Origin of the sequence: Curtobacterium sp. USHLN213, from assembly GCF_037144815.1 — a bacterium.
In the GTDB taxonomy this organism is placed as follows: domain Bacteria; phylum Actinomycetota; class Actinomycetes; order Actinomycetales; family Microbacteriaceae; genus Curtobacterium.
In genome coordinates this window covers 1-55899 of the sequence record NZ_JBBCYQ010000015.1, presented here as the reverse complement: position 1 = coordinate 55899, position 55899 = coordinate 1, and the positions used below count along the sequence as shown (strand labels likewise).

59 protein-coding genes (1 of these 59 only partly in view) are annotated in these 55899 nt (G+C 72.3%); 38 read left to right on the top strand and 21 right to left on the bottom strand.

What is annotated here, in order from left to right; genetic code table 11:
- Together acnA and dxs are read left to right on the top strand one after the other, a co-directional pair.
- Window positions 1-1528: the 3' portion of an aconitate hydratase AcnA gene (gene acnA / locus WFH25_RS17630; protein WP_071302914.1), read on the top strand. It extends 1289 nt beyond the left edge of the window; 1528 of the gene's 2817 nt are visible here — the last part of the coding sequence; its start codon lies off the left edge, out of view; it ends in the stop codon at window positions 1526-1528.
- A 109-nt stretch (window positions 1529-1637) separates the two neighbouring features.
- Complete coding sequence (gene dxs / locus WFH25_RS17625) at window positions 1638-3584, top strand: 1-deoxy-D-xylulose-5-phosphate synthase (protein ID WP_229086590.1); 1947 nt, start codon at window positions 1638-1640, stop codon at window positions 3582-3584.
- 171 nt (window positions 3585-3755) lie between these two features.
- On the opposite strand, the gene WFH25_RS17620 is transcribed toward dxs, so the two are convergent.
- The 5 genes from WFH25_RS17620 to WFH25_RS17600 form a co-directional block, all read right to left on the bottom strand.
- Entirely contained in the window at window positions 3756-4112 is a 357-nt protein-coding gene (locus WFH25_RS17620) for a hypothetical protein (RefSeq protein WP_336698796.1), read from the bottom strand.
- Between the two features lie 94 nt (window positions 4113-4206).
- Window positions 4207-6345, bottom strand: a complete 2139-nt coding sequence (locus tag WFH25_RS17615; protein WP_071302917.1) for a 3-hydroxyacyl-CoA dehydrogenase NAD-binding domain-containing protein — start codon at window positions 6343-6345, stop codon at window positions 4207-4209.
- A gap of 2 nt (window positions 6346-6347) precedes the next feature.
- Window positions 6348-7559, bottom strand: coding sequence for a thiolase family protein (locus tag WFH25_RS17610; protein WP_070418811.1), 1212 nt, complete (start codon window positions 7557-7559; stop codon window positions 6348-6350).
- Between the two features lie 126 nt (window positions 7560-7685).
- Window positions 7686-8996: an HRDC domain-containing protein gene (locus tag WFH25_RS17605; protein WP_374115174.1), complete on the bottom strand. Its 1311-nt coding sequence runs from the start codon at window positions 8994-8996 to the stop codon at window positions 7686-7688.
- Window positions 8989-9573 carry a DUF3000 domain-containing protein gene (locus WFH25_RS17600; RefSeq protein WP_070418813.1) on the bottom strand — a complete coding sequence of 195 codons (585 nt, stop codon included), beginning with the start codon at window positions 9571-9573 and terminating at the stop codon, window positions 8989-8991. The genes WFH25_RS17605 and WFH25_RS17600 overlap by 8 nt, the downstream gene beginning before the upstream one ends.
- Before the next feature lie 23 nt (window positions 9574-9596).
- On the opposite strand from WFH25_RS17600, the gene WFH25_RS17595 reads away from it, so the two are divergent.
- A complete protein-coding gene (locus WFH25_RS17595; RefSeq protein WP_071302919.1) occupies window positions 9597-10820 on the top strand; it encodes an alpha/beta fold hydrolase in 1224 nt (407 codons plus the stop codon).
- 119 nt (window positions 10821-10939) lie between these two features.
- Here the strand turns inward: WFH25_RS17595 and WFH25_RS17590 are convergent, their stop codons facing one another.
- Together WFH25_RS17590 and WFH25_RS17585 are read right to left on the bottom strand one after the other, a co-directional pair.
- A complete protein-coding gene (locus WFH25_RS17590) occupies window positions 10940-11392 on the bottom strand; it encodes a SufE family protein (protein ID WP_071295259.1) in 453 nt (150 codons plus the stop codon).
- Window positions 11389-12294, bottom strand: coding sequence for a sulfurtransferase (locus tag WFH25_RS17585; RefSeq protein WP_071295260.1), 906 nt, complete (start codon window positions 12292-12294; stop codon window positions 11389-11391). Before WFH25_RS17585 ends, WFH25_RS17590 begins: the two co-directional genes overlap by 4 nt.
- Before the next feature lie 113 nt (window positions 12295-12407).
- Between WFH25_RS17585 and zapE the strand changes: the two genes are divergently transcribed.
- The 3 genes from zapE to WFH25_RS17570 all read left to right on the top strand — a co-directional run bounded on the left by zapE (window position 12408) and on the right by WFH25_RS17570 (window position 15916).
- Complete coding sequence (zapE, locus tag WFH25_RS17580; RefSeq protein ID WP_442892430.1) at window positions 12408-13451, top strand: cell division protein ZapE; 1044 nt, start codon at window positions 12408-12410, stop codon at window positions 13449-13451.
- A 272-nt stretch (window positions 13452-13723) separates the two neighbouring features.
- Complete coding sequence (locus WFH25_RS17575) at window positions 13724-14998, top strand: ammonium transporter (RefSeq protein ID WP_070418818.1); 1275 nt, start codon at window positions 13724-13726, stop codon at window positions 14996-14998.
- Window positions 14999-15259: 261 nt separating this feature from the next.
- A complete protein-coding gene (locus WFH25_RS17570; RefSeq protein ID WP_336698791.1) occupies window positions 15260-15916 on the top strand; it encodes a tyrosine-protein phosphatase in 657 nt (218 codons plus the stop codon).
- Between the two features lie 134 nt (window positions 15917-16050).
- On the opposite strand, the gene WFH25_RS17565 is transcribed toward WFH25_RS17570, so the two are convergent.
- Window positions 16051-17022, bottom strand: coding sequence for an aldo/keto reductase (locus WFH25_RS17565; RefSeq protein WP_336698790.1), 972 nt, complete (start codon window positions 17020-17022; stop codon window positions 16051-16053).
- A gap of 120 nt (window positions 17023-17142) precedes the next feature.
- On the opposite strand from WFH25_RS17565, the gene WFH25_RS17560 reads away from it, so the two are divergent.
- Window positions 17143-18111: a beta-ketoacyl-ACP synthase 3 gene (locus tag WFH25_RS17560; RefSeq protein WP_083413986.1), complete on the top strand. Its 969-nt coding sequence runs from the start codon at window positions 17143-17145 to the stop codon at window positions 18109-18111.
- Window positions 18112-18353: 242 nt separating this feature from the next.
- Here the strand turns inward: WFH25_RS17560 and WFH25_RS17555 are convergent, their stop codons facing one another.
- Entirely contained in the window at window positions 18354-19274 is a 921-nt protein-coding gene (locus tag WFH25_RS17555; protein ID WP_336698788.1) for a hypothetical protein, read from the bottom strand.
- 39 nt (window positions 19275-19313) lie between these two features.
- Between WFH25_RS17555 and WFH25_RS17550 the strand changes: the two genes are divergently transcribed.
- Complete coding sequence (locus tag WFH25_RS17550) at window positions 19314-19955, top strand: hypothetical protein (RefSeq protein WP_336698787.1); 642 nt, start codon at window positions 19314-19316, stop codon at window positions 19953-19955.
- Here WFH25_RS17550 and WFH25_RS17545 read toward each other — a convergent pair.
- The 5 genes from WFH25_RS17545 to WFH25_RS17525 all read right to left on the bottom strand — a co-directional run bounded on the left by WFH25_RS17545 (window position 19942) and on the right by WFH25_RS17525 (window position 24335).
- Window positions 19942-20901, bottom strand: coding sequence for a hypothetical protein (locus WFH25_RS17545; RefSeq protein ID WP_336698786.1), 960 nt, complete (start codon window positions 20899-20901; stop codon window positions 19942-19944). The genes WFH25_RS17550 and WFH25_RS17545 overlap by 14 nt on opposite strands.
- 267 nt (window positions 20902-21168) lie before the next feature.
- Window positions 21169-21543, bottom strand: coding sequence for a flagellar assembly protein FliW (gene fliW, locus WFH25_RS17540; protein WP_336698785.1), 375 nt, complete (start codon window positions 21541-21543; stop codon window positions 21169-21171).
- Window positions 21540-22421 carry a flagellar hook-associated protein FlgL gene (gene flgL / locus WFH25_RS17535; protein WP_336698784.1) on the bottom strand — a complete coding sequence of 294 codons (882 nt, stop codon included), beginning with the start codon at window positions 22419-22421 and terminating at the stop codon, window positions 21540-21542. Before flgL ends, fliW begins: the two co-directional genes overlap by 4 nt.
- 2 nt (window positions 22422-22423) lie before the next feature.
- Window positions 22424-23845, bottom strand: coding sequence for a flagellar hook-associated protein FlgK (gene flgK / locus WFH25_RS17530; protein ID WP_336698783.1), 1422 nt, complete (start codon window positions 23843-23845; stop codon window positions 22424-22426).
- Window positions 23846-23849: 4 nt separating this feature from the next.
- Window positions 23850-24335: a flagellar protein FlgN gene (locus tag WFH25_RS17525; RefSeq protein WP_070419569.1), complete on the bottom strand. Its 486-nt coding sequence runs from the start codon at window positions 24333-24335 to the stop codon at window positions 23850-23852.
- Between the two features lie 396 nt (window positions 24336-24731).
- Here WFH25_RS17525 and WFH25_RS17520 point away from each other — a divergent pair, with 396 nt between their 5' ends.
- The 18 genes from WFH25_RS17520 to WFH25_RS17435 all read left to right on the top strand — a co-directional run bounded on the left by WFH25_RS17520 (window position 24732) and on the right by WFH25_RS17435 (window position 40415).
- Window positions 24732-25583, top strand: coding sequence for a sigma-70 family RNA polymerase sigma factor (locus tag WFH25_RS17520; protein ID WP_229086786.1), 852 nt, complete (start codon window positions 24732-24734; stop codon window positions 25581-25583).
- 129 nt (window positions 25584-25712) lie between these two features.
- On the top strand, window positions 25713-26552 hold the full coding sequence (locus WFH25_RS17515) for a flagellin N-terminal helical domain-containing protein (protein ID WP_070418828.1): 840 nt from the start codon (window positions 25713-25715) through the stop codon (window positions 26550-26552).
- Window positions 26553-26642: 90 nt separating this feature from the next.
- On the top strand, window positions 26643-28040 hold the full coding sequence (fliD, locus tag WFH25_RS17510) for a flagellar filament capping protein FliD (RefSeq protein WP_092387392.1): 1398 nt from the start codon (window positions 26643-26645) through the stop codon (window positions 28038-28040).
- An 11-nt stretch (window positions 28041-28051) separates the two neighbouring features.
- On the top strand, window positions 28052-28528 hold the full coding sequence (gene fliS / locus WFH25_RS17505) for a flagellar export chaperone FliS (protein WP_083295338.1): 477 nt from the start codon (window positions 28052-28054) through the stop codon (window positions 28526-28528).
- On the top strand, window positions 28518-28802 hold the full coding sequence (locus WFH25_RS17500; protein ID WP_071295371.1) for a hypothetical protein: 285 nt from the start codon (window positions 28518-28520) through the stop codon (window positions 28800-28802). The genes fliS and WFH25_RS17500 overlap by 11 nt, the downstream gene beginning before the upstream one ends.
- Window positions 28803-29148: 346 nt before the next feature.
- Window positions 29149-29493 carry a flagellar basal body rod protein FlgB gene (locus WFH25_RS17495; RefSeq protein ID WP_070418831.1) on the top strand — a complete coding sequence of 115 codons (345 nt, stop codon included), beginning with the start codon at window positions 29149-29151 and terminating at the stop codon, window positions 29491-29493.
- Window positions 29490-29885: a flagellar basal body rod protein FlgC gene (locus WFH25_RS17490; RefSeq protein ID WP_070418832.1), complete on the top strand. Its 396-nt coding sequence runs from the start codon at window positions 29490-29492 to the stop codon at window positions 29883-29885. The genes WFH25_RS17495 and WFH25_RS17490 overlap by 4 nt, the downstream gene beginning before the upstream one ends.
- The gene (gene fliE, locus WFH25_RS17485; protein WP_083403303.1) at window positions 29885-30238 is read left to right on the top strand and encodes a flagellar hook-basal body complex protein FliE; all 354 of its coding nucleotides are present in this window, start codon (window positions 29885-29887) and stop codon (window positions 30236-30238) included. Before WFH25_RS17490 ends, fliE begins: the two co-directional genes overlap by 1 nt.
- Window positions 30238-31908, top strand: a complete 1671-nt coding sequence (gene fliF / locus WFH25_RS17480) for a flagellar basal-body MS-ring/collar protein FliF (RefSeq protein WP_336698779.1) — start codon at window positions 30238-30240, stop codon at window positions 31906-31908. Before fliE ends, fliF begins: the two co-directional genes overlap by 1 nt.
- Window positions 31905-32954, top strand: coding sequence for a flagellar motor switch protein FliG (fliG, locus tag WFH25_RS17475; RefSeq protein WP_083295340.1), 1050 nt, complete (start codon window positions 31905-31907; stop codon window positions 32952-32954). Before fliF ends, fliG begins: the two co-directional genes overlap by 4 nt.
- The gene (locus WFH25_RS17470; protein ID WP_336698777.1) at window positions 32947-33582 is read left to right on the top strand and encodes a FliH/SctL family protein; all 636 of its coding nucleotides are present in this window, start codon (window positions 32947-32949) and stop codon (window positions 33580-33582) included. The genes fliG and WFH25_RS17470 overlap by 8 nt, the downstream gene beginning before the upstream one ends.
- Window positions 33579-34931: a FliI/YscN family ATPase gene (locus WFH25_RS17465; RefSeq protein WP_336698776.1), complete on the top strand. Its 1353-nt coding sequence runs from the start codon at window positions 33579-33581 to the stop codon at window positions 34929-34931. The genes WFH25_RS17470 and WFH25_RS17465 overlap by 4 nt, the downstream gene beginning before the upstream one ends.
- Window positions 34931-35362: a hypothetical protein gene (locus WFH25_RS17460; RefSeq protein WP_071295367.1), complete on the top strand. Its 432-nt coding sequence runs from the start codon at window positions 34931-34933 to the stop codon at window positions 35360-35362. The genes WFH25_RS17465 and WFH25_RS17460 overlap by 1 nt, the downstream gene beginning before the upstream one ends.
- On the top strand, window positions 35359-36072 hold the full coding sequence (locus WFH25_RS17455) for a C40 family peptidase (protein ID WP_083403302.1): 714 nt from the start codon (window positions 35359-35361) through the stop codon (window positions 36070-36072). Before WFH25_RS17460 ends, WFH25_RS17455 begins: the two co-directional genes overlap by 4 nt.
- Window positions 36069-37691 carry a flagellar hook-length control protein FliK gene (locus WFH25_RS17450; RefSeq protein WP_336698774.1) on the top strand — a complete coding sequence of 541 codons (1623 nt, stop codon included), beginning with the start codon at window positions 36069-36071 and terminating at the stop codon, window positions 37689-37691. Before WFH25_RS17455 ends, WFH25_RS17450 begins: the two co-directional genes overlap by 4 nt.
- 40 nt (window positions 37692-37731) lie before the next feature.
- Window positions 37732-38166, top strand: a complete 435-nt coding sequence (locus tag WFH25_RS17445) for a flagellar hook assembly protein FlgD (RefSeq protein WP_070418839.1) — start codon at window positions 37732-37734, stop codon at window positions 38164-38166.
- 43 nt (window positions 38167-38209) lie between these two features.
- Window positions 38210-39385 carry a flagellar hook protein FlgE gene (locus WFH25_RS17440; protein ID WP_070418840.1) on the top strand — a complete coding sequence of 392 codons (1176 nt, stop codon included), beginning with the start codon at window positions 38210-38212 and terminating at the stop codon, window positions 39383-39385.
- Between the two features lie 238 nt (window positions 39386-39623).
- Complete coding sequence (locus WFH25_RS17435) at window positions 39624-40415, top strand: GAF and ANTAR domain-containing protein (RefSeq protein WP_336698773.1); 792 nt, start codon at window positions 39624-39626, stop codon at window positions 40413-40415.
- A gap of 18 nt (window positions 40416-40433) precedes the next feature.
- Here the strand turns inward: WFH25_RS17435 and WFH25_RS17430 are convergent, their stop codons facing one another.
- Complete coding sequence (locus WFH25_RS17430; protein ID WP_336698772.1) at window positions 40434-42488, bottom strand: GMC oxidoreductase; 2055 nt, start codon at window positions 42486-42488, stop codon at window positions 40434-40436.
- A 114-nt stretch (window positions 42489-42602) separates the two neighbouring features.
- On the opposite strand from WFH25_RS17430, the gene WFH25_RS17425 reads away from it, so the two are divergent.
- From WFH25_RS17425 to WFH25_RS17415, 3 genes are read left to right on the top strand one after another with little or no spacing between them, the layout of a single operon-like run.
- Window positions 42603-43010 (top strand): cupin domain-containing protein, encoded by a 408-nt coding sequence (locus tag WFH25_RS17425; protein WP_336698771.1) that lies wholly within the window; start codon window positions 42603-42605, stop codon window positions 43008-43010.
- A 4-nt stretch (window positions 43011-43014) separates the two neighbouring features.
- Window positions 43015-43389 (top strand): DUF2255 family protein, encoded by a 375-nt coding sequence (locus WFH25_RS17420; protein WP_336698770.1) that lies wholly within the window; start codon window positions 43015-43017, stop codon window positions 43387-43389.
- Entirely contained in the window at window positions 43386-44291 is a 906-nt protein-coding gene (locus tag WFH25_RS17415; protein WP_336698769.1) for a helix-turn-helix transcriptional regulator, read from the top strand. Before WFH25_RS17420 ends, WFH25_RS17415 begins: the two co-directional genes overlap by 4 nt.
- Before the next feature lie 163 nt (window positions 44292-44454).
- Here WFH25_RS17415 and WFH25_RS17410 read toward each other — a convergent pair whose 3' ends face one another.
- Complete coding sequence (locus WFH25_RS17410) at window positions 44455-45789, bottom strand: MFS transporter (protein ID WP_336698766.1); 1335 nt, start codon at window positions 45787-45789, stop codon at window positions 44455-44457.
- A 91-nt stretch (window positions 45790-45880) separates the two neighbouring features.
- Between WFH25_RS17410 and WFH25_RS17405 the strand changes: the two genes are divergently transcribed.
- On the top strand, window positions 45881-46243 hold the full coding sequence (locus tag WFH25_RS17405; RefSeq protein WP_092387361.1) for an ArsR/SmtB family transcription factor: 363 nt from the start codon (window positions 45881-45883) through the stop codon (window positions 46241-46243).
- Entirely contained in the window at window positions 46240-47253 is a 1014-nt protein-coding gene (locus WFH25_RS17400; RefSeq protein ID WP_336698765.1) for a cation diffusion facilitator family transporter, read from the top strand. The genes WFH25_RS17405 and WFH25_RS17400 overlap by 4 nt, the downstream gene beginning before the upstream one ends.
- Window positions 47254-47363: 110 nt before the next feature.
- On the opposite strand, the gene WFH25_RS17395 is transcribed toward WFH25_RS17400, so the two are convergent.
- Window positions 47364-47828, bottom strand: a complete 465-nt coding sequence (locus WFH25_RS17395; protein WP_336698764.1) for a DUF2231 domain-containing protein — start codon at window positions 47826-47828, stop codon at window positions 47364-47366.
- 185 nt (window positions 47829-48013) lie between these two features.
- Here WFH25_RS17395 and WFH25_RS17390 point away from each other — a divergent pair, with 185 nt between their 5' ends.
- The 5 genes from WFH25_RS17390 (at window position 48014) to WFH25_RS17370 (ending at window position 52839) form a co-directional block, all read left to right on the top strand.
- Complete coding sequence (locus WFH25_RS17390; RefSeq protein WP_070418878.1) at window positions 48014-48697, top strand: response regulator transcription factor; 684 nt, start codon at window positions 48014-48016, stop codon at window positions 48695-48697.
- Complete coding sequence (locus WFH25_RS17385) at window positions 48694-50076, top strand: ATP-binding protein (RefSeq protein WP_336698763.1); 1383 nt, start codon at window positions 48694-48696, stop codon at window positions 50074-50076. The genes WFH25_RS17390 and WFH25_RS17385 overlap by 4 nt, the downstream gene beginning before the upstream one ends.
- A 128-nt stretch (window positions 50077-50204) precedes the next feature.
- Window positions 50205-51644 (top strand): ferredoxin reductase family protein, encoded by a 1440-nt coding sequence (locus tag WFH25_RS17380; RefSeq protein ID WP_336698761.1) that lies wholly within the window; start codon window positions 50205-50207, stop codon window positions 51642-51644.
- Window positions 51641-52093 (top strand): FMN-binding protein, encoded by a 453-nt coding sequence (locus WFH25_RS17375; RefSeq protein ID WP_336698760.1) that lies wholly within the window; start codon window positions 51641-51643, stop codon window positions 52091-52093. The genes WFH25_RS17380 and WFH25_RS17375 overlap by 4 nt, the downstream gene beginning before the upstream one ends.
- A complete protein-coding gene (locus tag WFH25_RS17370) occupies window positions 52090-52839 on the top strand; it encodes an FAD:protein FMN transferase (protein ID WP_336698759.1) in 750 nt (249 codons plus the stop codon). The genes WFH25_RS17375 and WFH25_RS17370 overlap by 4 nt, the downstream gene beginning before the upstream one ends.
- Window positions 52840-52870: 31 nt before the next feature.
- Here the strand turns inward: WFH25_RS17370 and WFH25_RS17365 are convergent, their stop codons facing one another.
- The 4 genes from WFH25_RS17365 to WFH25_RS17350 form a co-directional block, all read right to left on the bottom strand.
- Entirely contained in the window at window positions 52871-53230 is a 360-nt protein-coding gene (locus tag WFH25_RS17365; protein ID WP_336698758.1) for a cytoplasmic protein, read from the bottom strand.
- A gap of 179 nt (window positions 53231-53409) precedes the next feature.
- The gene (locus tag WFH25_RS17360; protein ID WP_336698757.1) at window positions 53410-53799 is read right to left on the bottom strand and encodes a hypothetical protein; all 390 of its coding nucleotides are present in this window, start codon (window positions 53797-53799) and stop codon (window positions 53410-53412) included.
- A 9-nt stretch (window positions 53800-53808) separates the two neighbouring features.
- Window positions 53809-54390 (bottom strand): hypothetical protein, encoded by a 582-nt coding sequence (locus tag WFH25_RS17355; protein WP_139219831.1) that lies wholly within the window; start codon window positions 54388-54390, stop codon window positions 53809-53811.
- On the bottom strand, window positions 54387-54968 hold the full coding sequence (locus tag WFH25_RS17350) for an RNA polymerase sigma factor (protein ID WP_254789602.1): 582 nt from the start codon (window positions 54966-54968) through the stop codon (window positions 54387-54389). Before WFH25_RS17350 ends, WFH25_RS17355 begins: the two co-directional genes overlap by 4 nt.
- A gap of 117 nt (window positions 54969-55085) precedes the next feature.
- Between WFH25_RS17350 and WFH25_RS17345 the strand changes: the two genes are divergently transcribed.
- The gene (locus tag WFH25_RS17345) at window positions 55086-55298 is read left to right on the top strand and encodes a hypothetical protein (RefSeq protein WP_336698755.1); all 213 of its coding nucleotides are present in this window, start codon (window positions 55086-55088) and stop codon (window positions 55296-55298) included.
- A gap of 271 nt (window positions 55299-55569) precedes the next feature.
- Window positions 55570-55899 (top strand): Asp23/Gls24 family envelope stress response protein (locus tag WFH25_RS17340; protein WP_336698754.1); only part of this gene is annotated, 330 nt, incomplete at its 3' end.

The following is a 55899-nucleotide window of genomic DNA, read 5'->3' as shown; positions in this document are numbered from 1 at the left end:
GCACGAGCACGTGTACGTCTCGAGCGCCCCGTCGACGGCCTCCCAGCCGACGAAGGTCGCGATGGACGGGGCCGACCCGTTCACGATCGACCACGGTGCCGTCGCGATCGCCGCGATCACGTCGTGCACGAACACGTCGAACCCGTCGGTCATGATGGCCGCCGGCATCCTCGCCCGGAACGCCGCGAAGAAGGGCCTCACCGCGAAGCCGTGGGTCAAGACCACGCTCGCGCCGGGGTCGAAGGTCGTCACGGACTACTACGAGAAGGCCGGTCTCACGACCTACCTCGAGCAGCTCGGCTTCTACACGGTCGGCTACGGCTGCACCACGTGCATCGGCAACTCGGGCCCGCTGCCGGAGGAGATCTCGCAGGCCGTGCAGGACAACGACCTCGCCGTCACCGCGGTGCTCTCGGGCAACCGCAACTTCGAGGGGCGCATCAACCCCGACGTGAAGATGAACTACCTGGCCTCCCCGCCGCTGGTCATCGCGTACGCCCTCGCCGGGTCGATGCACTTCGACTTCGACAAGGACGCCCTCGGGCAGGACCAGGACGGCAAGGACGTCTTCCTGCAGGACATCTGGCCCGACGCGGTCGAGGTCCAGCAGGTCATCGACGCGTCGATCGACACCGAGATGTTCACCCACGAGTACGGCTCCGTGTTCGAGGGCGACGACCGCTGGAAGAACCTGCCGACCCCGACGGGCGACACGTTCGAGTGGGACACCGAGTCGACCTACGTGCGGAAGCCCCCGTACTTCGAGGGCATGACCATGCAGCCCGACGCGGTGTCGGACATCTCCGGCGCCCGGGTGCTCGCGAAGCTCGGCGACTCGGTCACGACCGACCACATCTCGCCGGCCGGGTCGATCAAGGCCGACAGCCCGGCGGGCAAGTACCTCGCCGAGCACGGCGTCGACCGCAAGGACTTCAACTCCTACGGCTCGCGTCGCGGCAACCACGAGGTCATGATCCGCGGCACGTTCGCGAACATCCGCCTCCGCAACCAGCTCCTCGACGGCGTGGAGGGCGGCTACACCCGCGACTTCACCACGCCGGACGGTGCGCAGTCGTTCATCTACGACGCCTCGCAGCACTACCAGGAGCAGGGCATCCCGCTCGTCATCTTCGGCGGCAAGGAGTACGGCTCCGGTTCGTCCCGCGACTGGGCGGCGAAGGGCACGAACCTGCTCGGCGTCCGCGCGGTCATCACCGAGAGCTTCGAGCGCATCCACCGCTCGAACCTCATCGGCATGGGCGTCGTGCCGCTGCAGTTCCCCGCCGGCGAGTCGGTCGAGTCCCTCGGGCTCGACGGCACCGAGGTCGTCTCGATCTCCGGCCTGACCGAGCTGAACGAGGGCCGTACGCCCAAGACGGTGCACGTCACGGCTGCGCCGAGCGAGCACTCGCCCGCCGGCAAGGAGACGATCGAGTTCGACGCGGTCGTCCGCATCGACACCCCGGGTGAGGCGGACTACTACCGCAACGGCGGCATCCTGCAGTACGTGCTGCGGTCGCTCGTCTGACGCACCCGTCCGACGGACAGGAGGCGCGGTGCCAGCTGGCACCGCGCCTCCCGTCCGTTGTCGGGTCACGCGCATAGAGTGGGCCGACAGCCCCACGAAAGGAGCGCCCGTGAGTCTGCTCTCGAGCATCACGTCGCCGCGCGACCTGAAGCGTCTCTCCGACGCGCAGATGACGGACCTCGCCGCCGAGATCCGACGCTTCCTCGTCGCCGAGGTCGCGAAGACCGGCGGCCACCTCGGCCCGAACCTCGGCGTCGTCGAGCTCACGCTGGCCATGCACCGGGTGTTCGACTCGCCGCACGACCCGTTCGTCTTCGACACCGGGCACCAGTCGTACGTGCACAAGCTCGTCACCGGGCGGCAGGACTTCTCGCGGCTGCGCGAGCGGGGCGGCCTCGCCGGGTACCCGCAGCGGAGCGAGTCGGAGCACGACATCGTGGAGTCCTCGCACGCGTCCTCGTCGCTGTCCTGGGCGGACGGCATCTCGCGCGCGTTCGTGCAGACCGGCCAGGCCGACCGGACCGTGGTCGCGGTCGTCGGCGACGGTGCGCTCACCGGCGGGATGACGTGGGAGGCCCTCAACAACATCTCCGACGGCAACGACCGTCGACTCGTCATCGTCGTCAACGACAACGGGCGCTCCTACGCGCCGACCATCGGTGGCATGGCGCGGTTCCTCAGCTCGGTGCGCACGCGCCGCGAGTACCGGGCGCTGTTCGAGAAGTCCCAGGCCGCGGCGGCGCGGTTCGGCGCTCCCGGGCGGGCGCTCTACCGCGGGATGCGCGGCGGGCTGCACGGGTTCCTCTCGCGGTTCACGAACAACGAGGCGCTCTACTCGAACCTCGACATCAAGTACATCGGGCCGGTGAACGGGCACGACCAGCGGGCGATGGAGGCCGCACTCCGCCAGGCGAAGGCGTACGGCGCGCCGACGATCGTGCACGCCATCACCGAGAAGGGGCACGGGTTCGAGCCCGCGCTGCGCGACCAGGCCGACCAGTTCCACGCGGTCGGGCACATCGACCCGGAGACCGGGGAGTCGCTCGACGTGTCGTCGGGGCCGTCGTGGACCTCGGTGTTCGCCTCGACGCTGGCCGAGGTCGGTGCGTCGGACGAGAAGATCGTGGCGATCACCGCGGCGATGCTCCGCCCGACCGGGCTGCACCTCTTCCAGGAACAGCACCCCTCGCGCGTGATCGACGTCGGGATCGCCGAGCAGCACGCCGTGACGACCGCGGCCGGACTCGCGTTCGGCGGCCTGCACCCCGTCGTGGCGCTCTACGCGACGTTCCTGAACCGGGCGTTCGACCAGGTGCTCATGGACGTCGCGCTGCACAGGGCCGGCGTCACCTTCGTGCTCGACCGCGCGGGCATCACCGGACCGGACGGGCCGTCGCACCACGGCATGTGGGACCTCGCCTTGCTGCAGGTCGTGCCCGGGATCCGGATCGCCGCACCCCGTGACGCCGCGACCCTGCGCGAGGAGTTCCGCGAGGCCGTCGCCGTCGACGACGCACCCACCGTGCTGCGCTGGTCGAAGGGACAGGTCGGGCCGGACATCGTCGCGGAGCGTCGACTCCCGGACGGGGTGGACGTGCTGCGGTCGCCGTCGTCCGACCAAGAGCCGGACGTCCTGTTCGTCGCCGTGGGCTCGATGGTGCCGGTGGCGCTCGACGCGGCGGCGCTGCTCGAGTCCCAGGGCATCGGCGTGACGGTCGTCGACCCGCGGTGGGTGGTGCCGATCCCCGCGTCGCTCATCGACCTGTCGCGTGACCACCGGCTCGTGATCACGCTCGAGGACGGGGTGCGGGTCGGTGGCGTCGGGACGCGGCTGCGGCAGGACCTGCGCGCTGCGGGTGTCGACACCGGGGTGAACGAGCTCGGGCTGCCGGACGCGTTCATCGACCACGCGTCGCGGTCCCAGATCCTCGAGGACGTGGGCCTCACCGCGCAGGCGATCGCTCGAGACGTCATCGACCAGGTCGTCGGGACGAAGCTGCCGCAGGCGAAGCCGGCGCGGGCGGCGTCGCGCTCCCGGGAGTCCGCCGACCGCTGAGCGGCGCGGGCGGGGCGCGCCGGTCGTGGCGCGGCCCGGCGGCGCGGCCCGGTCCGGCGGCGCGCGGTTCGGTCGGCCGGCGCACAACGCAAGTCACGCCGAACCGCGGATCGCCGTGGTTCGGCGTGACTTTCGTTGTGCGGGCGCGGCGCGGGCGCGGCGCGGGCGGGGCTAGTGCGGCGCGGGCGGCCCGGCGGCCGCGGACACGAGCTCGCGCAGGATCGCGCAGGCCATCGGCGTCACCCAGAGGACCTGGCCGTACGACAGGCCGTCGCGGCCCTCGCGGATGATCTCCACGCGCGAGGACGTCGGCCCCTCGCGCGAGAACGTCATGACGATGTTCTCGGCGCGGAGGGCGAACGAGGCCCGGCGGCCGATGACGGCTCCGTCCGGACGGATCTCCATCGCCGCGGCACCCGGGACGGCGTGCACGGCGCGGTCGAGCAGCTCCGGGACCTCGTCGAGCGGCACGGGCACGACGACGCTGGGGTGCCCGGTCGTCCTCGGTGCCCACCACTCCTGTGCCATGGTTCGACCGTACGCCGCACAACGAAAGTCACCCCGAACCACGGATCGCCGTGGTTCGGGGTGACTTCGGTTGTGCGGAGCCGAGCGGCCGCAGCTAGCGCGAGGCCGGCCCGACGATCAGCGGCTCGTGGAACGCCCCGCCGAAGACCCGCTCGGACGCACCGGAGCGGTCGAGGTACGGGCTGATGCCACCGGCCTGGAACGGGTAGCCCGCGCCGAGGATGAGCCCGAGGTCGATCTCCTCGACGTGCTGGACGACCTCGTCCTCGAGCATGCGGTGCAGCTCGTCGGCGAGGGCGTCCTCGAAGCGGCGCTGCATCTCGGCAGCGTCGACCGGCTTCGCGTCCTTCTTCGACGGTGCGACGAGCTTCACGGCAGCGGGGTCGTACCCGGTCGCCGTGCCCTTCTTGTCGCGGGTCAGGATGTGCCCGAACTCGGCGATCTTCTTCAGGCCGTCACCCGGGTAGAAGCGCTCCGGCCAGGCGGCGTGGTGCGAGTCGAGCACGTGCGCACCGACCGGCAGGCCGACGAGCTCGAGCAGCTCGAACGGGGACATCGGCAGGCCGAGCGGCGCAGCGCCCTGGGCGACGACGTCGAACGACGTGCCCTCCTCGACGCCGCGCATCGCCTCGCCGAGGACACGGGCGAGCACCCGGTTCACGACGAAGCCCGGCTGGTCGGCCGTGATGATCGCGGTCTTCTTGAGGGTCTTCGCGACGGCGAGGGCCGTGGCGAGGGTCTCGTCGGAGGTCGAGGCGGTGCGCACGACCTCGAGCAGCGGCATCACGGCGACGGGGTTGAAGAAGTGGAACCCGACGAGTCGCGACGGGTCGGACAGCACGGAGCCCATCTCGGACACCGACAGCGACGAGGTGTTCGTGGCGAGGATCGCGTCCGGAGCGATGACCTGCTCGATCTTCCGGAAGACCTCCTGCTTGACGCTCATCTCCTCGAAGACGGCCTCGATGACCCAGTCGGCGTCCGCGAACGCGTCGTAGGACACCGACCCGGACACGAGCGCCTTGATGCGGTTCGCGTCGTCGGGGGAGACCCGGCCCTTGTCGAGGAGCTTGTCCACCTCGCCGCGGATCCGCTCCACGCCGGCGTCGACGCGGGACTGGTCGACGTCGGTGATGACGACCGGGACGCCGAGGCGTCGGGCGAAGAGCAGCGCGAACTGGGACGCCATCAGGCCGGCGCCCAGGACGCCGACCTTCGTGACGGGGCGCGGCGAGACGTCCGCGGGGGCGCCCACCGGCTTCTTCGCGCGCTTCTGCACGAGGTCGAACGCGTACATCGACGCGGCGAACTGGTCGCCCGAGATGAGGTCGGCCAGGGCGTCGTCCTCGTCGGCGAACCGCTCGTCGAGCGAGCCGGACTTCGCCGCGGCGACGAGGTCGAGCGCCCGGAACGGCGACTTCGGGACCGTGCCGATCTTCGACGCGACCTGGCTGCGGGCGACCTTGACGACGGTGCCCCACGCGGCCTTCTCGATCATGCCGGGCTCGTTCTTCCGCACGACCTTGGTGCGACCGGACACGACGCCGTCGATCCACGCCACCGCGGACGGCAGGAAGGTGACCGAGGGGATGAGCGCGTCGCCGATGCCGAGCTCGACCGCGGCCGGCCCGTCCATCAGGCGGTTGTTCTTGAGCGGGTTCTCGACGATGACGCGGAGCGCCTTCTCGGGGCCGATCAGGCGGGGGAGCAGCGTCGCGCCGCCCCACCCGGGGATGATGCCGAGGAAGACCTCGGGGAGCCCGATGCCCTGCGCGGCCGACGAGAACGCCCGGTACGTGCAGTGCAGCCCGATCTCGAGGCCACCGCCGAGCGCGATCCCGTTGATGAGCGCGAAGGAGGGGACGCCGAGGTCGGAGAGCTTCCGGAGCGTCGCGTGTCCGAGGGCGGCCAGGTCGTGGGCGACGTCCCGCGACGGCACCGAGGCGGCCTGCGAGAGGTCGGCACCGGCGGCGAAGCAGTACTCCTTGCCGGTGATCGCCACGGCCTGGATCGTCCCGGCGGACGCTTCGGTCCGCAGGGTGTCGAGGACCCCGGAGAGCTCGTGCAGCGTGCGCGGCCCGAGGGTCGACGGTCGCTTGTAGTCCTTGCCGTTGTCGAGCGTGATGAGCGCGAGCGTGCCACCGGACGGCAGCGCGACGTGCTTGAGGTACGAGTGGGTGACCACCTCGTCCTCGCTGAGGGCGAGGAGCTGGTCGTTGTCGACGATGGTCATGGTCACGCCGCCTTCCGTGCCGCGGACTTGCTGAAGTTCGGGTTCTCCCAGATGACGGTGCCGCCCTGGCCGAGCCCGATGCACATCGTCGTGATGCCGTACCGGACGTCCGGGCGTTCGGCGAACTGGGCCGCGAGCTGGGTCATCAGGCGGACGCCGCTCGAGGCGAGCGGGTGCCCGACGGCGATCGCGCCGCCCCAGGCGTTCACGTTCGTCGAGTCCTGGGCGATCCCGTAGTTGTCGAGGAAGGCGAGCACCTGGACGGCGAACGCCTCGTTGATCTCGAACAGCCCGATGTCGTCGATCGACAGCCCGGCCTTGGCCAGCGCCTTGTCGGTCGCGGGCACCGGTCCGATGCCCATCACCTCGGGGTCGACGCCCGCGAAGGCGAACGAGACCATGCGCATCTTCGTCGGCAGCCCGTGCTGCTTCGCGGCGTCGGCCGAGGCGAGCAGGCTCATGGTGGCGCCGTCGTTCAGGCCTGCCGCGTTGCCGGCGGTGATGCGTCCGTGCGAGCGGAACGGCGTCTTCAGCGCTGCCAGGGCCTCGAGCGTGGTGCCGGGGCGGGGCGGCTCGTCACTGGAGACGATGTCCCATCCCTCGCCGGTGTTGACCTCGACCGGCACCAGGTCCGGCTGGAGCTTGCCCGCGGCCCACGCGGCGGCGTAGCGCTGCTGGGACTGGACGGCGTAGGCGTCCGTGCGGTCCTTGGTGATCGCGGGGAAGCGGTCGTGCAGGCGCTCGGCGGTCTTGCCCATCACGAGCGCGTCGCCGTTGACCATGCGCTCGGCGATGAAGCGCGGGTTCGGGTCGGAGTTGAAGCCCATCGGGTGGCGCCCCATGTGCTCGACACCGCCGGCGATGGCGACGTCGGCCGCGCCGAACGCGATGGCGCCGGCGAGGGTGGTCACGCTCGTCATGGCACCGGCGCACATGCGGTCGATCGCGTACCCGGGGACGGTCTTCGGGAGGCCGGCGAGCATGCCGACCGTCCGGCCGAGGGTGAGCCCCTGGTCGCCCTGCTGCGTGGTGGCCGCCACGGCGACGTCGTCCACCGCGGCCCCGTCCAACGAGGCGTTCCGGTCGAGGAGTCCGCGCATCGCGTGCACCGCGAGGTCATCCGCGCGGGTCTTCCAGAACACCCCCTTCTCCCCGGCTCGTCCGAACGGTGTCCGAACTCCGTCGACGAAGACGACGTCTGCTGCCTTTGGCAATCTGGGCCTCCAGATCCTCGTTGATCAGGCTGGGCGCGTCCCGCCCCGCCCGGCCGGGTCCGACCCGGCGTGCATCAGCGACGCTATGCCCCGAGCCTGTGCGGACGCATGCCCGTTGGGGCGTTCCTACGACTCGGTGTTGCTCTCGGCAGCAGGCTCCTGTGCAGCAGCGACAAAGGCGTGCGCGATGATCGACGCCGTCTCCTCGACCTGCCAGGGGCGGGCGTCGTGCGCGGCGAGCACGGCACCGACGGTCTCGGTGGCGATCGGCGTCGGCGGCTCCCACGACACCGTGCGGAGGGTGTCCGGCGTGAGCAGGTTCTCGACGGGCAGGTCGAGCTCCTCGGCACGCTGAACCACGGCGGCCCGCGCAGCCTTGTACCGGCGGTCGGCTGCCGGGTTGCGGTCGGCCCAGGCCCGGGGCGGCGGCAGCGTGGCCTCGCCGGTGCCGCGGAGCCGTGGCAGGTCCTCGGTCGTGCGGCCCTCGTCGACGGCGGCCCACCAGCGGTCGAGCTCGGACCGGCTGGCACGACCCGTGAAGGCCTTCACCCCGCTCAGCTCACCCTTCGAGGCCGGGTTCGCCGCCGCGGCCGCGACGATCGCCGAGTCCGGGATGGTGCGACCCGGCGCGATGTCGGCTTCGCGGGCGTAGGCGTCGCGTGCCGTCCAGAGCGACCGGGCGATCGCGAGTGCCCTGGAGCCACGGAGGGCGTGCATGCCGGACAGGCGGCGCCACGGCTCGGCCTTCGGCGGCTTCGGCGCCCGTGTCAGGACGGCGGCGAACTCCTCTTCGGCGATGCGGGACTTGCCCGCCTCGTCGAGCTTCGCCGCGAGCGCGTCACGGAGGTCGGGGAGCAGCTCGACGTCGAGTGCCGCGTACACCAACCACGACTGCGGGAGCGGCCGGGTCGACCAGTCCGCGGCGGAGTGGGCCTTCGCGAGCGTGATCCCGAGCAGCTGCTCCACGACGGCACCGAGGCCGACCCGGGGGAACCCGGCGATGCGGGCGCCGAGCTCGGTGTCGAAGATGCGGGTCGGGACGAGGCCGACCTCCTGCAGGCAGGGGAGGTCCTGCGACGCGGCGTGGAAGAGCCACTCCTCGTCGACGATCGCGTCCTGGAGCTCGGAGAAGTCGCCGATCGGGATCGGGTCGAAGAGGAACGCGCCGGCACCGCGGCGGAACACCTGGATGAGGTACGCCCGCTGCGAGTACCGGTAGCCGCTCGCGCGCTCGGCGTCGACGGCGACCGGGCCGTGGCCCGCCGCGATGGCGGCGACGGCGTCGAGGTACTCCTCGCGCGAGGCGATCACGTGGACCGCGTCGTGCGACGCCTCGAACGCCGGCGACGCCGCGGACGGAGCAGCCGACGGCGGAACAGCCGGCGACGCCGACGGGACAGCGGGCGACGCCCCGGCCGGAGATGCGGGGTCAGTCACGTGCGAGCCTCCTCGGGGCCAACAGGGTCACGCCGTCCGACGCGGGCGGGAGACCGGCGAGCATCGCCACGATCTCCTCCCACGCCTCGACGTGTGCGGTGAGGTCGTCCCCGCGCGGGGTCCACGAGGCGCGCAGTTCGAGCTGCGCCCCGTCGCCCTGCGCCGCGAGGTCGCCGTAGCCGCGGGAGATGATCTTGGTCGCCGTGCCCGAGGCGTGGTCGTAGGTCGCACCGTGCGCGGCGAGGGCGTCGACGAGCCAGCTCCACGTGACGTCGGCGACGAACTCGTCGACACCGATCTCGGGTTCGAGCGGTGCCTGGGCGAAGGTCACGATGCGGAACGACCCGCCCCAGCCCTCGGGTTCGTCCGGGTCGTGCAGGGCGATGAACCGGCCCGTCCCGAGGTCGGAGTCGATGCCGTGCGCCGCACCCGAGACGTCCGCCGCCAGGGCGATCGAGAACGGGGCGATGCGCGACGGCGAGGGGATCTCGGTGACGGTCGTCTCGGCGCGCGCGCCGCCGGACGCCACGAACGCACGGAGCCGCGCGAAGGCGTCGGGCTCTCGGGTTTCGGACACGAATGCAGACTAGGCTCCGGACCATGTCCCGATCCGCGCGACCCGCCGAGGACGTCGTCCAGGAGACCGCACGATCGGCCGGGTTCGTCGCACTGGGAGCGGGCATCGCAGCGGCCGCCGTCACCACCGCGGTGATCGGCGGGTTCGTCGCGGCGGTGGCCCGAGCGGTGGTCACCCCCGACCGCAAGCGCACCGAACGCGTCCCGATCCACGCCGTCGACCCCGTGCGGCGGACGGTGACGCTCGAGCGCACCGCGGACACCGAACTGCAGGGCCGATACAGCCTCTGGTTCGGCGGCGGGACCGGGCACATGCGCGTCGGCGAGGTCCTCGGCACCACCGACACGACCGTCACCCGCCGCATCATCGCGATCGACGCCGGCGACCCCACCGCGGCCCGCCGGGGTCGGTGGGGCGGCTGGTTCTACCTGACCCCCGGGGAGCTCGACGTCCCGGTCGAGGACATCGACGTCCCCACCCCGAACGGCCCCGCACCCGCCTGGGTGGTCCGCGCCGACGACCCGGACGCGCCGTGGGCCGTCCTCGTGCACGGTCGTGGGGTGACCCGCGCCGAGACGATCCGCGCGGTGCCGGTCTTCCGGGCGGCGGGGTACTCCGTGGTGCTGGCGAGCTGGCGCAACGACGGCGTCGCCCCGCGGAGCGTCGACGGCCGCTACGGCCTCGGCAGCACCGAGTGGGAGGACATCGACGCGGTCCTCCGCTGGCTCGCCGGGCAGGGCGCGTCGAGCGTCGTCCTGATGGGCTGGTCGATGGGCGGCGCGGTCGTGCTGCAGACCCTGCTCCGCTCGGCGTTCGCGGACCTCGTGGACGGTGTCGTGCTCGAGTCGCCCGTGGTCGACTGGCACGCGGTGCTCAAGTCGCAGAGCCAGCTGCTCCGCCTGCCGCGGCCGGTCCGGAAGGTCGCGCAGCGCCTCCTCCGCACCCCGGTCCTGCACCGGCTCACGGGCCTGCGGCAGCCGGTCGACCTGCGGCAGCTCGACATGGTCGCGCGGGCCGACGAGCTGCACGTGCCGATCCTGCTCATGCACAGCGACGACGACGGGTTCGTCCCGTCCTCTGCGTCGCACGCCCTCGCCGAGGCCCGGCCCGACATCGTGCGGCTCGAGGTGCAGACGACCGCCCGGCACACCAAGCTCTGGAACCACGACGCCGACTGGTTCGACGCCCGCATCCTCGCGTGGCTGACCGAGGTGGTCCAGCGAGACGGCGCGGCCAACGCGCGGTAGACGCATCCACAGACGGACGGGAGGGGGGGGGGGGGCGGGGGCCCCCCCCCCCCCCCCCCCGGGGGGGGGGGGGGGGCGCCCCCCCCCCCCCCCCCCCCCCCGTCAGCGTGTGGTGACGTCTACGCGACCGCGGCCTGCGCCTGCACCTGCCGCTGCACCCGGCCCAGCATCCCGACCATGCCGCGGATCCGCAGCGGGCTGACCGCCTCGCTCAGCCCGATCGTCAGCGGATAGTCCGCCGGTACGGCGAGCACCTGCTCGGCGGTCAGGCCGGACAGCCCCTGCGCGAGGATCGACGCGAAGCCCCGCGTGGTCGGTGCCTCGCGCGGCGCCGTGGCGTGCATCCGGACGATGCCGGGCGCGTCGCCGTCCGCACCCACGGTGACCGTGATGAAGACGGGGGACTGGCACTCCTCGACGCGTTCGAGCTCGTCCTCGTGCCCCTGCAGGCGCTCGGGAAGCGCCGGGAGCTCGTTCGAGAACTCGAGGAGCAGCTGCAGGCGGTCCTGCTGGGAGAGTTCGAGGAAGTCGTCGCGGATCTCGGCGAGGGACTGGGGGAGTGCGTCGGTCATCGGTCGGTGATCGTACCCGGTTCGGTGCCGACGGCGATCGGGACGCGGACCGCGCTGCCCCACTCGGTCCACGAGCCGTCGTAGTTGCGGACGTTCTCGTACCCGAGCAGGTGCTGCAGGACGAACCAGGTGTGGCTCGACCGCTCGCCGATGCGGCAGTAGGCGATGACCTCGTCCGCGTCGCCGATGCCGGCGCCGTCGCGGTAGATCGCGTCGAGCTCCTCGCGCGTCTTGAAGGTGCCGTCCGGTGCTGCGGCGGTGGCCCACGGGATGTTCACGGCGGTGGGGACGTGGCCGGCGCGGAGGGCGCCCTCCTCCGGGTAGTCCGGCGCGGTGGTGCGGTCGCCGGCGTACTCCGGGGCGCTGCGGACGTCGATCAGCGGCTTGCCGAGGTGGGCGAGCACGTCGTCCTTGTACGCGCGGATCTCGGTGTCGATCCGGTCGACGACGGGGTACTCGACCGGCGTGACCACGGTCTGGTCGGTGGTGAGCGCGCGGTCCTCGGCGATCCACTTCGCCCGGCCGCCGTCGAGGAGACGGACGTCCTCGTGGCCGAACAGCGAGAAGACCCAGAGGGCGTAGGCGGCCCACCAGTTGTTCTTGTCGCCGTAGATCACGACGGTGGTCTCGCGGCCGATGCCCTTGCTGCCGAGCAGTTCGGCGAAGGCCTCGCCGTCGATGTAGTCGCGGAGCACCGGGTCGTTGAGGTCGGTGTGCCAGTCGATCTTCACGGCACCGGGGACGTGGCCGGTCTCGTAGAGCAGGACGTCCTCGTCGGACTCGACGACGACCAGGTCCGGGGTGCCGGCGTCCAGGTGTTCCTGCAGCCACTCGGTGGAGACGAGCCGCTCCGGGTGGGCGTAGGCGGTGAACTTCTCGGACGTGTCGACCGGTGCGGTCATGGTGGGCTACCTCCAGGTGGTCATCCGGCACCGGACTAGGATCGGTCGTCGGTGCCTGTGGGCAACGGTACGCGGGCGTGCCGTGCTCCTGACGCAACGTGACACCCCACGACATGCTTCCCGAAGGACTGCCCCGATTGTCAGCGAACACCGCGCCTGAACACCTCGTCGACCGCGACCCGCAGGTGACCCCGCAGCAGATGGCTGCGTCGCTGGTCCCGCCGCCCCAGTTCGCCGACGCGTCGTTCGCCTCCTACCGACCCGACGCGGAGTACCCGTCGCAGGCGGCGGTCCGCGACGCGGTGGAGGCCTTCGTCGCCGCCGGTCCCGCCGACCAGCCTCGCCGGGGGCTGTTCGGTCGCCGGAAGCCCGTGGCGGAGTCGACCGTGAAGTCCGGCGTCTACCTCGACGGCGGGTTCGGCGTCGGCAAGACCCACCTGCTCGCCGCCGCCTACCACGCCGCCACCGGCCGGAAGACGTTCGGCACCTTCATCGAGTACACGGCGCTCGTCGGGGCCCTCGGGTTCCAGGGCACCGTCGACCTGCTGCGCGGGACGGCGCTGGTGTGCATCGACGAGTTCGAGCTCGACGACCCCGGTGACACGATGGTGATGACGCGCCTCATCAAGGAGCTCACCGAGACGGGCACCCGGTTCGCCGCCACCTCGAACACGCCGCCGGGCGCGCTCGGCGAGGGGCGCTTCGCGGCCCAGGACTTCCTGCGCGAGATCCAGGCGATGTCCGACCGGTTCGACACCATGCGCATCGACGGGCTCGACTTCCGCCGGCGTGCGGTCGACGAGTCGGCGGGCGTGGTGGCCGACGTCGCCGCGGCACTCCCCGGCGGACACGTCACGCTCGACGACTTCCGGGCGGTGGTCAGGCACCTCGCGTCCGTGCACCCGTCGAAGTACGTCGCGATGGCCGAGGACCTCGACGCCGTCGGCCTCACCGACGTGCAGCCCTTCACCGACCAGACCGATGCGCTCCGGTGGGTCGCGCTGGTGGACCGGCTGTACGACGCGCAGGTCCGGATCGTGGCCTCGGGCACCCCGCTCGACCGGGTGTACCCCGAGTCGATGCTCGACGGCGGGTACCGCAAGAAGTACCTGCGTGCGGCGAGCCGCGTCGTGGCGCTGACCCGCGCCGTGGACTGAGCCGCCTGCCGGTCGCGAGCGGCCGCTTCCCTGCCGTGCCGCGCCTCCAGGCCCCGTTCCGCGACGGCTGTCGGACACCGTCCGGACGGACCGGGAGAACTCGTGGCCCCCGTCCAGGGGACTGCCCGACGGACGAAACACGACGTTTACACACCGGGCCGTCGCGTTACATCCGCGAAACACTTCGTGCTCCCTCGTGAAACCTCGCCTCGCCAGACTCGGTGACACCCGACGCGGACCAAGAGCCGCTGGTGCAATCGAGAGGTGAACAGATGCTTGATCAGGGCAACACGACGTTCGTGTTGGTCATGGCGGCGCTGGTGTTGTTCATGACACCCGGCCTGGCCTTCTTCTACGGCGGTCTGGTGAAGGCCAAGTCCGTCATCAGCATGATGATGATGTCCTTCGGGGCGATCGCGCTCGTGAGCGTCCTCTGGGTCGTCTACGGCTACGCCATCGCCTTCGCGAACCACGGTGACGGCACGGCGGTGTCCGGTGTCGTCGGCTTCTTCAGCATCGACTGGAACCAGATCGGCCTCGGGCAGGCGTTCGAGGAGGCCAAGGCCTCGACGATCAACGCCGCGTACCCCTCGATGGCGTTCGTCGGCTTCCAGGCGACCTTCGCGATCATCACGGTCGCCCTCATCTCCGGTGCGATCGCCGACCGTGCCAAGTTCGGCGCGTGGATGGTCTTCGCCGGCGTCTGGGTCACGGTCGTCTACTTCCCGGTCGCCTCGTGGGTCTTCAACCTCACGTCCGGCTGGGCGGCGACCTGGGGCGTCATCGACTTCGCCGGTGGCACCGCGGTCCACATCAACGCCGGTGCCGCGGGTCTCGCGCTGGCGATCGTCCTCGGCAAGCGCGTCGGCTTCGCCAAGGGTGCGCACAAGCCGCACAACCCGCCCTTCGTACTCCTCGGAGCCGCGATCCTGTGGTTCGGCTGGTTCGGCTTCAACGCCGGCTCCGAGGGCGCCGCGGACGGCATCGCCGCGATCGCCTGGGTCAACACCCTCGCCGCCCCGGCCGCCGCGATCCTCGGTTGGCTGCTCGTCGAGAAGCTCAAGGACGGCAAGGCCACCTCGATCGGTGCCGCGTCGGGAGCCGTCACCGGCCTCGTCGCCATCACCCCGGCGTGCGCCGCGCTCACCCCGGGCTGGGGCATCCTGCTCGGCTTCCTCGCGGGCATCATCTGCTGCTTCGCGATCGACTGGAAGTACCGCCTCGGCTTCGACGACTCGCTCGACGTCGTCGGCGTCCACCTGGTCGGCGGCATCGTCGGCACGCTGTACCTCGGCTTCTTCGCCAACGACACCGGCCTGATCTACTCGGGCTCGTTCACGCAGCTCGGCAAGCAGGCCGCCGCTGCCGGCGTGGTCGGTCTCTACTCGTTCATCCTCGCCTTCGTCATCGGCTGGATCATCGAGAAGACGATGGGCTTCCGTGTGAAGACCGAGGACGAGGTCGCCGGCATCGACACCGCGGTCCACGGCGAAGAGGGCTACGTCCTCTACGAGGAGCGCGACGAGACCCCGGTCTCCGTCCGGTAGTTCGCTGCCACACCGTCACGACGGGCCCCGCGCACACAGCAGCGCGGGGCCCGTAGTCGTGTGCGGGGCGCGGGGCGCGGCGACGCGCGCCGGTGGTGCGGCCCGGGTTCGCACAATGGAAGTCAATCCGAGCCGTGCGATCGCGTGGTTCGGGGTGACTTTGGTTGTGCGGCGCGGCGGGCGCCCGGCCGGCGGGCACGCGGCGCGGCGAGCGCGCGCCCGGCGGCGCGCCCGGCACCCCGCGTCCGGCAGAGTGGAGCCATGACGACGACGTCGAACACGCTCACGAACCTCCGCGAGGTCGGGGGACCCGGCCTCCAGCACGGCCGCCGGCGCACGGTGTACCGGGCGAACACCGACCCGGTCGCTCCCGCCGCGTACCCGGCGGGCCTCGCGGCCGTGGTCGACCTCCGCCGCGTGGACGAGACGGACGCGGTGCCGCACCCGCTCGCCGCCACGCCCGCCTACCGCTCCGTGCCGCTCTTCGACCCGGCCTCGGCGGTCGAGTCCGCCGCCGAGGCCGTCCACCTCGAGGACCAGTACACCGACTGGCTCGACCGGCACCGCTCCGGCATCGCCGCGGCGCTGCGGACGATCGCCACCGCGGACGGCGACGTGCTCGTCTGCTGCGCCGCGGGCAAGGACCGGACCGGCATCGTGAGCGCGCTGCTCGCCCGGCACTGGGGTGCCGACCTCGACGCCGTCGGTGCCGACTACGCGGCCAGCGCCGCCGGGCTCGTCGAGCGGTTCGCCGCCGAGCGCGCCGCCAGCACGGACCCCGAAGCGACGGCGATCGGCCACCGCTGCGTGCCGGAGATCATGACGACGGTCATCGAGCGCGTCGAGCGGCGGTGGGGCTCGGTGGACGGGTACCTCCGCAGCATCGGGCTGCGGGACGACGAGATAGCCGCGCTCTGACCGGTGGCTGCGCGCGCGACGCGGGTCCGGCTCTGGACGTGCGGACGGACGGGAGGGGGGGGGGGGGGGGGGGGCCGCCCCCCCCCCCCGCCTCCCGTCATGGGTCGCGTCAGCGACGTGGTGGCGTCAGCGCGTCACCAGGCGTAGTCCTCCGGCGAGGTCTTGTGCCCCGGGAAGATCTCGTCGAGCCGGTCGAGCGCACGCTGGTCGAGACGGATGTCGACGGCGCGGACCGCGGACTCCCACTGCTCCATGGTGCGCGGGCCGGTGATCGGCGCCGTGACACCGGGCTGGTGCAGGAGCCACGCCAGGGCGAGCTCGCCCGGGGTGTGCCCGAGCTCCTTCGCGAAGGACTCGTAGGCGGTGAGCTGGTCGCGGTGGCCCTCGACGTACTCGGCACTGCGGCCCGAGAGGCGACGCGAGCCGTTCTCGGTCTTCTCGATGACGCCACCGAGCAGGCCGCCCTGCAGTGGCGACCACGGGATCACGCCGAGGCCGTACTCACGGGCGGCCGGGAGGACCTCGCGCTCGATGTCGCGCACGACGAGGTTGTAGATCGACTGCTCGCTGACGAGGCCGAGGGTGTTCCGGCGCGCGGCGGCCTCCTGGGCCTGGGCGATGTGCCACCCGGCGAAGTTCGACGAGCCGACGTAGAGCACTTTGCCCTGCTGCACGGCGACGTCGATCGCCTGCCAGATCTCGTCCCACGGGGTCGCACGGTCGATGTGGTGGAACTGGTAGAGGTCGATGTGGTCCGTCTGGAGGCGCTGCAGGCTCGCGTCGAGGGCCTGGCGGATGTTGTACGCGCTGAGCTTCCCGCCGTTCGGCCAGTCGATCATGTCGCCGTAGACCTTCGTCGCGAGGACGGTCTTCTCACGCCGCCCGCCCCCCTTGGCGAACCAGCGGCCGATGATCTCCTCGGTGGCGCCCTTGCCCACCGAGCCGCCGTAGCCGTTGGCGGTGTCGAAGAAGTTGACGCCGAGCTCGTGGGCCCGGTCCATGATGGCGTGCGAGTCGTCCTCGCTGGTCTCCGGGCCGAAGTTCATGGTCCCGAGCACGGCTCGTGAGACCGACAACCCTGTGCGGCCGAGGTGTGTGTAGTCCATGGTCCAGGTCTACGCGGTCCCGGTCTCCGCAGGCAGGCCCTGTGGGTACCCGCCTCGGAGGCTGCGCTCCATGCCGCGCCGGGCATGAGCGGGTCGGGCAGGGGAGTAGCGTGCGGTCTCGTGAACACCCCAGCACTCCGTGGCAGCCGGATCCTCGGGTTCGGCCACCACCAGCCAGCACGCGTCCTCACCAACGACGAGCTCTCGACCATGGTCGACACGAACGACGAGTGGATCCGCACGAGGACCGGGATCGAGACCCGGCACATCGCCGGACCATCGGACACCGTGACCTCCATGGCGATCGAGGCAGCGCGGAACGCCCTCGCCGACGCCGGCGTCGCGCCCTCCGACGTCGGACTGGTCATCGTCGCGTCCACCACCCACCGCGACCGGGCGCCCTACACCGCCGGTCGGGTCGCCGCGGCACTCGGCCTGTCGCCCGCCGCCGCACCCATCGACATCAACACCGCCTGCAGCGGCTTCGAGTACGGCGTCGCGCTGGCCGACCAGGCCATCCGGGTCGGGTCGACGGACATCGCGGTCGTCGTCGGCTCGGAGGTGCTGTCCGGCATCGTCGACTGGACCGACCGATCCACGTGCGTGCTCGTCGGGGACGGTGCCGGCGCCGCCGTGCTCGGCGTGTCCGACGAGGCCCAGATCGGCCCGGTGTCGTGGGGGAGCGTGCCGCACCTCGAGGAGGCCGTGCTCGTCTCCGGCGACCCCGAGCGCTTCAGCCAGGAGGGTCGCTCCATCTACCGCTGGGCCATCACCGAGGCCGCCGACCACGCCCGGGCAGCCGTCGCCGCTGCGGGGCTCACGATGGACGACATCGGGGTGTTCGCGTTCCACCAGGCGAACCTGCGGATCATCGAGCCGCTCGTGCACGCCCTCGGCGGGGAGTCGAAGTTCGTGGTGCGGGACGTCGTCGAGTCGGGGAACACGTCGGCGGCGAGCGTGCCACTCGGGCTGTCGAAGGCGTGGGCCCGGGGGGACCTCCCCGAGGGGGTGCCGGCGCTGCTCTTCGGGTTCGGGGGCGGGTTCGCGCACGCTGGGCAGGTGGTGACGACGCCGGTGCGGGGGCGCTGAGGCGGGCTTGCGCTGGGACGGACGGGAGGGGGGGGGGGGGGGGGGCGCCCCCCCCGCCTCCCGTCCGTCTGTGGGTTGCGTCGAGCCAGCGGGTGCGTCCGATCGCTGGTTCACGTCCGGCCGGCGGTTCACGTCCGGTCGGTGGTTCACGTCCGGTCGGTGGTTGCGTCCGGTCGGTGGTTACGTCCTGTCTGTGGTTTGCGTCCGGTCGGTGGTTCGCATCCGGCCGGTGGGTGTGACCGTCAGTCGCCGGTGCGGTCCGGGGTGTCGGCCCAGAGGTCCTCGCGGCCCTTCCGACGCCCGATCGCCCGCCGTTCCTTCGGCGCCTTGGCCCGCTTGGGTTCCTTGGGCGCCTTCGAGTCCTTCGTCGGCTTCGGTTCCTTGCCCGACTTCGGTTCCAGCACGATCGGGAACTGCGCCGGGGGCAGCCCGAACCCCGTCCGCGAGGCCTGGATCACCTTCCGCCCGAGCGCGTGGTTCCCGAGGCCACCGACCGCCGCGCCGATCCCGAACGGGAGGGCTCGACCGACGATCGTCGTGCCCTGCCGCGCGGCGAAGCGCTTGATGAACTGGTCGCGCACCTGTCCGCCGATGCCGTTCACGACCTGCTTCGGGAGGGACGACGTCACCATCTCGCCCCAGAACGCGGTGCGGACCTGTCCACCGGCGATCTGGCCCGCGAGCTGGTTGATGAGCTGGGTGCCCGGCGAGCCGAGGATCATCGCCATCACGAGCATGCGTGCGCGCTCGGGGTCGTCGAGCGCGATGCCGTGCACCTCGGTCACGGACTGCGCGAACAGGGCCGTGGTCTCGAGAAAGCCGACGGTCTCGGCGCCGCTCAACCCGAGGGCCGCCGCCATGCCGACGCCCGGGATCACCGCGCTCGCGCCGACTGCCGCACCGCCCGTGGTCACCGCCGCGAGGTACTGCCGCTCGAGGATCTGGACGATCTCGGCCGGGGTCGAGTCGGGGTGCCGACGGCGGAGTGCCCGCACGTGGGCCACCACGACGGGGCGTTGCACGCTCAGCACCCGGTCGAGCATCTTGACCCAGCCGGCCGGCTGGGTCTGCTCGGGGGTGCGCGCGTTCGGGTCGGTGGGGGTGGAGGCCACAGGCGCTGCCGGCAAGGGCACGATCGCCTGGTCCTTCTGCTCTCGGGCCATGGGGACGACGGTACGCCGGACGCATGGGAGGCTCGTCGGATGACCCCTGCACACGCACTCGATGCAGCACGGCGCGCTGCCGGATTCCTGACGCCGGACGAGGTCGCGGCACTGGCGCAGGACGTGCTCGTCCTGGACCCGGCGTCCGTGCTGGTCGGTCGTTCGGTGGTCATCGAGCCGGGCGTCGTGGTGTACCCGGGTGCCGTCCTCGAGAGCCGGGGGACCGGGACCGTCGTCGTCCGCGCGGAGGCGCGGTTGGGGCCGGGGCCGGTGACGGTCCTCGCGGACGGGGCACGCGTCGAGATCGGTCGGGCGGAGCTCGGGCCCGGTCCGGTCACGGTCGTCGCGGTCGGTGCGGCCTCGTCCGGTTCCGGGAGTGCCGACGTGGAGATCGGCGCGGGTGCACGGCTGTCCGGTGGCTGTCTCGTCGAGGGACCGGCGACGATCGGCGCCGGTGCGCAGGTGATCGGGACGGTCTCCGTCCGTGACGTCGTCCTCGGCGCCGGAGCCGACCGCCACGACCCGGACCCGGACCGGCGCGGCGCGGTGGTCAAAGGTACGGGGCGGATCCACGGCGTTCGACTCGGAGCGGGCGACGTGGTCGTCGGCCGTGCCGCGGTCTCCGATGTCGAGCGCCAGCGGGCCCACCACCCGGACGCTGCGCGGTTCACCGGCACGTGATCCCCGCCCGTCGGAGCTTCGCCCGGACCCGCTCGGGATCCATCAGGTCCGCCCAGGTCAGCCGGACGACGGCGCGGACCTCGGGGAAGGAGCGCACGAAGTCCTCGCGCTGCTTCTCCTGCCAGTGAGCGTCGGCGGTGGTGGAGCCGCCCAGCATCGCCGGGTCCTCGTACTTCCCCCGGCCGTCCACCTCGACCACCACGCCGGCCTCGGGGAACCAGAAGTCGACGATCGCCGTTCGTTCCCCGGGCCGTCGGAACGTGTGCTGCTGCACGGGCTGCGGGACGCCGAGCTGCCGGAACCGGACCCGGCACACCGACTCCGCCGGCGACCCGGACAGCCCCGACCCCATCGCGATCGCGACCCCCGCCTTGTCGTGACCCTTCTTGCTGCGTGCGCATGCTTCCTCGTGCAGCATCTCCGGCAGGACCCGTCGATCGTGCAGCGCGGCGTCGATCATGGGGAGGCTCTCGACGAGCGGGAGCACCACCGCGACGTCCACCAGCGTCCGGACCAGCGCGGCGGTGGCGATGCCCTCGAAGTCGACCGGCGACGTCGGTGGGAGGCCGTTCCACCTCGAGCTGATGGGAGCCCGCAGCGGTGCACTGTGCACTCGGAGCAGGGCGGTCGTCTCGCTGCGCTCACGTCGTGGATCCGTGACCTCGACCTTGCCGGGCGGCGGGCTGATGAACGGCAGACCGTGCACGGCGGCAGCCGAGCGGTGCGAGAGTTCGACCGGTGGACGGATGGCCTGCGAGCTGGCGCGGACGAGCAGGAGGTGTCGGTCCTCCGGGCGGAGGTCGGCGACATCGTCGGGGCGTGCGAGGACACCGGGCCGGATCGCGACGAACTCGCCGCGGTGGACCTTCCGTTGGAGTGCGCGTCGTTCTGCGCTCGGGTGTCCGCCGGTGCGGACGAGTGGGACGGCGAGGACGCGTTCGTGCATGCCTCCACGATGCTGCCCGGGACGCGACCACCTGGCGGCGCGGAGCCGATCTGTGGACGGTGAGCCGCGCCTTCAGGGCTGTGGAGAGTGAGTACGTGCGCAAGGTGCGACAACGTCGATGTCGCACGACGGCGATGTTGTCGCAATCGGGCGCGCGCAACTGTTGCGTCCGCGCGGTAGCGACGTTTCCGATGTCGTACGACGTCGACGATGTCGTTCCGAGTCGGCAGCGAATCACGCGCGGAACCCGGGCCGCCGCGGCCGCGCTCAGCGCGCGGCGAGCTCCGCGCGCAGCGGCAGGTCCTGCTCCTCGAGGATGAGCTGCGCCCCGATCGACGTCCGGGCGTTCACGACGATCGGCGCGAGCAGGTTCACCGTGGTCCCGCCGTCGGCGCCGCCCGGGTTCGCGACGACGAGCAGCATCGCGTCCTCTGGTGCGGTCAGCCCGAGCCCGGCCGCCTGCTCGTCCGTGAGCTCCGGCGCGTACGACGGCAGGTGCACCGCGGCGTCGAGCACGAACAAGCGCGAGGAACCCCCGACGAGGGTGAAGAGCCCGTCGGCGCCGTCCACGGGCGTCAGCGTGAAGACGGGGGCGGGCGCCAGGCCGAACGGCGGGACGGCGAAGGTCAGGTCGATGCTCATCGGAGGTAGTCCATCAGGGTCGGCTGCAGGACCTTCGCGGTGACGGCGAGGGCTGCCTGGTAGTTGGTCTGCTGCACCTGCAGGTCGAGGACGGCCTTCGCGAGGTCCTTGTCCTCGATGCCGGCGCGCCGGTTCTCGAGCGAGACGGTCGCGCTCTTCAGGGAGTCCTGCGCGGAGAGGGCCGCGGCGTGCCGGACGCCCACGTCGGCCTGGATGCCGCGGACGGTGCTGATCGCGGCGTCGACGTCGTTGATGCGGGGGTTCACGTTCACGCCGTTCTGCAGGTCGCCGACGATCGAGTCGATCATGGCGAAGACGGACGAGTTCCCCGAGCCGAACACCGCGGTGCCGGCGGTGTCGACCCGCACGGTGGTGCCGTCGCCGATGCGTCGGGTGACGTCGGTGCCGGAGGACGCCCACCCGGTCGTCGGGTCGTACGCGGTGGCGGCGGTGGACGATCCGGCGAACACGGACCGCGTGCCGTACGTCGTGTTCGCCCGGGACTCGAGCTCGGACTTGAGGGACTGGAACTGCGTGATGAACGCGTCGCGGTCGGTGTCGCTCATGGTGCCGCTGTTCGCCGCCTGCACGGTGAGGTCCCGCACGTTGTTGAGCACGGAGTACACGCTCGACAGGGCGCTGTCGGTCGTGGCGAGCCAGCCGGCCGCGTCGTTCGCGTTGCGCGTGTACTGCGCGGCGGCCGCCTGCTCCTTGCGCACCTGCATCGACGAGGCGGTCCCGACGGGATCGTCGGACGGCCGCTGGATGTTCTTCAGCGTCGTCGCCTGGTCGGTGAGCTGCGCGAGCTTCGCGGCGCCGGCCTGCAGCCTGGCGCTCGCGGCCGTCATCGACATCTGGGTGGTCACACGGGTGATCACGGTCAGCCCCTCCCGACGAGTCCGACGCGGTTGATGATGGTGTCGAGCATGTCGTCGACGGCGGTCAGGACCCGCGCGGCGCCCTGGTACGCGTGCTGGTAGCTCAGCAGGTTGACGTTCTCCTCGTCGAGGTCCACACCGGCGCTCGACTGCTGCTGCGTGCGCGCGTTGGTCAGCGCGAGTCCGGTGAGCGTCGATTCCGACGCGGCGGACCTGGAGGCGCTGCCCACCCCCGCCACGAACGTCGCCCAGGAGCGGTCGGCACCGTCGGAGGCCGCGCCGAGTCGCGAGAGCGCGTCGGTGAACGAGTCGTCGAGTTCCCCCGCCGCGTTCCGCGTCGCCAGGCCGCTGCCGTCGGTCGGGACGACCGAGAGGCCCTGGGCAGCCGGGACGCCGGCCGCGAGGGAGAAGAACGGGGTCCCGGTGGCACCGGTCGGTGTCGTCCCCGTGGCGTGCACGGCGTTGACCGCGCTGGCGAGCTTCGTCGCGACCCGGTCGTACGACGCGGACGCCTCGGCGAGGGCTCCGCCGGTGCCGTTCGCCGTCGCGGGGGCGAGCAGTGAGAGGTTCCCGCCGATCGAGCCGCCGGACAGGGCGACCGCGCCGGCCGTGCCCGAGGTCCAGGTGAGGGTGACCGCGGCGCCGTCGGCCATGCGCTGCCCGCCGCCGAGCGCCACGGAGCGGGCATCGGTGCCCTGCACGATGGCGTTGCCGCCGATGAGGACGTCGACGGTGCCGTCGGTGTTCTGTCGGACCGTGCCGCCGGCCAGCGAGGCGATCTGCTGGGTGAGTTGGTCGCGCTGGTCCAGCAGCTCGTTCGCGTTCCCGCCGGACGCCAGCGCGGTGCGGATCCGACCGTTCAGGTCGGCGACCTGCGACGCGGCGTCGTTGAGCTGCTGCACCTGGCCGTCGACGGTGCCGCGGACGCTCGTCCACTGTGCGTCGACCGCCTTCGAGCCGCTGGCGAGCGCGCTGGCGACGGTCTTCGCGGCGCCGATGACGGCGCTGGCGGCACCGGGGTCGTCCGGGTGGCTGGAGAGCTCGCTCCACGAGGACCAGAAGGCGTCGAGCTTGCTGGCGAGTCCGTCGTCACCGGGTTCGTTCAGCCCGTTCTCGAGCGCGGCGAGTGCGGTGGCGCGGGCGTCGGCGTAGGCCGAGGAGCCGGAGGCCACCCGCACGCCGGCGTCGAGCGTGAGGGACGCCAGGCGGGCGATGCCGTCGACGGACACGCCCTGGCCCGCGAGCGCTGCGGTCCCGCGCATGAACCCGGTCTGGGCGGCGGGGATCGAGGACTGCGAGACGCGCTGGCGGGTGTACCCGGCGGTGCCGGCGTTGGCGATGTTCTGCCCGGTGACGTCGATGCCGGCGCGGGCCGCGGCGAGGCCGGAGTAGGCGGTGGCGAGGGAGCCGAAGGTGCTGACCACGGTGCTACAGGGTCCCCTCGAAGAGTCGTGCGCCGTCCGTGCCCGTACCCGAGGTACCACTGGCGTCGTAGGTGGCGGCACCGGTGACGGACCCGGCGAGCGTCTCCTCGGTCGCCTGCGCGGCGGCACGGAGGAAGCGGTCGTTCTCGTCGCGGAGCGCCCCGATCTGCGTGGTGAGCTCCACCATCGCGGTGAGGTGGGCGGCGAGGATCTCGCCCCAGGGGCCGTTCGGCGCAGCGGCGACGACCTCGCGCAGCGGTGCGTCGGCGGCGACACCCCACTCCTCGGCGACCTCGGCGCTCGACGCGGCGCGCTCGAGACCGGTGCTGCGGAGACGCTCGAGGACCTGCTCGACCTCGCGGCTGGCGTGCGACACCCAGCGGGAGCGACCGGCCGCGAGGAGCAGCTGTTCCTCCTCGAGCTTGAAGGTGAGCAGCTCGAGCAGTTCGCGTTCGCGCCAGAGCACGGCGGACAGTTCGTTCACGCTCATCAGCTCCTCCCGGTGGGGTGTGTCGGTCATCCTGCGGACACCGGGACCTATCGGGTCGCGGGTGCCGGGCGTAAGCACCGACCGGGTGACCGCGCCTGCCGGACACGACCCGCGCCTCCAGGGAATCACCCACATCGGGGGACAAGAACGCGCGTTCCCAGGCCGGGGTCCCCCCAAATGCCGACCGGGGGAACGCCCCCTCACCCCCGCTTTGGGGACGGTTGTGCACCTCCTCAGGGCTTTGCCAGCCGATACATTCGAAGCGCACCGCGGGGGACACCCCGCACCGCGTCGCAGGGACGCACGGTGCACCACCCGGAGGGACCCGGGTGGGTCTTCGGCGTACGCACCGGCCATCCGAGGCCGGCGTCTGCCGCGCCCACGGAGGGGTCAGGCATGTCAGGCGACCAGGGGATCAGCATGGACCGGAACGACCGCAACGCGATGATCGTGGAGCACCTCCCGCTCGTGGGCTACATCGTCGCCGACGTGCGGGCGCGTGCCACGCACCTCGACCGTGACGACCTCGCCGCCGTCGGGTCGCTGGCCCTCGTCGCCGCGGCCGAGGCCTTCGACCCCGACCTCGGCGTCCCCTTCGGCGCGTACGCCCGCACCCGCATCACGGGCGCGATCGCCGACGACATGCGCTCCGCCGACTGGGCGTCCCGCGGCACCCGGAAGCGGATCCGCGAGACCCTGGCAACGCAGGAGGCGCTGTCGGCCCGGCTCGGGCGGAGCGTCGGCGTGCAGGAGATCGCGGATGCGATGGGCGTCGACCGCCAGACCGCCGCCGACGCCATGAGCGACGCGGCCCGGACCGTCTCGCCGATCGACGAGACCGTGCACGACACCCTCGCCGCGGACCTGCCGCTGCCGGGTGAGGACCTGCTCGAAGCGGAGAAGCGCCGCTACCTCCGTGCCGCCGTCGAGGCGCTGCCGGAGCGGATGCGCTTCGTGGTCGAGAACGTGTACTTCGGCGACCGGTCGGTGACCGAGGTCGCCGCCGAGCTCGGGATCACCCACTCCGCCGTGTCGCAGCAGCGCTCCGAGGCGATGCGCCTGCTCCGCGACGGACTCGCCGCGCACTACGGGGACGACGGCGTCACCGTGGAGCCGGCCTCGAAGACCACCGCCGCGCGCCGCAGTGCGTACCTGGCACGGGTCGCCGCGAACGCCGCAGCCGGCGTGGCGCGTGCCGTGCAGGACGCCACGACGGTCACGACCGCCCCCGTCGTCGCGGTGAGCTAGCCCTCGGCGGTCTCGTCGCACGACGAATTCCGCCGATTCCCTAACGGCTCCGGCCAACCGGTCGAGAGTCACCCCTGTCAGCCCACGGACGGGCAGACGTACGACCCAGATTTCACGGAGGAAACCACCATGGGCATGTCCATCAACACCAACCTCTCGGCACTCAACACGTACCGGAACCTGAACTCGACGCAGAACGACCTGTCGAAGTCCCTCGAGAAGCTCTCGTCGGGTCTCCGCATCAACCGTGCTGCCGACGACGCGGCCGGTCTGTCGATCTCCGAGGGGCTGAAGTCCCAGGTCGGTGGCCTCACGGTCGCCGCCCGCAACGCACAGGACGGCATCTCCGTTGTGCAGACCGCTGAAGGTGGCCTCACCGAGACCCACTCGATCCTCCAGCGCATGCGTGACCTCGCCGTGCAGGCCGGCAACGACTCGAACAACGCGGACTCCCGCACGGCGATCTCCACCGAGGTCACCGAGCTGTCCAAGGAGCTCACCCGCATCTCCCAGTCGACCAACTTCAACGGCATCAACCTGCTCGACGGCTCCGCCGGCACCGCAGGCGTCCTGAAGTTCCAGGTCGGCGCCAACGGCGACGCGGCGAGCCAGATCGACGTCGACCTGTCGGGCGCGAACGTCTCGACCGTGGCGACCGCCGTCACCGGTCTCGACTTCACGACCGCCACCGGTGCGCAGACCGCGATCACCACGATCGACGCGCAGATCAAGAGCGTGTCGACGGCACGTTCGAACATCGGTGCCATCCAGAACCGCTTCGACCACGCCATCAACGTGACGAACGTGGCCAAGGAGAACCTCACCGCTGCCGGTTCGCGCATCACCGACGTCGACATGGCGGAGGAGATGGTCAAGTACACGCGCGACAACATCCTCAGCCAGGCCGGCACCTCGATGCTCGCGCAGGCGAACCAGAGCACGCAGGGTGTGCTCTCGCTCCTGCGCTAGCAGCGCTGACGCCGCCGTCCGGGATCGTTCAGGTACCCCGGGCGGCGGCGTCACCCGCACCCTTTCCCCTCGTAGCGGCAGGAGCCATCGATGTCGTCCGTGTCTTCGGCGAGCAGTCTCGCGATCGACGGTCTCGTCAGCGGTCTCAAGACCACCGACCTCATCAACTCGCTGATGAGCGTCGAGGGGGTCCCGCAGACGCTCCTCAAGAACAAGCTCACCAGCACCAACTCGTTCATCTCGTCACTGCAGACGATCAACGGGCTCGTGCAGACCCTCGCGACGAAGGCGAAGGACGCGGCGAAGGCGACCTCGCTCGACCTCTTCACGGCCACGAGTTCGTCGCCGGGCGTCACCGCGGTCACCGGGGCGAACGCCAGCGCCGGGTCGCTGAGCTTCACGGTCGGGTCCACCGCGTCGGCGCAGGTCGGCGTCACCGCGGCGATGGCGACGTGGTCCTCCGCGGCCGAGCCGATCACGATCGTCGGCGCCGACGGCACGAAGACGACCGTCACACCGGCCTCCGGGTCCCTCGACGACACCGTGTCCGCGATCAACAAGTCGGGCGCCGGTGTCACGGCGACGCGGGTCGCTGCCGGGACCGACGCCGACGGCACGAAGCTCTACCGCCTGCAGCTCACCTCGGCGAAGACCGGGGCGGCCGGCGCGTTCGAGGTGTACCGCGGCACGGCCGACGAGGTCACCGCCGGCACCGCGACGAACGTCCTCACCCAGGTCGGTGCCGCGGTCGTCACGCAGGCGAAGGACGCCAGCGTGACCCTGTGGGCCGGTACCGCGGCGGCGCAGACGGTGACGAGCACGACGAACACGTTCACCGACCTCGTCCCCGGGGTCAGCGTCACGGTGACGCAGCCCACGACCGACCCGGTGACGCTGACCGTCGCGCAGGACACCACGAAGGCGCAGACCGTCGCGTCCGGCCTCGTCGACGCGATGAACGCCGTTGCCGCGTACTACAGCTCGAACACCGCCGTCACGAGCACGACCAGCCCGACGACCGGCACCACCACGACGACGGCCGGCGTGCTCTCGGGCGACGGCACCACGCGTGACGTCGTCCAGCGGCTCGCGAGCACGATGTCCGCGCCGGTGGGCGGGAAGTCCCCGTCGTCGATCGGGATCTCGATCACGAAGGACGGCGACTTCACCTTCGACGCCGACGTCTTCCAGAAGGCCCTCGCGACCGATCCGGAGGGTACGCAGGCGATGCTCTCGGGCGTCGCGGCGAACGTCGGCGCCGCTGCCACCTCGGCCTCCGACAAGTACGACGGGTCCATCACCACCGCGATCACGGGACAGCAGGCCGTCGCGAAGGACCTCAACACCCAGATCGACAGCTGGACCGACCGGCTCACCTCGCGTCGCGCAGCGTTGCAGACGATGTACGCGAGCCTCGAGACCAGCCTCAGCAAGCTCCAGTCCCAGTCCAGCTGGCTGGCGAGCCAGCTGGCGTCGACGACGAGCTGACAGGAACACCGATGAACGCCTTCGACCTCCAGTCCGCCGCCTTCCGACAGGCCGCGCAGCCCCGCACCGTCACGGACCAGCGCCGTGCCCAGTACACGAACGAAGCCGTGCTCTCGGCGACGCCGGCGCAGCTCGTCACGATGCTCTACGACCGGCTGCTCCTCGACCTGCACCGCGCCGAGGCCGCACAGACGACCGCCGACTGGGACGCGGCCCGCGAGCAGCTCCTGCACGCGCAGGCCATCGTCGGCGAGCTGTCCTCGACGCTGAAGATCGACGTGTGGGACGGCGGCGAGGGACTGCTGGCGATCTACAACTACGCGTCGACGTCGCTCATCACCGCGAACGTGCACCGGGACGTCCAGGCCACCCGCGACTGCATCCGGATCCTCGAGCCGCTGCGGCAGTCGTGGCACGAGGCCGCCGCGTCGATCCCGGCAGCGACCGCGGTGCAGCACCCGACCGGCGGGGCACTCGGTGTCGCCTGACGCGGAACGCCGTGCCGCGTGGGAGGCCGTGCTCGAGGCGCTCGAAGCCGACCTGACGGCGGGCGGCGACGTGCGGTGGTCCGAGCCGACCGGGCTGGGGCCGGTGCCGCGGGAGCTGGTGGGGCGTGCCTCCCGGCTGCTCGCCGCGCAGCGGGACCGGATCGCTGCGCTCGAGGGGGACCGTCGGGCGACGCTCGACCACCTCGGGGCGCTCCGGGCGGTGGACGCGACGCGGGAGCCGCGCGGCTCGGTGTACCTCGACGCGTCCGCCTGACGCGGGGCCGGGCGCGGGGGCGGGCGGGACGAGCCGCGGCGGCGCGCGGATGCGTGTGCATCGTGCGACGAAGCACGCGTCGATCGACTGGCGGAATGTCGGAGCATGCACACGCACCGGGTGCGTGTGCATCGTGCGACGAAGCACGCGTCGATCGACCGGCGGTATGTCGAAGTGTGCACACGTGAGCCCCCCCGCCCCCCGTTCGGGGCGACCCCTAACGCGCCCCACGACCCGGCCGACAGCGCCCCCTGAGCACGGATCGCTCACCAGTTCGGCCACGGATCGGCCACCGCCATCAGGCGACGTCAACAGGGGACGTCGTCAGCGAGGGGACGGTCCACCAGTGTTCGATTCCGTGACGAGCGTCGCACTGCAGAGTGCGCTCGACGGCCTGTCGATGCGACAGAAGGTCATCGCGAACAACATCGCGAACATCAACACGCCGAACTACCACGCCGAGAAGGTCCAGTTCGAGGACGCCCTGGCGAAGTCGATCGTCGACGGGGACGGCGGCACGACCCCGACCGTCGCGCGGAGCCTCGAGCCGACGAACACGAACGGCAACAACGTCAACCTCGACGAGGAGACGCTCTCGAACATCGACACCGTGCTCCGGTACCAGTTCGCCACGCAGGCGATGAACTCCGAGCTCACCAGTGTCCGCGCGGCGATGCGGACCACCTCGTGACCACGTTCGACGCGATCGGCATCGCGAGCACCGGCATGACGGTGCACCGCAAGTGGCTCGACGCCGTGTCGGACAACATCGCGAACGTCAACACGGTGAAGTCGATGGACGACTCCGCCTTCCAGGCCCGCTACGTCGAGGTCCAGGAGGGCAACGGCGTCTCCGGCGCCTACGTCAAGGGCGCCGCGTTCGGCAGCGCCGCCGGCCGGGTCACGTACGACCCGGACAACCCGCTCGCGAACGCGGAGGGCTACGTCCGCATGCCGGACATCGACCTCGGCACGCAGATGGCGGACCTCATCATGGCCCAGCGGGGCTACCAGGCGAACGCCGCCGTGGTCGACCGCGCGAAGACCGCCTACGAGGCGGCCCTGCAGATCGGGAAGAACTGATGCCCATCGACGCCGTGAACGGTGTGACCACCAACGCGATGACGAACGCGATGACGAGCCTGAGCGGCACGTCCAGCGACGTCGGCACGAGCGCGACGAGCGGGGTCGCGGCCGCCGGCGCGACCTCCGACGGCAGCGGGTTCGCCGCGTCGCTCGGGAACGCGGTCGACGGGCTCCAGCAGCTGCAGAGCGACTCGAAGACCCTCGCACTCAAGGCCGTCACCGGCAACCTCGACGACATCCACGACGCGACGATCGCCGCCACCCGCGCGCAGGTCACGCTCGAGCTCGTCTCCGCCGTCCGCAACAAGGGCGTCGACGCCTTCAACGAGATCATGAGGATGCAGGCCTGATGCCCGTCGCCGTCAAGGACCTCTTCGGTCGTCTCGCCGCCTACGTCAAGGGCTTCAGCGCCGCCCAGCGGACCATCGCGATCCTCGTCATCGCCGCGCTCGTGCTCGGCGGCATCGCGCTCGCGAGCTGGCTCGGCAAGGCGTCCTACGCCCCGCTGTTCACCGGACTGGCGGCGGCCGACGCGGCGAGCGTCACCGACCAGCTCACCACCGACGGTGTGCCGTACCAGCTCACCGACGGCGGGGCCACGATCCTCGTCCCGCAGGGGTCGGTGTACTCGGAGCGGCTCAAGGCCGCGTCGAACGGGCTCCCCGCATCGAACGAGGGCGGCTACTCGCTGCTCGACAAGATGGGCGTGACGAGCTCCGAGTTCCAGCAGGACGTCACGTACAAGCGCGCGATGGAGGGCGAGCTCGCGAAGACCATCGGCGCGATGGACGGCGTGCAGACCGCCACCGTGCAGCTCGCGATCCCCGAGAAGACCGTGTTCGTCTCCGAGGAGAAGGACCCGACCGCGTCGGTGTTCATCGCCACGAAGAACGGCAGCGAGCTGAGCACCGACCAGGTCCAGGCGATCGTGCACCTGACGAGCGCCGCCGTCGAGGGCATGCAGCCGACCGACGTCTCCGTCGTCGACGCGAAGGGCCAGACGCTCTCCGCCGTCGGCACCGGCGCGACCGGCAGCGGGGCGGACCAGGCGGCCGACTACGACGCCTCGACGAGCAAGAAGATCCAGGACCTGCTCGACACGACCCTCGGCACCGGGAACGCCAGCGTCGTGGTGTCCGCCACGATGAACCAGAACTCGGGCACCCGCACGTCGGAGTCCTACACGACGCCGACGACCGGCCCGGTCGCGCTCAACGAGTCGTCCACCACCGAGCAGTACGGCGCGGGGTCCGGTGCCGGCGGCGCCGGGGCGACCGGCGTCCTCGGCCCGGACAACATCGCCGTGCCGAACGGCACCGCCACGAGCGGCGCCGACGACGGGTACAAGAACGAGTCCGCGACGAAGAACAACGCCGTCGACCACACCACCGAGACCACACAGCTGCCGGCCGGTGGGCTCTCCCGCCAGACGATCTCGGTCGCGCTGAACTCCAAGGCGGCCGCGGTGCAGAACGCGAACCTGCAGAGCATCAACGACCTCGTGGCCGCGGCCGCCGGTGTCGACCAGACCCGTGGCGACCAAGTCCGCGTGGCGATGATGGACTTCGACACCAGCGCCGCCGACAAGGCGACGAAGGCGCTCGAGGCCCAGCAGAAGGCGGACCAGCAGGAGGCGCTGTGGTCGTCGATCCGCACCGCCGGGATCGTCGTCGGCGCGCTGCTCGCCCTCATCGCGATCATCGTCTTCCTCGCCCGCCGCAGCCGGAAGCAGGAGCGCGAGGCGGTCGACCTCGGCGAGCTCGACGCCTTCTCCGGCGAGACCTTCCAGCTCCCGCTCGCCGTCGACGGCGCCGCGGACCGGAGCACCCTGCAGGCCGGGGACGCCCCGACCGTCGCGCTGCCCACCGTCCCGCACGACGACGCCCCCACCGAGGTCCTCACCACCGAGGAGATCACCGCGGAGCGGCGTCGCCAGGACATCTCCGCCCTCGCCGAGCGGGACCCGAAGCGCACGGCCGAGCTCCTCCGCGGGCTCCTCGACGACCGGGCACCGGTGTGAGCGCCCTGGTGCCGAGCGCCGGCGGGACCGGCGCTGGCGACCGTGCGCTGACCGGTGCGCAGAAGGTCGCGCTCATCCTCATGCAGATGGAGACCGAGCGCGCCGCCGAGGTGATGAAGCAGTTCACCGAGATCGAGGCCGAGGAGATCTCCGCCGAGATCGTCCGGATGCGCCGCGTCGAGGACACCGTCGTCGACAAGACCCTGACCGAGTTCCACCGGATGACGCTGAGCGGCCGCACGCAGAAGCGCGGCGGCAAGGAGACCGCGCTCGGGCTGCTCGAGGCGTCCTTCGGTGCCGAACGCGCCGCCGGCGTCATGGACCGGCTCGCCTCGAACCTCGCCGGGCAGTCGTTCGACTTCCTCGACGACGCCGAGCCGGGCCAGGTCGTCACGCTCCTCGAGGGCGAACTCCCGCAGACCATCGCCCTCGTGCTCGCACACCTGAAGCCGGCCCAGGCCAGCGCCGTGCTCGCCGGGGTGGACGAGCGCGCCCGCACCGACGTCGCCCAGGCGTTCGCGACCATGGGGAGCGCGACCCCGGAAGCCGTCGGGATCGTCGCCGGCGTCCTCCGCCAGCGCGCCGGTGCCGTCGTGTCGCCGCGCGAGAGCGTCGAGGTCGTCGGCGGCATCGCCCCGCTCGTCGACATCATCAACCGCTCGGACGTCGCCACCGAGAAGGCCGTGCTCGACGGGCTCGAGGCGCGCGACCCCGAGCTCGCCGAGGACATCCGCTCCCGGATGCTCACGTTCGAGGACATCGTCAAGCTCGAGTCCCGCGACATCCAGCAGGTCCTGCGCGGGATCGACTCGAAGCTCCTCGCGACCGCCATGAAGGGTGCCGCCGCGCCGGTCGTCGAGACGATCCGGGCGAACGTCTCCGAGCGCAACCGCGAGCTCCTCGACGACGAGCTGCAGGCCATGGGCCCGGTCCGGGTCTCGCAGGTCGAGGAGGCCCGCGCCGAGGTGGTCCGCTCGGTCCGCGAACTCGAGGCGCAGGGCGTCATCACGGTCCACCGCGCCGAGGAGGACGAGCTCGTTGACTGAGTCCGTGGTCCAGCGCGTCGCGTTCCCCGTCATCGGGGACCCGTCCGGGAACGCGCGAGCCGCCAGCGCCGACGTGCGCGGGCACGCCGCCGGGTACGCTGCGGGGCTCCGGCAGGCGCAGGCCGAGACCGACGCGCTCCGTGCCCGGCTCGAGACCGAGCACGCGGCCCGCACCGCCTCGATGCAGGCCGACACCGCGCGCCGCATCGCGGTCCTCGACGCCGCGACGAACGCGATGCTGTCGCACGTCGCACCGGTCCTCGACCAGGCCGAGCAGTCGGTCGCGGTCGCGGCCGTCGACCTGGCGGAAGCCGTCGTCGGGTACGCGATCCGCGCCTCCCGAACCGCGGACACCGCCGATGACGGACGGGAGGCGCGGGTCGTCCCCGGTGCGCAGGCGACCGTCGAGCGGGCGCTCGCGTCCATCGACCGCACCGTCGCCGTGGCCGTCCGGCTGAGCGTCGCGGACGCCGCGCGCGTCGCCGACCTCGACCTGCCGGTCCCGGTCGTCGCCGACCCGTCGCTGCGCGACGGGGACGCCGTCGTCGACCTGCCCGACGGGCTGCTCGACGCGCGGATCGCCACCGCCCTGGACCGTGCCCGCACGGCGCTGGGGGTGACCCCGTGACCACGACGCTCCTCCGCCCCCGTGGGCTCGACGAGGCACTCCGACAGGCCGCTCCGCAGCGGGTCGGTGTCGTCACGAGCGCGGTCGGACTCGGCCTCACGATCGCCGGACTCGACGCGCACGTCGGCGAGGTCGTCGCCGTCGGTGCCGAGGGTGCGCCGCAGACCCTCGTCGAGGTCGTCGCGACCGACGTCACCGGCGTCCGCTGCATGCCGCTCGGGCGCCTGACCGGTGTGACCGCCGGCACGCCCGCACGGCCCACCGGGCGACCGGTGCTCGTGCCCACCGGTGCGGGGCTCTTCGGACGCGTGCTCGACGGACTCGGACGCCCGATCGACGACCGCGGTCCGCTCGTCGGCGCCGGTGGCGAGCCGGTCGCGTGGGTGCCGCTCGACCACGAGACGCCGAACGCCATGGCCCGGACGCGCATCGACACCCCGATGCAGCTCGGCGTCCGCGTGCTCGACACCCTCACCACGGTCGGGCGCGGGCAGCGCATGGGCCTGTTCGCGGGCTCCGGCGTCGGCAAGTCCTCGCTGCTGTCGATGATCGCCCGGGGGAGCGACGCCGCCGTCAACGTCATCGCCCTCGTCGGGGAGCGCGGCCGCGAGGTGCGCGAGTTCCTCGAGGACGACCTCAGTCCGGAGGGCCTCGCCCGCTCGATCGTCGTCGTGTCCACCTCGGACGAGCCGGCGCTCATGCGCCTGCGGGCCGCGTTCGTCGCCACCCGCATCGCCGAGTCCTTCCGCGACGCCGGACAGGACGTCGTGCTGATGATGGACTCGCTCACCCGCGTCGCGATGGCGCAGCGCGAGATCGGGCTGTCCGTGGGGGAGCCGCCGGCCACCCGGGGCTACCCGCCGTCGACGTTCTCCGTCCTCGCCGGACTGCTCGAACGCGCCGGGACCGACCGGGTCGGCAGCGTCACGGGGCTGTACACGGTCCTCGTCGACGGCGACGACCACAACGAACCGATCGCCGACGCCGCCCGGAGCATCCTCGACGGGCACGTCGTCCTCGACCGGAAGCTGGCGATCACCGGGCACTTCCCGTCCGTCGACGCGCTCGGCTCGGTGTCGCGCGTGGCCTCGAAGGTCACCACGCCCGGGCAGCGCGGTGCGGCGACGGCCCTGCGGAAGGTCATGGCCGCGCGCAAGGCGGCGCAGGACCTGCTCGACGTCGGGGCGTACCAGCGCGGGACGAACCCCCTCGTGGACGCCGCCGTCGACCACCAGGACGCGATCGACGGCTTCCTGCGGCAGGGCATGGACGAGCGTGCGACCGCGGCTGCGTCGTGGCGCTCCCTCGACGCACTCGTCGGCACGCTCGGCACCGGGGGTGGTGCCTGATGGCCCGCCGGTTCCCGCTCGCCGGGCTCCTCCGGCTCCGGCACGCCGAACAGGACCGTGCCGCCGCCGCCCTCGCGACCGCCAACGAGCGGGTGCGCGACGCCGCCGACGCCCGGATCGCCGCGCGTCGGAACCTCGCCGACACCGAGGGGTCGCAGCCGATCCAGGACGCCGCGACCCTCAGCGCGGTCGCCGCGGCCCGTGCCGCCACCCGCGGGATGCTCGAGGAGCTCGACGCCGTCGCCCGGACCCGCCGCGCCGACGCCGACCGGGCACAGGACGACTACAACGCCGCCCGCCGGTCCGCCCTCGGGCTCGAGAAGCTCGAGGTCCAGCACGACGAGCAGCAGGCCGCCGAGGACCTCCGAACCGAACAGAACGCCCTCGACGAGATCGCGGCGCGCAGCCGCGCGGAAGGTGGTGCCCGATGAGCGTGGACGCCGTGCTCTCCCGGATCTCCGAGATCCGGACCCAGATCGATGCCCTGCGCAGCGGGACCACCGCGACGGCAGCCACCTCGGCCGCGTCGGGCGCCGCCACGTCGACCGCGTTCGCCGACGCCCTGGCGACCGCGACCGGGAGCGGGACCGGCGCGACCGGTACCGGCACGACCTCGGCCGTGACGCCCGCGGCCGCCGCCACGTCCGTCGACGCCGGGGCCGGGACGCTCGCGACGGGCAGCGGTGCCACGGGTGCCGACGTCGTCGCGGACGCGAAGAAGTACCTCGGCGTGCCGTACGTCTTCGGCGGTACCACCACGAGCGGCATGGACTGCTCGGGGCTGGTGCAGACGGTGTTCAAGGACCTCGGGGTGACCATGCCCCGGGTCGTGCCGGACCAGGCGAAGATGGGCGTCGAGGTGGGGTCCCTCAAGGACGCGCAGCCCGGCGACCTCATCATCCCGAAGGGCGAGGGGCACGTCGTCATCTACGTCGGCGACGGCAAGGTCCTGCACGCGCCGCGACCGGGCAAGGACGTCCGGATCGTCGACAATTGGTACAAGGACTCGGACATCGCCACGATCCGACGCATCGTGCCCGCGCAGGCGTCCGCCACGACGGCGACGACCGCGGCCTCGGGTGCGACGGACCTGCAGACGGCGGCGCTGCTGTCCCTCATGAACGCGGGGAGCGCAGCATGAGCCTGACCATCACCACGTCCGCTGCCACCCCGGCACCGGCGCGGGCCGCGTCCTCGTCGGGTGCGCCGGCGTCCGCGGACTCGTTCGGCGCCGCGATGGCCGCCGCGGGGAACGCGGGTTCGGCCGGGGCCACCGGGTCCTCCGCGTCCGCTGCCTCGGCTGCCGACGCCCGGGAGCGCCGCACGCCGACGGGGCCGTCCCACGACCGCCGCACCCCGGCGTCCGGAGCGGACCGCGATGCGCAGTCCACGGCCTCGGCAGCAGGACGGGATCGCCGCTCGGCGACGGACGCGACGACGACGGACGGCACGACGGACGGTGGGACCCGTGCCGCCGCGGCTCGCTCCGCCGACGACACCGCCGCCGACGGCACCTCCAACGACGGCACCGCCGCCGGTCCCGCCGCCACGGGGACGGCGCCGACCGTCGACACGGCGTCGATCGTCGCTGCCCTGGTCCAGCCGGTCCCCGCCACGCCGACCGCCGCCGCCCAGCAGCTCGCGACTCCCGCAGCAGCCAGCTCGCCCGTGGCGTCGCTCGACGCACCCGTGCCGAGCAGCGGGGCGACCCCGACGCCCGACCCAACAGACCCGACGATGCACGCCGACGCCGCGAGCAGCGAACACCCGACCGCGGCGACCGCTGCCACGACCACCGAGGGCGAGTCGCACGGTGGCACGGCAGCGACGACCGTCGCCGGAGCGCCGGCCGGGACGACAGCTGCCGCGGCGACGACCCCGGCCGCCCCGCTCGGTGCGCCCGGCCCGGCCCTCCCGGCGGGCCCCTCGTTCCAGGCCGACCGAACGGCAGCAACGCCGGCGTCCGCCCTCCCGGGGGCGACGGCCGCACCGACGGCCCCGGCAGCAGCGAGCACGTTGGTCGCCCAGAGCACCCAGGTCAGCCAGAGCGCCCAGGGCGTCCGGGCCGCCACGACCGGCACCGGCGCCGACCCCGCCGACGCCGGACAGCCCGTCGTCGCCACGGCCACCGCCCCGGCGACTGCCACGGCGACGGGAGCGCCGGGCAGCAGTGCCCAGACCGGCCACGAGGCGGACAGCGGCGCGCCCGACCAGGGCGATCCGCGCCTCCAGGCCGTCACCACGTCGCGCGGCGGCGAGAGCGCCGTCGCGGTCCCGACCACCTCGCCGACGGCGCCCGCTGCGCCGGCCACCCCGACGTCCGGCGCAGCCACCGCGAACGCCCCGGCCCCGCTCGCGCAGCAGCTGGCCCGCCCGGTGTTCACGCTCGCACAGGCCGGCCCGGGGGAGCACGTCGTCACCGTCCAGGTGACGCCGGACACGCTCGGCCCCGTCACCGTCCGCGCGCACGTCACCGCGCACGGGATGCACGTCGAGCTCTTCGCCGCCTCCGACGCGGGGCGCGACGCGGTCCGGCAGGTCATGCCGGACCTCCGCCGCGACGCCGCCGGCTCCGGACTGTCGACCACGCTCGACCTGTCCTCGCAGAACCACCCGGACACCCGCTCCGGGCACGACGAACGGCCCGCCCAGACGGGTCCACGCGTCGACACCGGCCAGGAGGCGCGGCGCACCCCGCGCGCACCCGGCACCGCCCACACGCCCACCGTCCGCACCGTCGGACTCGACGTCCTCGCCTGAGCGACGACCGCCAGCACAGGCAGAACCGAAGGGAACGACCATGCCGATCGACGGCATCACCGGCACCGTGGACCAGGCCGCCCAGGCCGCGGCCCTCGCCGCGAACCAGACCAGCTCGCGGTCGCAGACGATGGACTCCGAGGTGTTCATGAAGCTCCTCGTCACGCAGCTGCAGAACCAGGACCCGTCCTCGCCGATGGACACGAACCAGATGATCAGCCAGCAGACGCAGCTCGCGATGATGGAGCAGATCACCAACCAGACCACGACGGCGAACGAGAACTTCTCGCTGCAGATGCGGATCGCCGCCGCCAACCTCGTCGGGAAGCAGGTCAGCTACACCGACGCCACGTCCGGCACACCGATCACGGGGACGGCGACCGCGGTGTCGTACGCCCAGAGCGTGCCGACCGTGACGGTGAACGGGAAGGAGGTCAACCTCGACGTGATCTCCGGCATCAAGACGACCTCCTGACCCCCTCCACTTCTTCTTCGGTACCTCCACGAAAGGACGCACCATGCTCCGCTCGCTCTACTCCGGGATCTCCGGCCTCCGTTCGCACCAGCAGATGCTGGACGTCACGGGCAACAACATCGCCAACGTCAACACGGTCGGCTTCAAGTCGTCGTCGACGGTCTTCCAGGACACCCTGTCGCAGATGACCCAGGGTGCCGGCGGACCGCAGACCGGCATCGGTGGCACGAACCCGGCCCAGATCGGCCTCGGCGTGCAGGTCGCCGGCGTCTCCACGAACTTCGCCCAGGGCTCCGCCCAGGCCACCGGCAAGGCCACCGACCTGATGATCTCGGGCGACGGCTTCTTCGTCACGCGCCTCGGCAACGACACCGTGTACAGCCGCGCCGGTGCGTTCGACTTCGATGCCGACGGCCGCCTCGTCAGCGCCGACGGGAAGATCGTGCAGGGCTACCCGGCCACGAACGGCGTCGTGAACGAGAACGGCGCCCTGTCGGACATCGTCCTGCCGCTCGACGCCGCCGCGCCCGCCGTCCGCACCTCCACCGCTGGTGTGACCGGCAACCTGCCGTCCGAGACCGCCGTGGGCGCGGTCATCACCCGCGACGCCACCGTCTACGACGCGTCCGGTGCGAAGCACACCATGTCGATCGCCTACGAGCGCACCGCTGCCGGCTGGGACGTCACCGCGACCGACGGCCAGGGCACCCAGGCGACGACGTCGCTCACGTTCGGGACCGACGGCAAGCTCACGGCCGGTGGCACGCTCGCCGTCGGGGGCATCGCCGTCGACATGCGGCAGCTCACGGGCTTCGCGTCGCTCAACACCGCGTCGATCTCGTCGCAGAACGGCCACGAGGCCGGGTCGCTCCAGGGCTACTCGATCTCGAAGGACGGCACGGTCGTCGGGACGTTCTCGAACGGTGCGTCGCTCGCCATCGGTCGGATCGCCCTCGCGACGTTCGCGAACCCGGCCGGTCTCGAGAAGACCGGTGCGTCGGGCTACCGCGCCACGGCCAACTCCGGCAACGCCACGGTCGGCGCTCCGGGGTCGCCCGGTGTCGGGCAGCTCGCGTCGGGCACGCTCGAGATGTCGAACGTCGACCTGTCGCAGGAGTTCACGAACCTCATCGTGGCGCAGCGCGGGTTCCAGGCGAACGCGCGCATCATCACGACCTCGGACGAGGTGCTGCAGGAGCTGACGAACCTGAAGCGGTAGCGCGGGGCCGCGGCCGCGCGCGGCGGCGCCCCGCGGTGCGGGGTGCTTGCGCACAACGGAAGGCACCGCGAACCACGGGGAACCGCGGTTCGCGGTGCCTTCCGTCGTGCGCTGGTCAGGCACGTCGGACGCCCGGGTGCGTTCGCATGTGCGGGCCGTACGGTGGGACCACGCGGTCCCCGGCCGCTGGAGCAGCGCACGACCGGCCACTTCTGATCACCGCATCTGGAGTGACCCATTGGGTGTCGACCGCGAACGACGACTGCTCGACACGATCATCGAACTGGTCGGCGGTGCCACCGGTCCACGGGACCTCGCGGGCCGCCTGCAGCTCCTCGTGGACGAGTCGGCGGCGTTGTTCGACGTCCAGGCCGCCGGGCTGATGCTGTTCGGCTCGGACCATCGGTTGCACATCGCCGCCTCGGTGGGGCACCACAGCGGACTGCTCGAACTCCTGCAGCTCGAGGTCGGCGACGGACCCTGCCTCGAAGCCGCCCGGACGGGGACCGTGGTCTCGATCCCCGACGTCCTGGCCGCCGAGTCTCGATGGCCGCACTTCTCCCGGGCCGCTGCGGACGCGGGTTACCGCGCCGTCCACTCGATCCCGCTCCGGCTCCGGGCGACCGTCAGCGGGTCGCTCAACCTGTTCGGCGAGTCCACGGGTGCGTTCAACGAGGACGACCTCGTCGCCGCGCGGGCACTGGCGGACATCGCCGCGATCTCGGTCGTGCAGCAGCGGACCATCGACGACGCCGTGACGACACAGGCGCAGCTGCAGGCGGCCCTCGAGAGCCGGACGGTCATCGAACAGGCGAAGGGGTGGCTCGCCAACCGGAACGGCGTCGACCCGGCGACCGCGTTCTCGCTGCTGCGCGACCACGCGCGGCGGAACCGGCGCCCGATCACCGAGGTCGCGCTGGCCGTGCTCGCCGGACGGACCGTCCTCGGTCAACCGACGGAGCCGACGGAGCCGACCGACCCGCCGGACCCGCCGGACCCGCCGGACCCCCGCACCCGCCGGCGCGGGTAGCGTCCGCGGCGCCTGACCTCACCGGACCATGTCGTCGATCGTCCGCATCGCCGTCGCGAAGATCGTCAGCACCGGGTTCACCCCGCCGTTCGTGACGTGCACCGACCCGTCGGCGACGCGCAGGTTGTCGTGTCCCCACACCCGGCCGAACGGATCGACGACCGACGTGCGCGGATCATCGCCCATGCGGAGGGTCCCGGCCTGGTGCTGGCCACCACTCGTCCCGGTCAGCTCCCCGTGCATCTCGGCGACCCGCGTCGCACCCGCGGCCCGGAGCCAGTCCCCGCTCCGCGCACTGGTGTGGTCGCGGGCACGGGTGTCCTCCGGGTGCGGACCACCGCTGAACCGTGCGACGGGGACGCCCCACCGGTCGGTGACGGCGGGGTCGACCCGGACGCGGGAGTCGGCGGACGTGACCTCCTGGATCGGCCCCATCAGTCGCATGCTCCGGCGGGCGAGGTCGCGCATCCCGTGCTTGCTGTCGATGCCCGCACGGGGGAGGAGCCCGAACCCGGTGAGGTACGCGTAGGTGTTCGACGGCGTCGCGACGAACTCGTCCGCGATGATCCCGCCGCCGATCTGCCCGGGGACGCCATGCCGGAAGTCGGTCGTGGCGATGGACGGCCCGGGCCCGAGGCCGCCCTCGACGACGTCGTCGAAGATGCCCATCGCGCCGCCGTACCGGTGCCCCTGCAGGTGCCGTCCGACCTGGTCCTGGCCGTTGCCGAGCCCGTTCGGCTCCTGCTCGCTGCGGCTGTTGAGGAGGAGCCGGGCGGACTCCACCGCTCCCGCCGCGACGACGACCTCCGCCGCGTCGACGTCCGAACGCCAGTCCCCGCCGTCGACCGTCCCGACGAGCGTCACCCCGACGACGCGGCCGGACCGGTCCGTCCGGATCCGCGCGGCCCGGGTCTCGAGGAGGACGGACGCGTTGCCGGTGGCGACGGCCCGGGGGAGCATCGTGTTCTGGCTGCCGTTCTTCGCGTCGACGGGGCAGGCGAACCCGACGCACATCCCGCACTGCTCGCACGCTCCCCGCCCGAGGAAGGGGACCGAGTTGACGAGCAGCGGGACGTGCACCGTCGACCAGCCGAGCTCGGTCGCGGCTCGCGCCAACCGCTCCCGCGCGGGCCCCGCCGCCACCGCCGGCATCGGCAGCGCCCGGGTGCGGGGACCGGCCCACGGACCGTCGCCGTCGCCGCTCACGCCGAGCTCCCACTCCGCCCGCTCGTACCAGGGCTCGAGGTCCGCGTAGCCGATCGGCCAGTCCGCCAGGGCACTGCCGTCCGGCACGCCGTGGTCGGTGGCCATCGTGAAGTCCCTCGGGGCGAACCGCCACGCCTGCGCGCCGTAGACCCTCGTGCCACCGCCAGCCGTGAAGGCGTTGTTGTGCCAGTCCCAGTCGGACGGCCGGGCGACCCGGTCTCCCTCCTGCGAGGCGATCACGCGCGGGTTGCCGAGGTCGACGGGACCGGACCGCGGTGCGAGCCCCCACGTCGACCGGGGATTGCGGATGTGGTCCTGCGCGAGGTCGGCGGTGCCCGGCCAGGACCCGGCCTCGACCACGAGGACCCGGCGCCCGGACTCGGCGAGCCCGCGCGCCGCGACACCCCCACCGGCCCCCGAACCGATGACGATCGCGTCGTACCGCTCGGCCAACTCCGCCGGGCGCACCACCACCGGCTGCGCCGTGGGCACCGGTACCGGGACACTCCACCCCGCCGGCGGCTCGGGTTGCCAGCCGACCATCTCCCACGAGCGTTCGCCGGCGTTGCCGCCGTTGCCCGCGTCGGCGTAGTAGCCGGCGGCGACGATCCCCGCGAACCACGCCCAGTCGGGGTCGTCGTCCTGGTCGTGGCCGTCCACGACCGCACGGATCCGGTCGAGCCAGTCCGGACGCTCGTCGAGGACCGACGCCAGGAACTCGAGCGCGCCGGCCTCGGACGCCGACGGGTACTCGTCGGCGGGCACGACCCGGTCGACGAGGGACTGCAGTCGGACGCGGTTGCGGTGGAGGAACACCTGCTGCGTCGAATCACCGCGACCGGTCGTCCGGGGTGCGTCACTGCCCATGTTCGCAACGCTAGACCGACAGGGTCACCCTGTCAGGACATCCCTCCCGACCGCCATCGGTCGTAGCGTCGGACGCAGCGGGCACACGACCACCCGCCGAGAGAGGACGAACCCATGCCGCAGGAGATCCTGCCGAAGCAGCCCACCGCCAAGAACCCGCCGGAGCAGTTCGCCGGCGACGTGTGGGTCGACCCGATCGTCACCCCGCAGGACGGCGACCAGCGCGCGACGCTCGCGCTCGTGAAGTTCGCCCCCGGTGCCCGCACCGCCTGGCACTCCCACGCCCGCGGCCAGTTCCTCCGCGTCACCCAGGGCGTGGCGCGCTTCGGGACCCGCGACGGGAAGGTCGTGACCGCGCGTCCCGGTGACACCGTGTACGTCTCACCGGGCGAGGAGCACTTCCACGCCTCCGCCGAGGGCACCTTCGTGGAGCACTTCGCGATGCTCGAGAGCGCCGACGACCCGTCGACCACGACCACCTGGCTCGAGCACGTCTCCGACGACGACCTCGCGGGCCGGTGACCCGATGACGAACTGGGACGAGGACACCATCGCCGCGATCGGCGCGAGCGACGACCTCCACGTCAGCCCGTTCCGGGGGGACGGCACGACGTACGGCACGCCGACGTGGATCTGGTCCGTGGTCGTCGACGGCGGGCTGTACGCCCGCGCCTACAACGGTCGGCGCTCCCGGTGGTACCGGGCCGCCGTCGAGCAGGGTGCCGGCAGGATCCGCGCCGCCGGGGCCGAGCACGAGGCAGCCTTCGAGGCCGTCGGCCCCGACCTGAACAGCCGCATCGACGCCGCCTACGAGGCGAAGTACGCCGGCAGCCCCTACCTGCCCCCGATGCTGCAGGACGGACCGACCTCGGCGACCGTCCGGATCAGTCCCCGTCCATGAGCACGAACCGCGACGACGTCAGGGACTTCCTCGTCAGCCGGCGCGCCCGCGTCCGCCCCGAGCAGGTCGGCCTGCCCGCAGGAGCGAACCGGCGGGTCGCGGGCCTCCGCCGTGGCGAGGTGGCGATGCTCGCCGACGTGAGCGTCGAGTACTACTCCCGACTCGAGCGCGGCAGTCTCTCCGGGGTGTCCGAGGGCGTCCTGCACGCGATCGCCGGTGCGCTGCTCCTCGACGACGCCGAACGCGACCACCTGTTCGACCTCGCCCGTGCCGCGAACGCCTCGCCGGTGCGGGCCGCCCGCCGCCGGTCCACGACCCCGAAGACGCTGCGCCCCGGTCTGCAGTACGCGCTCGACGCCTTCACGGGGGGACCGGCGTTCATCCGCAACGACCGCCTCGACGTGCTCGGCGCGAACGCGCTCGGACGGGCCCTCTACGCCGACCTCTTCCGGAAGACCGAGCGCCCGAACCTCGCCCGCGCAGCGTTCCTCGACCGCGAGTGGTCGGACGCGTTCTACCCGGACTGGGACCTCGCCGCCGACCAGAGCGTGGCGATCCTCCGGGCCGCCGCGGGGCACGACCCGCACGACCGGGAGCTGCAGGACCTCGTCGGCGAGCTCTCCACGCGCAGCCCCGAGTTCCGCACGAAGTGGGGCGCGCACGACGTCCGCCGGCACGGCACCGGCGAGAAGCACTTCGTGCACCCGGTCGTCGGTGCGCTCGACCTGCTGTTCGAGGGCTCCCGCCTGATGAGCGACCCGGCGCTGAGCTTCCTGCTCTACACGGCCGAACCGGGCTCGCCGACGGCGGACGCGCTCCGCCTGCTCGGATCCCTCGACGCCACCGAGCGCCGGGACGCGGCGCACGCCGCCGACCCCGCTGCGGCGGACGGACGCGCGTGACGACGGCTCGCTGACACCGGGTCGCGGGGGGGCCCCCCAACCCGGGGGGGGGGGGGGGGGGCGCCCGCCCCCCCCCCCCCCCCCGGCCCGGGGGGGGGGGGCCCCCCCCCCCCCCCCGCCTCCCGTCCGTCACTGGTCGCGTCCCGCCCGACCGGAGCGACCGTCACGTGGTGCGGATGCGGGTGGCCGCGACCGCGGCGACGAGGATGACGGCTCCCGCGACGACGAAGCTGACCTGGGTGCCGGTCACGAAGTGCGCCCGGTCGGCGAGGAGGGCGCCGAACACGGCGATGGCCACCGCGCCGCCGACCTGGCGGAAGGTGTTGAACACGGCGCTCGCGGTCCCGGAGCGTTCCGCGGGGACGCTGGCGAGGACGACGGACGTCGCCGGCGGCATCGCGACCGATCCGCCCGCGCCGGTCAGGACCGCGCAGACGGCGACGGCGACCCACGAGTCGAGCGGTGCGAACACGATCACCACGACGAGCCCCAGGACCATCGTGGTGAGTCCGGCGACGACCGGGACGCGGGCACCGAAGCGGTTGGCGAGGGTGCCGCTGACGACGTTGCCGACGATGCTGCACGCCGCGGACGGCAGGAACACGAGTCCGGCGAGCAGCGGCGACAGCCCGAGGTGCTGCTGCAGGTACAGGCTCAGCACGAAGACGCTGCCGAAGTTGCCGACCATGAACGCGAACCCGACTCCGAGCGCGATCCGCATCCCGCTCGACCGGAACAGGTCGAGCGGCATCATCGGAGAGCGACCCCGGGCCTGGACGACGAGGAACCCGACGAGCGATGCAGCGGCGACCACGAGTGCGGCGACGACGTACCCGGTGCCGAAGCCGTGCGCGCCGCCCTCGATGAGGCCGAAGACGAGTCCGGCGAGGGTGAGCAGCGCCAGCACCTGGCCCACGGGGTCGAACCGGCTCGGGCGACGGGGCGAGGGCGCCACCCGCAGCAGCATGCCGAGCATGACGACGCACACCGGCAGGTTGATCGCGAACACGAGCCGCCAGTCGACCGTGGTCAGCGCGCCGCCGAGGACCGGCCCGACCGCTCCGGCCACGGCGCCGCCGACCGCCCAGATGCCGAGGGCGTGGGCGCGTTCGCGGGCGTCCGGGAACGCCTCGCGGACGAGTGCCATCGACGCCGGCAGCATGACCGCTGCCGCAGCGCCCTGGACGGCGCGCGCTCCGATCAGGGTGCCGAGCGTCGGAGCGATCGCGCAGGCGACGGAGGCGAGCAGGAACCCGGCGATGCCCCACCCGATGGCACGCTTCGCACCGATGCGGTCGGACAGGTTGCCGGCGAACAGCAGCAGGGACGCGAAGAGCAGCGTGTACGAGTCGATGACCCACTGCAGGCCCGAGGTGCTGCCGCCGAGCTCCCGGCCGATCGTCGTCAGGGCGACGTTCACGATCAGGATGTCGAGCGTGATGAGGAAGAACCCGAGGGAGGCCAGGAGGAGCGCGACACGGGGCGTCGAGGTGGTCACGGTTCGATGGTCGCGTGCCGGGCGGCCGGGTGGGATGCCCTGAGCGGGTACCCCGGGTGGCGGTGACGCACCAGTGCATTAGTATCTGCGTGTGCACGTAGACAAGCAACCATGCGGACTCGATCCGGAGTCGGAGTACGTCGAGCTCGCGGTCGAGGTGTTCGCGATGCTCGCGGACGCGACCCGGGTGAAGATCATCCTCGCGCTGCGGAGCGCCGAGGAGATGTCCGTGAACCACCTGGCGGACGTCGTGGACAAGACTCCGGCAGCGGTCTCGCAACACCTCGCGAAGCTGCGGCTCGCCCGGATGGTCTCGACGCGGCGCGAGGGCACGACGGTGTTCTACCGGCTCACGGACGAGCACGCGTCCGAGCTCGTCATCGACGCGGTCAAGCAGGCGGAACACGTGGTCGGGGCGCCACCGCACCACCGCGGGGAGCCGGGACGAGCATGAGCGGCCACGACCACACGCACCCGCACGACCACGGGCACGACCACTCGCATCCGCACGGTGGGGTGCGGAGCTTCCTCCAGCACCTCTTCGTCCCGCACACGCACGACAGCGCCGACTCGATCGACGACGCGATGGAAGCCAGTGCCGCCGGCGTCCGCGCGCTCAAGATCAGCCTGTTCGTCCTGCTCGCCACGACGGTCCTGCAGGCCGTGATCGTCGCGTTCACCGGCTCGATCGCCCTGCTCGCGGACACCGTCCACAACTTCGCGGACGCGCTGACCGCCGTGCCGCTGTGGATCGCGTTCGTCCTCGGCCGCCGCCTCGCGACCCGCCGGATGACCTACGGGTACGGTCGCGCCGAGGACCTCGCCGGCATGTTCATCGTCTTCGTCGTCGCGCTCTCCGCCGTCGTCGCGGGGTGGCAGGCGATCGACCGGTTCGTCCACCCGAGGCCGGTGGAGGCGCCCTGGCTGCTGGTCGCCGCCGGGCTCATCGGGTTCGCCGGCAACGAGATCGTGGCGATCTACCGCATCCGCGTCGGTCAGCGCATCGGTTCGGCGGCGCTCGTGGCCGACGGCGTGCACGCCCGGCTCGACGGCTTCACGTCGCTGTCGGTGGTCCTCGGTGCGATCGGCGTGATGCTCGGCTTCCCGCTCGCCGATCCGATCATCGGTCTCCTCATCTCGATCTCGATCCTGCTGCTGCTCTGGGGAACGGTGCGGTCGATCGGGGCGCGACTCATGGACGCGGTCGATCCCGCGCTGGTCGGCCGGGCGGAACACGCGCTCGAGCACGCCGACGGGGTGCTCGCCGTCCGTGACGTCCGGCTCCGCTGGACCGGGCACCGGCTCACGGGATCCGCGACGGTCGAGGTCGCGGCCACCGACCTGCATGCCGCCACGCACCTCGCGGAGCACGCCGAGGAGCACCTCCGCGAAGCGATGCGCAACGTCGACCGGTTCACGGTGACCCCTGCGGTGGCCACCAGCACCGGCGACCACACGCACTGACCCGCACACGGTCGGACAGGAGGCGCGGGGGGGGGCCGCCCCCCGCCCCCCGGGCGCCCCCGGGGGGGGGCGGCCCCCCCCCGCCCCCCCTGCCCGACGCGGGGTGGCGCCTACCCCTTCCAGACGGACTCTGCTCCGGCGTGGCCGATGACGACGACCTCGACGATCGAGACGACGGCGACCACCACGAGCAGCACCGGCCCGATGATCCCGACGGCCCGCACCACGCCGCGGTTCGTCACCCGGGCGGTCCCGAACCGGTGCCAGCCCCACCAGAGCGTCAGGAGCGCGAAGACCGCGATCGACCAGGGGAGCATCCCGTCGGCGAGCTCGGTGTGCCGTTCGAGCAAGGCGGTCTCCCGCTCGTGGTGCTCCAGCCATTCGCCGGAAGACGTCGCGAGCGGCACGGACACCAGTGCGACGAGCCCGATGATCGGCGCACCGACCGCGAGCCACCGCCGTGCTCTCGGCCACACGGCGACGGCGATCGCGGTGAGGGCCGCGACCGGGACCGCGACGGAGGTGAGGTGGACGAAGAGGGGGTGGAGCGGTATCCCGCCGAACTGCCAGTCCATGTCGGCCTTCCACATCGTGCGCCGATCGACACCGGCGCGGTGGCTCCAGCCAAGCGGTTCCGGGCGCCGGCATCGTTCGAAACCTCACACGAACGGAAGCGCCCGGACCTGGTTCGCTGGGGGCATGACCACCACGACGACGTTCGTCATCGGATCCCTCCTCGGGACGAGCGGGGTGGTGTGACGTGGCGAACATCCTGGTGGTCGAGGACGACCCCGAGATGGGTGTGCTCGTCGAACGCGGGCTCGTCGGCGAGGGGCACGCCGTGACCGTCGTGTCCGACGGCGTCGCCGCGCTCGTCCAGGCCCGCGCGCAGTCCTTCGACGCGGCCGCGATCGACGTCATGCTCCCGGAGATGTCCGGGTTCGAGGTCTGCCGTCGGCTGCGCGAGATGGGCGAGGACTTCCCGGTCGTGCTCGTCACGGCGCGCGACGCGGTGGACGACCGGGTCTTCGGGCTCGACTCCGGAGCCGACGACTACCTCACGAAGCCGTTCGCGATCGCCGAGCTCAACGCCCGCATCCGAGCCCACCTGCGCCGTCGCGCGGCGGGGACCGCGACGGTCGTCGAGGCCGGCTCGGTCCGGCTCGACACCGTTGCCGTCCGCGCCGCCGTGCGCGGGCGTGACCTGCCGCTGAGCGTCAAGGAGTTCTCGCTGCTGCGGTTCCTCATCCAGGGCTCGCCGGCACCGCGGACCCGCGCCGAGGTCCTCGAGGAGGTCTGGGGGAGCGCCGAGCACTTCGACCCGACGATCGTCGACCAGTACGTGAGCTACGTCCGCAAGAAGCTCCAGGCGGCGGATGCCGACGTCGCGATCCGCACCGTGCGCGGCGTCGGCTACGCGCTCGAGGTCGTGCCGACGGCATGAGGGTCCTCCGCCGCCTCTCGATCAGCGCGCGCATCACGCTCGGCAGCCTCGTCGTGGGCGCCGTGGTCCTCTCCGGGATAGCGGTGGTCCTGCACGTGCAGATCGAACGGGCGACGATCGCGACCGACGAGTCGCTCGCCGCCGGGGACGCCGCGCCGTTCGTCTCCGACCTCCGCCACAACCCGGACGAGGCGCCGGACCGCCCCGCCGAGGACGTCCTGGTCGGGATCCGGACCTCCTCCGGTTCGTGGCTCGTCGACTCGCTGCCGCGGGACATCCGGGCGTCGCTGCCGTCCGGTGTCCCCGACGACGAGGTCACGCTCCGCCTGCACACCGGGCACCGGCTCGTCACCGTCGTCGGGGTGCCCGTCACCAACGACGAGGGCTCCTCCGTTGTCTGGGCTGCGCACGACGGCCGTGCCGGGCAGGAGACACTCGAGCGCGTGGACCGCTCGCTCGTCGTCGGGACGGTCCTGGCGCTCGTGGCGTTCGCGGCGACGGCCTGGCTGCTCTCGACGCTGGCCCTCCGACCCGTGGGGCGGATGCGGCGGACCGCCGAGGACCTGAGCGCCGGGACCGCGGGCGGCCACCTGCCGGTCGGGAGCTCGGACGACGAGCTCGCCGCCCTCGCCCGGACGCTCAACGCCTTCATCGACCGGCAGCGCGAGAACGCCGAGCGGGAGCGGCGGATGGTGTCCGACGCCAGTCACGAACTCCGGACACCGCTCGCCGCCCTGACCGCTCGGCTCGAACTCGCGCACCGCTCGTCGGGCGATGCCGAGGCCCTCGAACGCGAGCTGCGCGGCGCCGAAGGAGACGCTGCGCGGTTGGTGGCGCTCGCGAACACGATGCTCGAGCTCAGCCGGCTCGACGAGTCCGGTCCCGCGCCGTCGACCCCGGCGGCCGAGCTCGTGACGGAGCTGATGGGCTCGATCGACCGCGCGCGAGCACTCGGCGATGCCGTCGACCGGGACATCGACTTCACGGCGGCACTCGACGCCCCCGACGAGCGGTACGCGCTCGAGCCCGCCGCGTTCGCCCGGATCGTCGACAACCTCGTCGCGAACGCGATCGCCGCGGGGGACGACGGCGGTGCGATCCGGGTGACGCTCGCCCAGGACGCATCGCACGCGCTCGAACTCACCGTCGTCGACGACGGTCGCGGTGTCCCCGAGGACTTCCTGCCCCAGGCCTTCGAGCGGTTCGCCCGGGCGGACAGTGCGCGGCGTGCGGTGCTCGGTGGCAGCGGACTCGGTCTGGCGCTCGTGCGCGGGATCGCCGAGCGCGCCGGTGGATCGGCGTCGCTCCGGAACGGAGAGAACGGCGAGAACGGTGAGTACGGCGGCGCGATCGCGACCGTCCGGCTGCCCGCGGCCTGACGCGGATCCGACGCCGGCACCGATCACTCGAGGTCTCGAACGAAGCGCACGTCCCGTTCCGGGTTCCTCCATAGCTCCGATGCCGATGCTGTGAGCCACCCGATCACATGCTGGAGAGGAACGAGCCGATGATCGACACCGCTCGCCCCACTGCTCGTCCCGTTCCGAGACCCATCGGAGACGACGAACCCCTCGAGGTCGCGGCCCGTCGTCGCCGCCGAGCCGGACGCCGCCGCAACGCCGTCACCGACCTGCTCGGGATCCTCGCCTGGGTCTCGGCAGCGGTGGCCGTCATGCTCTGGCTCGTGTCGCCCGGATCGCACACGGTCGTCGGCATCGGCGGCTGGCTCACCGACGCCGGGATCGTCGCGGGACTCGTCGCGACCGACCTCGTGCTCGTCATGCTCGTGCTCGCCGCGCGTGTGCCGCTCATCGACCGGACCTTCGGCCAGGACAACGCCATCGCGGTGCACCGGTCGCTCGGGAAGCCCGTGCTGTACCTGCTGCTCGCGCACGGAGCGCTCCTGACCCTCGGGTACGGCGCCTCGGCGGGCACCGGGCCGATCGCCGAGACGATCGCGCTCTTCTCCACGCCGGACATGCCGCTGGCCTACCTCGGACTCGGGCTGTTCGTCGCCGTCGTGGTGTCCTCGCTCGTCGCGGTCCGCCGTCGCCTGCCGTACGAGGCCTGGCACGTCATCCACCTCCTCAGCTACGCCGCGGTACTCGTCGCGCTGCCGCACATGCTCAGCGTCGGCAGCGTCCTCGCGCAGGGCACGTGGCAGCGGGTCTACTGGATCGCGCTGTACGTCCTGGCCCTCGGCCTGATCGCCCTGTACCGGTTCGCCCTGCCCCTCGTCGTGACGCTCCGCCACCGCATCCGTGTCGTCGGCGTCGAGCCCATCGCACCGGGCGTCGTGTCGATCCACCTCGCCGGACGAGACCTCGACCGCCTCGGGACCGAGGGCGGACAGTACGGGGTGTGGCGCTTCTGGACCGCCCGCACCTGGTGGCACGCCCACCCGGTGTCGTTCTCCGCCGTCCCCGGCCGCGATCGTGCCCGGATCACGGTGCGCGACCTCGGCGCCGGCTCCGCGCGACTCGGCCGGATCACCCCGGGTGCGTTCGTCTCCCTCGAGGGCCCCTACGGCCTGTTCACCAGCCGGGCTCGGACCGCTCCGTACCTCGCGCTCGTCGCCTCCGGCATCGGCATCACCCCCGTGCGGTCGTTGCTCGAGGACACCGACCTCCGTCCGGGTGAGGCCACCGTGCTGCTGCGCGGGACCGACGCCGACCAGCAGTACCTGTGGCACGAGACCGCCGACCTCGCCGAGGCGACGGGCAGCCGGCTGTACACGATGGTCGGTCACCGGTCCCGCTCCCGCGAGAGCTGGATGACCGAGGAGGACGTCCGGCGCGGGGTCTCCCTCCGGTCGGTGTTCCCGAACCTGCTCCAGTCCGACCTGTACGTCTGCGGGCCGCGTGCCTGGTCCGACCTCGTCGTCCGCGAAGCACGGCTCGCGGGCGTCCCCGAGCACCAGATCCACCAGGAACGGTTCGAGTCATGAGAGCACGCGTCATCGCCGGCGGGGTCGTCTCGTCCATCGCGGTCCTGGTCGTCGGGTGGCAGCTCGGCGGCCAGCCCGCGGTCACCGCACCGGCACAGCAGAGCACGACGTCCGGTGCCGGCACCACCGGCAGCAGCACCGGCACCGGCACCGGCACCGGCGGGTCCTCCGCCACCGGCACCTTCACCGGCGACACGACGCAGACCCGGTACGGCCCGGTGCAGGTCCAGATCACCGTCGCGAACGGGACGATCACCGACGTCACCGCGCTGCAGCTCACGAACAGCGACGGGCGGTCGGTGCAGATCAGTCAGCAGGCGGCCCCGATCCTCCGCCAGGAGGCGCTGCAGGCGCAGTCCGCGCAGATCCAGTCCGTCAGCGGCGCGACCTTCACCAGTGAGGGCTACACGACGTCCCTCCAGTCCGCGATCGACAAGGCCGGACGGTGAGCGGCGTCACCACCTTCGAGACGATGGGCACCGTCGTGAGCCTCCGGGGAGCAACCCCGGAGGCCGCATCCGAGGTGCGCGCCGTCTTCGCCGGCTACGACCACCGCTACAGCCTGTACGACCCGTCGTCGGTCCTCAGCCGCGTCGCCGACGGTTCGGTCCGGCTCGCGGACACCCCGTCCGAGGTGCGTGACGTCTACGCGCTCGCGCTCGACTGGCGGGAGCGCACCGGGGGAGCGTTCACCCCGCACCGCCCGGACGGCGTGATCGACCTCTCCGGCGTCGTCAAGGCACTCGCGACCCGCGACGCCGGAGCCGTGCTCGACGCCGCGAGCAGCGGCGGCGACTGGATGGTCAGCGCCGGCGGCGACGTGCTCGTCCGCGGCCACCACCGCGCCGACGACCCCTGGAGCGTCGGCGTCGTCGATCCGGCCCACCGGGACACCGTCGTCGGCGTCGTCCGGCTCGAGGCACCTCGTCGTGCCGTCGCGACCTCCGGCACCGCCGAGCGCGGCGAGCACATCTGGCGCCGGGCGACCCCGACGTTCGTCCAGGCAACGGTCATCGCCGACGACATCGTCACGGCGGACGTCCTCGCGACCGCGGTCGTCGCCGGCGACGAGGACGACCTCCGGCGGCTCACGAGCGACGCCGACGTCGACGTGCTCGCGTTCGCCGCCGACGGGACGGTCTGGGCCACCCCCGGCGCCGCCGACACCGTCCGTCAGGTCCCCGCGGCCCCCTGATCGACGGTGCCGGCCTGCTGGGACACCACGCTCAACTCTGGCTCGGGCCCGGTCCGAGCACGGTCGGGTCAGGGTCCTCGACCGGCACGTCGAGGAGCTCGACCAGGATCGTGTGGGTCGGTGTGGACCCGGTGTTCCGCCCGCTGTGTCGCTGCGCCGGGAGCCACACCGCGGTCCCGACGGGCAACGCCACGTCGAGCTCCCTCCCGTCGGCCACCAGTCGGCGATCGAAGCCCGTCAGCGTGACCATGACGCTCGCCGGGTGTCGGTGCACGTGGGTCCGGTCGCCCGGTACGTCGGTGTAGTCGAGCACGCGGACGTGCTCGTTCTCCCAGAGCAGCCGGTAGTGCTCGGGATCGGTCTGCAGGGGATCGTCGTCGGTCCGCATCATCGCGCTCGCCTCCTCGACGGGGTGATCGGGACTCACCCTCGTCCGGCTGTGCCGGCGCGCACCTGCGCGATCCAGAACGCGATGCGGACGCCCGATCGTGGCAGGGACGGGAGGCGCGGTGCGGGCCCGCACCGCGCCTCCCGTCCTCCCGCGGTGCGTCGAGGGCCGCACGGCCCCCGTCAGCCGGGTGTCGCGGCGGGCTCGCCCGCATCGGGACCGGCCGACTCGTCGACCGGTCCGCCGATGCCCTCGACGAGCCGGATCGTCACCTCGACCAGGTCGGCTGGGGCGCCCGTCCGCTCGTCGACCAGGTCACGGATGCGCTCGCCCACCTCACGGACCGTCTCCGGTGCCGGACGTGCGTCGTCGACGGCGATCCCCGCCCCGATCCGGAGCGCCGAGCCGTCGCGGTGCACGTCGACGAGCACGTCGGGCTCCTGCAGCGCGAAGGTCGATGCGACGGCCTCCGCGGCCGCGTGCACGATCGGCCTCGTCGGGTACACGCCCGTGACGCCGGGGACGCTCCGGATCCGGTCGGTGAGGGCTCGGGACAGCGCTTCGTCGCTCACGTCGGGCTCCTACGGCAGGTAGACGTCGTCGAACACCACGTCGACGGACGCAACGGTCAGGGTGGTGTGGCGTGCGAGCGCCGCGGCGATCCGCACCCGGAGGCGGTCGGCGGTCTCGTCCGCGGGCGCCCCGTAGACGAGTCCGGCGGTCACGCGCACGTGGACGGGGGCCCCGGGGTCGCCGAGTTCACCGTCGAGTGTGCAGCTGCCCATCACGACCCCGCCCATCGTGTCGCCGGTCCGCCGGACCAGTCCACGGACGGCGGCCTCGGTCATGGACAGGCGGAGTCGGGGATCGGGGTGGGGGACGGGCACGTCCCGACCGGGGCGGACCTCGGAGCGGATCGTCGCGAGCAACCGGTCGACCCAGTCGGTCTCGCGGTCCGGTTCGGCGTCGGCCCGGTGCTGCAGGGCGCCGAGGGAGAGTTCGCGCAGCCGCTCCATGTTCGACAGGGCGAGACGGCACGAGGCAGAGCCCTCGATGGCGGGGTCGCGTGGTGACCGGCCACGATCGAGGTACTCCGCGAGCTCCTCCATCGTGTGGCCGTCGAGGTCGTCCTCGGGCACGGGGACATCGTCGATGTCGCTCATCGCCATGCCTCCATCTCCACGGTCAGGAACCGACGGGCACGAGCGAGCAGCCCACGCACCGTCGACACCGGCAGCTCGAGTTCGTCGGCGATCTGCTGGTAGCTGTAGCCGGCCGTCTCACGCAGGAGCCAGCACCGCCGCTGGTCTGCGGGGAGGCGGTCGAGCGCGGTCCACATCGCGTCGAGCTGCATCCGCGTCTCGACGATACGCTCCGGCTGCCGAGCGACCTCGGCCGGGTGCTGCACCGTGTCGACGTCGTCGTGGTGGCGTCGTCGGCGGAGCCGGTCGAGCGCCTTCCGGGTGACGATCTGCATCACCCACGGACGGAACCGGGCGGGGTCGTTGAGGTCGGACAGTCGACGCCAGCCGGTCAGGAAGGAGTCCTGCACGACGTCGTCCGACTCGACGTTCGAACCGAGCATCTGCTCGGCGTAGAGGCGCATCACCGGGCCGTGGCGCCGGGCGAGGACCTCGAACGCGCGCACGTCGCCCTCGACCGCACGGACCACGAGGGTGGCGTCCTCCGCACGCAGGAGGGGATCGTCGTGGTCCATCCCCGCCTTCCGGTCGTCGTCCACGGTCGCCGTCCGGTCGTGGTCCGTCCACCCTGCACCGGCCGGCGGCGAAACGCCCGGGCGGACCGGAGGCCGACCGTTTCGTGACGGATCCGGGTGTCGCGTCGTCTTCTCCGCGGAATGATCGACGACAGCAACGCCACGTCCCCCGCCGAACCGGTCCCGAGCGGCACCGGGTCCGACCGGCTTCCCCGCGTCCCGTGCCTCAGCGTCTTCGACCGGTGGCGCTGCGGACTCGCCGACGGGCACGCGGGACACCACGAGTCGGTCGTCGGGGGTTCGGTCACGCGGTGGAACGAGGGCATCACCGGGCGCCGACTGCAGGACTTGTAGCCGTTACTCCCGTTGCCGGCCCGCCGCACGCTCGAGCCCGTGCGGCCCCGGGATCGCGCGGGAACGGGACAGCCCGCGCGACGCTGCGGCCGCTTTGCGCGCCAGGTGCCGCCGCGGTCGTCGGCGGGGGACAAGAACCCCGTCGTCCGATCCCGTTCCTGGGACATCGCTGAACAGCACGAGCCGGGTGTGACTTCCGTCTGGTGGGCCCCGTCTCATCCGTGAACAGCAACCGCTGGGAACGCCCGGCGGGTCAACGGAAGGAACGAACATGGCTGACACCACGACCACCACGACTGCTTCTGCTGCGACGGCTTCGGCGGTCGCTCGGAACACGGGCACCCACACCGGCGGCGTCACGGGCAAGACCGTCATCGACGACACCGTCGTGTCGAAGGTCGCCGGGATCGCTGCGCGTGAGGTCAACGGGGTGCACTCCCTCGGTAACGGTGCCGCGCGTGCGATCGGCGCGATCCGTGACGCGATCGGGCAGCGTGACTTCGGTCAGGGCGTCAAGGTCGAGGTCGGCGAGAAGCAGGTCGCCGCGGACATCGTGATCGTCGCGGAGTACCCCGTCGCACTGCAGCAAGTCGCCGACGGC

Bases quoted from the DNA above. Each gene is read 5' to 3' on its own strand.
- WFH25_RS17385 (WP_336698763.1), top strand. From the start codon at position 48,694: ATGAGGGTCCTCCGCCGCCTCTCGATCAGCGCGCGCATCACGCTCGGC.
- WFH25_RS17395 (WP_336698764.1), bottom strand. From the start codon at position 47,828: ATGGACTGGCAGTTCGGCGGGATACCGCTCCACCCCCTCTTCGTCCAC.
- WFH25_RS17455 (WP_083403302.1), top strand. From the start codon at position 35,359: ATGAGCGTGGACGCCGTGCTCTCCCGGATCTCCGAGATCCGGACCCAG.
- fliE (WP_083403303.1), top strand. From the start codon at position 29,885: ATGCCCATCGACGCCGTGAACGGTGTGACCACCAACGCGATGACGAAC.
- WFH25_RS17585 (WP_071295260.1), bottom strand. From the start codon at position 12,294: ATGACCGCACCGGTCGACACGTCCGAGAAGTTCACCGCCTACGCCCAC.
- WFH25_RS17615 (WP_071302917.1), bottom strand. From the start codon at position 6,345: ATGACCATCGTCGACAACGACCAGCTCCTCGCCCTCAGCGAGGACGAG.
- WFH25_RS17415 (WP_336698769.1), top strand. From the start codon at position 43,386: ATGAGCACGAACCGCGACGACGTCAGGGACTTCCTCGTCAGCCGGCGC.
- fliW (WP_336698785.1), bottom strand. From the start codon at position 21,543: ATGAGCATCGACCTGACCTTCGCCGTCCCGCCGTTCGGCCTGGCGCCC.
- fliD (WP_092387392.1), top strand. From the start codon at position 26,643: ATGTCGTCCGTGTCTTCGGCGAGCAGTCTCGCGATCGACGGTCTCGTC.
- fliS (WP_083295338.1), top strand. From the start codon at position 28,052: ATGAACGCCTTCGACCTCCAGTCCGCCGCCTTCCGACAGGCCGCGCAG.
- WFH25_RS17590 (WP_071295259.1), bottom strand. From the start codon at position 11,392: ATGACCGACGCACTCCCCCAGTCCCTCGCCGAGATCCGCGACGACTTC.
- WFH25_RS17520 (WP_229086786.1), top strand. From the start codon at position 24,732: ATGTCAGGCGACCAGGGGATCAGCATGGACCGGAACGACCGCAACGCG.
- WFH25_RS17420 (WP_336698770.1), top strand. From the start codon at position 43,015: ATGACGAACTGGGACGAGGACACCATCGCCGCGATCGGCGCGAGCGAC.
- WFH25_RS17445 (WP_070418839.1), top strand. From the start codon at position 37,732: ATGCCGATCGACGGCATCACCGGCACCGTGGACCAGGCCGCCCAGGCC.
- WFH25_RS17460 (WP_071295367.1), top strand. From the start codon at position 34,931: ATGGCCCGCCGGTTCCCGCTCGCCGGGCTCCTCCGGCTCCGGCACGCC.
- fliF (WP_336698779.1), top strand. From the start codon at position 30,238: ATGCCCGTCGCCGTCAAGGACCTCTTCGGTCGTCTCGCCGCCTACGTC.
- WFH25_RS17355 (WP_139219831.1), bottom strand. From the start codon at position 54,390: ATGAGCGACATCGACGATGTCCCCGTGCCCGAGGACGACCTCGACGGC.
- WFH25_RS17555 (WP_336698788.1), bottom strand. From the start codon at position 19,274: ATGGCCCGAGAGCAGAAGGACCAGGCGATCGTGCCCTTGCCGGCAGCG.
- WFH25_RS17575 (WP_070418818.1), top strand. From the start codon at position 13,724: ATGCTTGATCAGGGCAACACGACGTTCGTGTTGGTCATGGCGGCGCTG.
- zapE (WP_442892430.1), top strand. From the start codon at position 12,408: ATGCTTCCCGAAGGACTGCCCCGATTGTCAGCGAACACCGCGCCTGAA.
- WFH25_RS17425 (WP_336698771.1), top strand. From the start codon at position 42,603: ATGCCGCAGGAGATCCTGCCGAAGCAGCCCACCGCCAAGAACCCGCCG.
- WFH25_RS17345 (WP_336698755.1), top strand. From the start codon at position 55,086: ATGATCGACGACAGCAACGCCACGTCCCCCGCCGAACCGGTCCCGAGC.
- WFH25_RS17450 (WP_336698774.1), top strand. From the start codon at position 36,069: ATGAGCCTGACCATCACCACGTCCGCTGCCACCCCGGCACCGGCGCGG.
- WFH25_RS17595 (WP_071302919.1), top strand. From the start codon at position 9,597: ATGTCCCGATCCGCGCGACCCGCCGAGGACGTCGTCCAGGAGACCGCA.
- WFH25_RS17620 (WP_336698796.1), bottom strand. From the start codon at position 4,112: ATGGCACAGGAGTGGTGGGCACCGAGGACGACCGGGCACCCCAGCGTC.
- WFH25_RS17380 (WP_336698761.1), top strand. From the start codon at position 50,205: ATGATCGACACCGCTCGCCCCACTGCTCGTCCCGTTCCGAGACCCATC.
- WFH25_RS17375 (WP_336698760.1), top strand. From the start codon at position 51,641: ATGAGAGCACGCGTCATCGCCGGCGGGGTCGTCTCGTCCATCGCGGTC.
- WFH25_RS17525 (WP_070419569.1), bottom strand. From the start codon at position 24,335: ATGAGCGTGAACGAACTGTCCGCCGTGCTCTGGCGCGAACGCGAACTG.
- WFH25_RS17550 (WP_336698787.1), top strand. From the start codon at position 19,314: ATGACCCCTGCACACGCACTCGATGCAGCACGGCGCGCTGCCGGATTC.
- WFH25_RS17565 (WP_336698790.1), bottom strand. From the start codon at position 17,022: ATGGACTACACACACCTCGGCCGCACAGGGTTGTCGGTCTCACGAGCC.
- WFH25_RS17570 (WP_336698791.1), top strand. From the start codon at position 15,260: ATGACGACGACGTCGAACACGCTCACGAACCTCCGCGAGGTCGGGGGA.
- WFH25_RS17365 (WP_336698758.1), bottom strand. From the start codon at position 53,230: ATGATGCGGACCGACGACGATCCCCTGCAGACCGATCCCGAGCACTAC.
- WFH25_RS17545 (WP_336698786.1), bottom strand. From the start codon at position 20,901: ATGCACGAACGCGTCCTCGCCGTCCCACTCGTCCGCACCGGCGGACAC.
- WFH25_RS17440 (WP_070418840.1), top strand. From the start codon at position 38,210: ATGCTCCGCTCGCTCTACTCCGGGATCTCCGGCCTCCGTTCGCACCAG.
- WFH25_RS17430 (WP_336698772.1), bottom strand. From the start codon at position 42,488: ATGGGCAGTGACGCACCCCGGACGACCGGTCGCGGTGATTCGACGCAG.
- WFH25_RS17515 (WP_070418828.1), top strand. From the start codon at position 25,713: ATGGGCATGTCCATCAACACCAACCTCTCGGCACTCAACACGTACCGG.
- WFH25_RS17400 (WP_336698765.1), top strand. From the start codon at position 46,240: ATGAGCGGCCACGACCACACGCACCCGCACGACCACGGGCACGACCAC.